Source organism: Pseudarthrobacter sp. NPDC092202 (assembly GCF_044755505.1).
Classification (GTDB): Bacteria; Actinomycetota; Actinomycetes; order Actinomycetales; family Micrococcaceae; genus Arthrobacter.
On the sequence record NZ_JBIVRG010000006.1, the window covers coordinates 163,436 to 209,971 of the forward strand.

Below are 46,536 nucleotides of genomic sequence, written 5' to 3' on the forward strand. Positions count from 1 at the left end.
GCGGCAGTTGCGAAGGATCGGCGCGGAAACGTTCGACATCCGCAACAAGCTTTTCGAGGTCCTCGGAGGCGAACGACCGGTCACCGGCGGACAATTCGCGAGCGAGATCTCCAGGTCCGCCGATCTCCAGGACCCGGGCCATCTGCTCGGCAAACATCGCACGCCGGCGAAGACGCGCAAAACGGCCGCGCGTCATCTGCACAGCCAGAAAAAGACATAGCCATTGATGCGTTTCGTCGTCCATAGCCCCCAGACCGGCAGCATCGACGCGTGCGATCGATGCCGCGGCCTTCTCCTCTACTTCCGAAAGCCACGCTTCCCAATAGACGGGAGACGTCTCATCGTCCGGCTCATCAAGTCGATAGAAGTCTGTCTCCAACGCAGCCTGGACTGGAGAGACTTCATAGGCGTTCCGCCCGCGCAGAAGGTCAACGACTCTTACTCGCCCATCGACAGCCCAGCGCTCAAGGTAGAACCGGGGGACGAGATGATGGCGTCTTGGCTCCTGCCCCGCCGCTGTCATCGCAGCGGCCCGCGCAGCTGCCGTAGTCCACAGGTCGTAGGTAAGGTCTGACCCCATCTTAGGAGCGTATCCGGAGACAACAGCACTGGAAGAACTGCGCCTGGCTAACCGTCATTCCGACTACGCGCACAGCTTGGGAACCGGGACCCCCATTTCGGCAGGAGGAGTCAAACATAGATGGCAATCGGGACGACCTTGAGCGAAGGGCCTTCCACTCTGGCCGAGAACTTCGGTTCGAAAGCCATGGCCCCCGTCATCTTGGCATCTGCGATGCCGGCGTCAAGCTGCTTTTTCAACTTCCCCATGAGCTTGTCGATACTCTCAGGAGGAATCGAGCTGAGAAGCTTGTTCCTCTCCAGAGTGGGTCGATCCATATCAATTTCGGCTGTTACTTTGCCGAGGACCGTGAACCGGCCGTCCAAGATTCTGTCTGAGTCTTCCACAGTGAAAAAGGATCGATCGCACATGGTGATGACGGTAACAGCCTCCACATCCGGGCTCCCCAACCGGCCGAAGAACTCCTTGGTATCCTCACTGCGGAAATCCGTGCGAACGGCGGATGTTATGGCCTCCGCGAGCTCCGTCTGCGTCTGGACTCGCATTCTTGTTTTTTCGAAGTAGCCCTCGCGCGCCTCATGGTCGCTCCAGTCTCCATCGAATGCTTCCAGTGCCTGCTTCTTCACTTGGTGACGCACAATTGCAGACACTAGCTCGGGCGTGAGTACATCCAGGAAGACTGCCATCTGGTCGGGAACGAATTCAGTCTCAAATTCGACGAAATCGCCTACCTTGAGGTCTTCGGCTTCGGACAAACCGGAGATTGAATGCAGCAAGCCAAAGTTACGCAATGATTCGCGAACGACGTGAAGATAGTAGGCCTGGGTATACTCCCAAACCGAGGTCCGCTTCCCCGACGTGGAATCCTTGTCTGCACTCCCAGCGGCTGCAGCGAGTTTGCCCGCCACCTCAGCACCAGATCCGAACCAACCTACGCTGCCCTTGATCTGACCGCTGCCCTCGACGCTACGATTTTCCGACCGTTCATGGGAACCACCTTCTTCCAAGGTGTTCCCCTTAACTAGCGGCTGGCGGTAAAGCTGCTGCAGGATTCCGCTGACGTAATCGGGATTCTGGTAGATCGTTACAGTTGGAAGGGGCGGAGTGGTCCCATCGGATCCGCTATCATCCCCGGGACCCGTTTTCGTCTTCTCAGCCATGGTGTCCTTTGGACTAGTGGAAGTTTTGGAATAAGCCTAACGGAGGTACCCATCTGAGAAGTTTCGCCGGAGACCTGCAGGCAGGCGGCTTGGTCTGCTGGCCTTCACCGCAGCGTCGAGGTCCGCCCTCACGCTCACTGTTCGCCCGCGAGCTCAGGGCAGCGCTGCTTCCACGCGATGGATGTCGCGCGCATTTTCGACGGCAAGTCGGCCACCGCTCATGCCTTCACGCATACATGTTTAAGGACATAGACCCGGTGGAATGCGAATAACACTGTGAGCTACGGTGCTGCGATCCTTGCATTACCAGGCAGAACGGTGCGAACACCACATGAATACCAGGCCGGACTTCCGACTGTTTAGGCGCATGGATATGCCAGGAGACAGCAGCCTGGTGTGGACGGATAATGAGCGGCTATGGAACCAAATGCTGAGGTTTCCCGCGGTCCGTGCCCTGGGGAAGAGTGGGCCTACATGCTGCGTGACGATGCGCCGTCCGAGCGAGTGCACATCGTGGCGGTGCACCAGGAGGGTCGAAGATTCCGGGTCGACATCCGGCACCTGGACGGCCATCCAGCGGGCAGGGAAGAGAACGTCCCTCGCTCGCGGCTCAAGGTGCCGTGGGAAGACGTAGTCCCGTACGATGCCGCAATGGATGGCTGGAGGCGGCTCAAGGCCGAGTCCATCGACGACCATGAGGCGTCGGCCCTGTGGGCGGCCCTTGAGCTGGTTATACCTTCGGAGGTCGCTGAGCTGTCTGTCGCTTCAAGCGACGACGCGTTGACGGTCCACGATCACGTCGCCTTCGAAACGCTCACCGGACAGACCGTGGCCGACTTCCAGGCCCGATTTTCCTGGCTGGTTCACGACGGCGAGGTGGTCCTGTCGCCGCGTGCGGCGCTGGCTGTCGTCGAGCTGGCCTGCCGGAAGAACCCGGCCCCAATCCTTGACCTCGTCATGGCTGAGGAAACAGTGGCTCGGGAAAAGTCCAAGCGGGGAGGAACCATTGAAGACTGGGAGACCCGGGAAACGGTAGCCACTTCAGCCGAGTTTGAATATGACTATTACCTGCGCCGCCAAAAGCCCATTCATGAGATCCTCCGGCAATGGTGCGGTTACGGCTCGGCGACTGCCCATGAACGGCTCTTGGCTGCAGAAGCGGAAGTCAATCGTCTCGACGTCCTCCTGACCTGGGCGGCGGACCACATCCGCAGGACTGACAAGAGCGCAGCCGAAATGATTGAGAGGGAGCACGAGACGGACCGCATCACCCCTTACTCCATCCGCCCGGTTCCCCAACGTCCGCTGAAACCTCACGAAATCCCGCGGATAGAAGTACCCACCCGCCGCCGCTGGTACCGCTGACACATACCTACTAACAGCAGCCGTCGCCGAGGACCGGGTGGGTGAGTACCTGTGTGATGCAGATGGCGGTCGAGCCCGATCCCGAAGACGACGATGCGGTGTCTATTCGCCGGTGGTTTCCCGAGAGCGCGCATGAACGAGTGGAAGGCGCGACGATCGGAGAAGCCGCGAGCCGCCGCCACGTGGTTGGTTGGTTGCCGGTCCGGCACGCCCTGAGCACCGGTATCACTCTTCGGAGGAGACCATGTGGCGCGCGTCGTAGACGAGGTGCTCCTCCCGGCTCAACAGGGCAACGTCGATGATCGTCATCGTCGGGAGCGGAAACTCGGCGTTGTCGGCTGCACGCATCCTCTTGTATGGCGTCAGCCAGACGACACAGTCCACGCTGGAGCGCATCATCGCATCGACGAACGCCGAGTCGGCGAACCAATAATGAGGTCGGCCCGTACCGGGAGGCCCGAACGCTCCCAAGGTCTCGAAGTATGCCGTGGACTCGTCGAAGACGAGGAACCCGAGGTCGTACCCCGGTCGTTCGGCCCGGTAAACCTCCGCTTTGCTTGCGTGGTCCAACACCGTGCGCGTGAACTGGCCGATGTAGGCCCCGTAGTTATGGTCCTGGTCTGTCGGAAGCCCGCTGCTGACCGATGCGAAGACTCGTACATCCGGATGGACATCGAGCCCGGCCTCCTTGAGTTCACGAAGTACCGCGCCCTCGTGCGCCCGCGTCTTGTCCTTCTTGCCCGGCCGCGGATGGTCGTCCACGGCCATTGCCTCGAGAAGGAGCGACGCGGCGGGGTCCTCGAAGTCGGGTCGCTCGCGCTGAGAGAGACCTCCGCTTCGAAGAGATTCTAGGAACCGATGCGCAACGTCGCTCTCCGCGGGGTAGAAGCACACGTCCGCATCTTCGATGCGTGATGCGAGATCGACCATGTCGTGCTCGTCCTTGTAAGCGAGCTTCATGCGCGTTCCGTCCTCTCTCCGCTGGTCTTCGAGCGGGTTGGCCACGGCGTACAGGTCATGTGTCGAGAGGCACTTGCCCCCGTGGAGACCAGCTCAGCTATTGCTGCCTTCGATGATCGCATCCACCTCGGCGAGCACGGCAGCCACATCCGACTGGCTGAGCTCGTCGACGAAGAAGATTCGACTGCCTATCTTGTTGAGCGAGGTCCCGACGACGAGACCCCTTGCGCGGTCCGCGATCCAGAACCGATCGTGGAAGTCGTGCGACTCCACCACGGTGATGTCGAGATCCAGGCCTTGGGCGTGCAGCTGATCCAGGACAGCCACGCGCACTGTGTCGTCGTTCTGCGTCGGGCTCACGATCGCGGTGATGCGCAGGCCTTTCGCGAGAGCCGGCGCGATCATGCCCACTACCGAGTCCGCGTAATCCTTGCTGTCGCGTTTCCGGGAGCTCGTGAACAGGTATGGATCGGTGATGATGAGGTCATCGGCCGGCGCGAGCTTGCTCATGCGGTCCGACATCCGCTGTTCCGCGGTCTTCGGCGGCTCCTTGGGAGAGATGTCCTCTTGGAGCCAAGTCATGTTCAAGAACGAACTAGGTCCCTCCTTAACAAGTCGCTCCTGGATCTCTTCGAGCGAATAGTCAGTCCGCCGGAATAGCATCCGGTAACCGAGCCCCTGGGCGTGCGAGAGGAGTTCAAGGCAGTCGTCGTGCGTCAACGGTGGGTCGAATTGAAACGAGTTCCACGCGCCGTAATGGCGGAACTCTCCGTCGTCATCGAACTCAACTGGTTCGGACGTCGGCATAGGGCCCGCACTCGTGCTCGCACCTGGAAGTGGATCGGTCATACCCGCACCTTATCGGCAAATGAGCCAACGAAGTCCTGTTCGATATGCACGCGCCTTCGGAGGTCCCAAGGGGGCTCGCTGCGAATGGATCCGCTCTCCAGATATCTGCCAGAATATTTCTGCATATTTTTGTTGACTTCTAATTCTAACGATTCTAGGATTGGCCTATGGAACAGTTGGCCCGCCCCGAGACAGAACCGCTCCTCGGACGGGTCCGGGTAGCAAGAGGGCTGACGCAGAGCGCACTGGCAAAACAGGCGGGAATCTCCCAGGCGCTCCTTTCCAAAGCCGAAAGCGGCCTCGCCGAGCTTGACCCAGACCGAGCTAGATCAGTGGCGTCGGCCTTGGATGTCCCCGAGTCCGCACTGACAGTGCCTGTTTCCGCGCTCTCCGCGAGTATCGTCTTCCATCGAAAACGCGCCACCATGCCGGTCTCCAAAGCGAACCAGGTCCGCGCAATCCTTGACCTGGCCCAGCTGCAGGTAGCCGCCATCCTGGCCGACAGGCGTCCCCCGCTGAAGATTGAGCGGACGCCTCTACCCGAAAATGGCTATACAACCCCTGAGGACATCGCCAAGTCTTTGCGCAAACAGCTTGAGCCCGGGACCGGGCCGATCCGAAGCGTTGTCGCAGCCCTTGAAGACGCAGGGGTTCCCATCGTGGTGCGAGATCTGGAGTCGGCGCAGATCGACGCCATCTTCAGCTGGCCGGCCGACGCCCATCCGCTGGTGATCCTTAGTGACAGGGCCCCCGCGGACAGGCAACGTTTCACCCTCGCCCATGAGCTGGGCCACGCCGTAATGCATCAAGTTCCTTCGGAGAACCAGGAAGCCGAAGCGGACAGATTCGCTTCGGAATTCCTCATGCCGGCACGGGGAATCCGCGAGGAGCTGACTTCGGTCAGCATCCCCTTATTGGCGCGATTGAAACCAATCTGGAGGGTCTCCATGGCCGCGCTTCTGCGCCGAGCCAGGGACCTAGGACAAATCACCGAGTCCCGATACAAAAGTCTGTCGATCGAGATGTCCGCTGCAGGGTACCGCAAGAACGAACCTGTTTCCATATCTTCGGAGATGCCCGGTCTCATCGGGGCAGTCCTGAGGGAAAGGATGAACGCAGGAGAGACCATCGACAGCTTGGCTGCCGATGCCCACATGACGCCAGAAGAATTTCGGACCACTTACGGAGGGACGCTCGCATGAGCCCATCTGACCAGCTGACCACCCTTCGCCCAGCCGCAGCTGCCGCGGCGGGGTCAAAATTTGCCACACGCACCCCGGCCGAACTGACCAGGGCTGCGGCGTTGCTCCGAGGGCGGATGCTGACACTGACCAGCGCAGATGCACCCCTGCTGGCCCCTCTCCTTGATGCAGAGACCGGCGGCATGATACTCACGGGAACTTCAGGCTATGAAGAGCTGAAACCTCTACAGCGACAGAATCCGGGCCTGCTGCTGGCAATGGAGCCGATTTCCGTCACAAAGTACACGGCAACATTCGACAAGCCGTTCCGGCTCTCGACGGACGGCCTCTTCGACCAAACCTTGGCCGAGTTCCTTGAGGGCCAGGCTTCGGCAGGCGCGGCAATCACCGTTACACCAACAGGCTTCTTTCCGGCCGGTGACGCCGACCCGCTCAAGGAGGCCGTCAAGGAAGCGAACATCCACGGCAGGGACGACACCGTCTTGACCATGCCGGTCCACCCCCGTTGGCTTAAGAGCGAGAGTGTTGGACAGCTCATTGCCATTGCGAAGACAAGCATCCACCCCGTCGCATTGGTTGTTTGCAACAGCTACTCAGATCCCCTGGACGAAAAGGGCGTCCCTGCGGGCTACCGGCGTTTCTTTGCCGAAGTCCCTGGTGCGATTGCGTGGCGGACGGACATGGCCGGCTTTGAAGCCATGTCCCAAGGAGCCTTGGCGGCAGCGATTGGAGAGCTACCCAGCCAGCGTCGCGGCATCGTGCCAGGCCACGGCCCGCGTTCGTCCGACAAATCCGACCGGTCTCCCCACGTTCTTTTGCCCGGCCTGCTCCGATATGCCCGAACCAGCGCGATGACCCGTAACTGGTTTGCATCCAAAGCTGCCCCGAGTTGCGATTGCACTCACTGCGGAGGCCGAACCTGGGACAGCTTCACAGGTTCACCCGAAGACAAGTTGGCAGCGCACCGTCATAACCTGGGCATCGTCACGAGCATGTTCAAAGACATGGGCTCACTGACTGCCGAGAGCCCCAAGGCCTGGTGGCGGCGGCAGCTTTCCCAGGCCGAGATCGAACACGAGGCGCTTTCGGCCAGCACCTCAGTCAAGATTGGACTTCCTGGCCCTTTGAAAGCCTGGCTGCGCCTCGACTAATGGCTCAGCCTGCCGTTTCCTGGACCAACTGCCATGCTTCCAGGAATGACTCGGCAAACCTCCATGAAGCGCCAGTGAAACGCTCGGGCACAAAAGGAGCGGGTTCAAGAATCCAGTCAAGTCCGTCCCCGCCGTTTCGGCCCAGAGCAATTCCCACACCGTAGAAATGGGCCTCAAGCAGCAGCATGTCTTCATCAGCGGGCATTGAGGCCAAGAGGATGGAACGCCGGCAGTAAGGGGCGAATTTCGTCGCGTGCGTCAGCGCAGTCATCCAGTTCCTGCCCGGCACCATCACGTGCTGCACCGAAGCCGGAGGAACAGCTAGTCGATGCACCGTCGGCCTCCCGTTGCCGTCCGTATCGAAGTGAACAAGGCCCGGGCTCAACCGTCGCAGTTTGTCCCGCTCCCGCCGTGACAGCACAGCCTCAGAGACTGCCTCGTCAAGTGGCACGCGCAAAAGGATGTCCAACGTTTCCAGTTCGTGGGGAACGACGATAGAACCAAGTGACCGGCGACGCTGAACCTCTTGCGTGTGCGGAACCACCTCTGCGTAAACCCAAGTCCCGGCGCACTTGATCTTCACCTGCGGAGTGACCGCGACATCGACCTCTGTTGTCCCGTTTGCATTCATCATCGGCGTTCCTTTCCTCTCTCTGGCTCCCTCTCGCCACCCATGGTGGGGTTTGAATCCCGCGCGGCGACGGACAGCCTGGACACAGCTTCCCAGAAAGGATGCCTCAGCCGGCGGAAGTACAGCGCGCGGCTGCCAGACTCCTGCGGTTCCTTGGCAATTAGTCCGACCGTGAACAGATCAACAAGCAATCTATGCACCGTGCTCCCGGGAATTCGTGACCTTAGCGCAAGCTGGGACCCCGTGAAAGCCCCGTCCATGGACACGATCGTTCCAGCCAACTGCAGCATGAACCTATTGCCGAAGAGTGTTTTCGACCAAGCCTGCTCGACGTCAATCGATACTTCCATGACCGCCACCATATTTCATATTCCAGAAAACGAAAAATGCGTCCGAGCTATGAACCTGCGACTGAACTGCATCCTGGTCCAGCCCCGGCGACCTGGCCGGACGTCCGTCGGAGACCACGTCGCGATCTGAAGCGGCCGTGTTGCAGACTCATGGAACTAGAGGACTGTTGAGCCGCCCGAAAGTTTGGTGCACCACATGACTACTTAAGGTCACACCCCCGGAGGAATGCGAATAACGGCGTGATCGACGGTACTGCGATCCTTGCAATCTCAGGCAGAACGGTGCGATCACCACATGCACGTCTGGATCGGCCTTATGACCGTTCAGGCGCATGAGTCTGCCAGGAGACAGCAGCCGGGGCATGGACCGATAATGAGCGGCTATGGAAGGCATGACGAAAAGAAAGAACCCCGACAGCCTGGGCTGTCGGGGTTCCGTCGAGGCCTGTCAGGAGCCGCTGATCTTCCCTGCCGCGATGAGCTGCTGGGCGCGCTGCTGCTGCTCATCGTCGCCAAAGCGCGCCACCGCCGTCATCAGGTCCATGCCGTCCTCAAGTCCGCCATAAATGTCCTCCAGCCGCTCGCGCGAGCCGCCGAGCAGGCTGATACCACCCAGCGCGTTAATCTGCTCGAGCTGCAGGTACGCGCGGTACACGAGGTCGACCTGCACACCGTCATCGGCGGTGAAGGGGTTCGGGACGTAGTCGGCGTCAGGCGTAAGGCCATCCGTGTCGAGGCCCAACTGGGCCAGCTCGTTCTTGTTCATGGATGCTTCTCCTTGGTTTTGGGACTGTCACTCGGCTGTGACGACTCTCGATCTGAGACCGTCAGGATGCCCCCGGCCGGGCTCCGCCTGGCTGGAACGCCAGCGGGCCGACCACGACGATCACACTGCTTTGGACGTCACTTACCTGGCGTACCAGGACGTCATCGACGCCTTTCAGCATACCGATGGGTGGACCAGCAAGCGTGGCATGCAGAAAGCGAATGAGCAGTTGGCAGGGGCCTGCCGGGAGGCAGCAGCCCCATTTTGTCACATTTGCATAACGGCCTGTCGGAACCCCTTGGGTTCAGGGGCTTGCGTACTATACCCCGCGCGGGGGTATATTCGAGGTGTTGTCAGTGAAGTGGTATGTCCCGGCCGGTGCCCCACGCCGCCTTTCACAGCCGTTCTACCCCAGCGACCATCGATCCTTCGTCTTCAAGGAATGGAAACTGACATGTGTGGAACTGAAATCCGTACCGAACGGCCTCTCGTTTCAGCCGCCTCGGGCTGCTCCTGCTGCTCAACCGAAGCTTCCTCCGCGCCCGCCACAGATGTCGGCGCCAACGGCGCCGTATTTGCAGTCGAGGGCCTGGCCTGCTTGCATTGCGTGCAGACCGTCCAGAAGGCCGTGTCCGCCCTTGAGGGTGTGGAGTCTGCCTCTGTTGACCTTGTTCCGGGCTGCCGTTCCCGTCTGACTGTCGGCGGCAAAGCCGACGACTCCGCTGTGCGGGAGGCTGTTACCTCCGCCGGCTACACACTCATCAGCAACTGACCTCCCCAGGCCTCCCCTGGCAGCAGGGGCCGTGCTGATCCGTGTCCACGATTGTGGTGGCACTGAACGCCCAGTTGCTGCGGAGCGTGAAACTCAATCCCTCCCAGGCACGTTGAACAAGAGGCTGTGACCCGGCATGCCGGTAGGCTTAAGGCTCTGGACAGCCTGCACGGAAGGGAGGAAACATTGTGAACTCATTATCTCGTGGACCCTTCAGCGCGTTCTTCCTTCGTGCAGGCTTCCTGACCGCGGCCCTGGCCATCATCGCCGGTATCTTCGGCATGCACATCATCACCGGCGCGCACCATATGAGCGCCGCGAACAGCATGCCGGCGCCGGCGGCCCAGTCAACCGTGCACCTGGAAAGCCTTCCCGCCGGCCACTCCCAACCACCGGGGATGTCCACGGACGGGGCGGTGGTTGCCCAAGCGGCAGCGGGGGCGTCTTCGTCCTGCGCCCCTGACGGGTCCTGCCCCGAGATGTCCGCCGGCGGCAACGCCTGCGTGCTGTCCCCGGGAAGCACCTCGCTTTCGGCCCCTGCGCCGGGAACAGCGCCCTATGCCTTACCGGACTTTGGTGCGGCGGCGGCAGCCAGCACGAACTATTCCTACTCACCGGGCAGCCCTTCTCCCGGTGACCTCTGTATCAGCCGGACGTAAACCAGCACGACGCGCCGTGTCCTTCCCGGCGCGGCTTCGAGCTACCTCGGCACGCATAAAACAGGCCGCCCCCGCTCGGGGGCCGTCACTGCATGCAATCCCAAGGGCGCCACGCGCCGCTGATACTTTTGAGGACCCTGATTTCCATGATGAAGATGAAAAAGACCCTGACCGTTTCCGCTGCCGCGATCGCAGCAGCAATCGCCCTCGCCGGCTGCGCCGCCGGCACAGAAGCCGGAAGCCCGGCGACCAGCAGCATGCCCGGCATGAACCAAGGCAGCTCGGCAATGCCATCGGGTTCAGCGCCGGCAACCTCGGCCGCAGCTTCGGCTGAGTTCAATGACGCGGACACCATGTTCGCGCAGATGATGATCCCGCACCACACGCAGGCCGTGACGATGAGCGAGACCATGCTCAAAAAAGAAGGCATTCCCGCCGCCGTGACGGAGCTGGCCACCAAGATCAAGGCCGCGCAGGGACCGGAAATCGAGAAGATGACCGGCTGGCTTGAAAGCTGGGGACAGCCCACCGCGATGCCCACCACCATGCCTTCCGGGCACAGCATGTCCGGGATGATGGGCGAGGAGGACATGGCCAAGCTTGAGGCCGCGCAGGGCACCGAGGCAGCAAAGCTGTTCCTGACCCAGATGATCGCCCACCACGAAGGCGCGGTAATGATGGCCAGGACCGAAACCACCGACGGAAAGAACGCTGACGCGGTCCAGCTCAGCAAGGACATCGTCAGTGACCAGGAAGCCGAAATCCAGGAAATGAAAGACCTGCTGGCCACCCTCTAGCGAGCACACCACCCGGCACCGGCCCCGTTCCCTGCGGGGCCGGCGCCTCCCCCAAACCCATTTCCCGGACCACTCTGGAGTTCCCGTGCCCCTGCACCTTATAAACCGAGGCCGTCCCGCCGCTGGATTCACCGCGGCCGCCGCCCTCCTGCTGACCCTGTCCGCCTGTGCCTCCGGCACAACAACCGGCACCGCATCTACTACTGCCGCGGCTGGCCTTCCCAGCTCGCACGTCCACGGCCTGAGCGTGAATCCCACAACAGATCAGGTCCTGCTTGCTACCCATGACGGCTTGTTCGACCTCACCAAGTCCCCCGCCACAAAGATCGGAGACACCAACGACCTGATGGGCTTTACGACAGCAGCTGACCAGGGCGTGTTCTATGCTTCCGGACACCCTGGCCCCGGCTCGGGCCTGCCCAACCCCATGGGCCTGGTCAAATCCGTGGACGGCGGCAAAAGCTGGGAGCAGCTCTCCCGCCAAGGCGAATCGGACTTCCACGCCCTCGCGGTCACCAAATCCGGAATCGTCGCCCACGACGGAACACTGCTGACCAGCCCGGACGGAAAAACCTGGTCCCCTGCCACCGCCGAGTTCGTCCCAGCTGTCCTGGCCGGAAACCCGGAAACCGACACCGTTCTGGCCACCACCCGCGACGGGCTCCAGCGCTCCACCGACGGCGGGAAAACCTGGGAACTGAACGAGGCAGCCCCCATCATCCAATTCGTCGCGTTCGCCGGCGGCACCGAAGTCATCGGCATCGAACCCGACGGTTCAGTCCAATACTCAGCAGACACCGGCAGTACCTGGACCCAGACAGGCCGGATCGACGGGGAGGTCCAGGCGATCACCGCCGTGAAAAAGACGGGCGACAAACCAACAATCTGGGCCGCCACCACCGAAGGGATTCTCGTCTCCACGGACGGCGGTGTGGTGTTCCAGGCCCCCGACGCTGTCAGATGACCACACCCGAAGTCTGCAGCTGATGGCCACGGCAGTATAGGCGGCCCAGTGATGGAGCACCAGGAGAGGATCTGGTTCGTGGACCCTGGGACGCTGCGGGACGTTGTGGTGGACCGGGATGCAGTCGAAGCCCGGCTGGAAGAGTGCACCGACCTGGAACGCGTGTGGGTTCTATCCCTGCTGGGACGTGGTGAAGAAGCGGTCAGCGAAGCTGAACAACTGCTGGCCGCCTCCGAGGACCCGTTCCGGGCCCTGCTCGTGCTGGCCTACGCCTATCAGCGGCTGTACCGCTGGCGGGACGCGGCCCAAGTGCAGGAACGTGCCCTGCGCGCTGCACGCACGACATTCAGGGAAGCCCAGGTCCGCCATCAGATCGGGCGACGGCTTTTTGATGAAGGCCTTCACCTCGCTGCCGCAGCCGAGTTCGAGTGGGCGGCTGACCTGTTCAAAGCCGCCGGACGTCCCCGCGCAGCACTCACCTCCTACCGGGCAAAAGAACGGGCACTAAAGGTCCATAGGCAAAGCCGGCTCCCGGACTGGAAGGAGCGTTACTACCAGCAAAAGGACAGCCATACTGGCGCATAACAGCACAAGGAGGAGTGGAAAGGAGGCGCACAGGAACCCAGGCCCGGACCCCCCGCACAAACAAATTCATGCGCGGCCGGAACATTATCAGCTACTCAAACCTTTGGAAGAGAGTACACAATGACGCACGGAACCACTCACAAACTGCTCGACGCCTACCCCAAGGACCTTGGCGGCATCGACCCGCACAAGCTGGCCGAATGCATCGCGGCCTGTTTTGACTGCGCACAAGCCTGTACAGCCTGCGCTGATGCATGTCTGAGCGAGGACATGGTGGCCGAACTGACCAAATGCATCCGCACCGACCTGGACTGCGCCGACATATGCACCACAACAGGCAACATTCTCTCCCGCCATACCGGCTACGACGCCAACATCACCCGCGCCGTTCTCCAGGCCTGCGCCACCGTATGCAAAGCCTGCGGTGATGAATGCGAACAGCACTCCGGCATGCACGAGCACTGCAGGATCTGCGCCGAGGCGTGCCGGCGCTGCGAGGCCGCCTGCAATGAACTCCTCAAGTCCCTCGGCTGACTAAGAGCCTTGATCAGCCGCTGAACCATCATCGTGAAGGCCCGCCACAGCGCGGGCCTTCACCTCAGGCACCCGAAGAATGGGCGGGATGCAGGGCGCCTATGGTGACTTTGACGAGCCTGAGCACCGCCTCATGCGAAGTCATTTCAGTTGCAGCTCCAAGGGCATGCAGACAAAAGGCCGCGAGCTCGTCCGGGGCAACGTCCGTGCGGAAAGCCGCCGCGTCCGCCCCCTCTTCAATGAGCTCTGCGAGCAGGTCCTGAAGGTGTTGCTGAGCCTGCCCTGCGTGTCCTGCCTGATGCAGGCGGGCCGCGTTGGCATCATCGCGGCCCGAGCGGGACAGGAAAGCATAGGCACGTAAAACGGCCTCGAGCCGCTGCGCGGCGCCGGCAGTCTGATCTTTGATGCGGAGCAGCTCATCCAGATGCGCCTGCATCTGGCGCTCATGCCAGGCCAGCAGGATGGACTCCACGTCCGGGAAGTACTTGTAAAGGGTCGCCCGGCCGATACCCGCCTCCTGGGCGATCGCAGACATCGTGACCCCCAACGTGCCGTAACCGGCAAAAAGGCGCGCAGCGGCGTCAAGAACGGCACCACGCACAGCGTCCCTGTGGGTCTCGATCGTCTCATTCCAAAGCCTTGGCATACCCGAATGCTACAACCTGACACCCATTAGACACAATGGCGGTTCCGATACATACTGTTTTACAAAACTTATCGAAGGATCATCATGACACACCCCGCGCCCAACCCCGATTCAGGCACTGAGAGCAGAGAAACCCCACGGCACAAGACGCCGCGGTGGGTGAAGGGATTTCTGGTCGCTGCTGCCGTGCTGGTGGTCGCCATTGTGGTCATACACCTCAGCGGCGGAACGGTCATGAACCACACACCATGAAACTCATGCCCCCCGCGGTGCGCAAGGCAGCCCTGACCGTCCACATCCTCTCCTCCGTGGGCTGGCTCGGCGCCATCGCCGCGTTCCTGGTCCTGGCAATCGCCAGCCTGACGTCCGCGGACCCGCAGCTGGTCCGTGCGGCCTACACGGGAATGAACCTCATCGGCTGGATGATCATCTTCCCGCTCAGCCTGGCCTCCCTGATCTCCGGCATCGTCCAGGGCCTTGGCACCGTGTGGGGCCTGTTCCGGCACTACTGGGTCCTGATCAAACTCATCATCACCGCCCTGGCCACGGCCCTGTTGCTCGTACATCTGCAACCGGTCACCGCAATGGCCAAAATGGCCCTGGCAGCAGACCTCGGGCCCTCAGACATGAACGGAATGAGGATCCAACTCGTCGCCGACGCCGGAGCGGCGATACTGGCACTGCTCATCACAAGTATCCTGTCCGTCTACAAACCTCGCGGACTGACCCGGCACGGACAAAAAGTCCTGAACAAACAACAGGCTCAGACCCGGCCAGCCAAGGGCGCCAACGCATAGGAGCGGGGAGACCCGGCCGCCGGGCTGGGCATCCATGAGGCTCGTTTCGCAACCCGGCGCACCGCCCGGAGCGAGTCAACGGAGGCTTGACTGCCCAGCCAAATACCGAAGGCTTGCAGACACCACCCAGCGGAAAACTCTTTGCCGTGATTTTGCCTTACTCACCGGTTACTGGTCTGCACCGGGGCGATCTTCTCGAGCAGGCAAACGAGGCAGAGTGCTCAGCGGTCCATCCTGCGTGTGATGGCGCGGATGGTCTTGTCCAGTCTCGCGGACATCCGTCGGTTGTTGAAGTACAGGGCTGCAGCCCGGGAGCCCCAGTAATTCACGATGTGAAAGGGGCGGGTGCCCGCGTTTAAGAGTGAAGCGAAGGCACTGCCGGCGCCACTTGGCAGTCGACTGATGAGGTGGACTAGCGGGAGCAGTGCGCGGACGACCATGTAGCCGAAGACCATGTGGAAGAGTAGTTCCTCATTTGTCCACTTGGTGCCGTTGCTCTTGCGGCCAAGCTCGGCGGCTGTGGCGCCCGACAGCAACGCATCAAGGTCGGCTCGTGCCCGCCGGTATTCGGTCAGGATGTCTTCCTTGGTCGGTTCCATGTTCCCTCCAGTTCGCCCCTTGCTCGTTTACTTGCCGATCACGGCACCCGAACGGAAGAGTACCGCGCCTTACGAGGCGCAGCAGGACAGTTTGGAGACGTCGGTCGTGAAGGATTGCGCGGCGATTTTGATGCCTTCGGCCATGGTCAGGTACGGAGACCAAAGGTTCGCTACCTGGTCTACCGTCATGCCGGCCTCGAGGATGTACACCCCGGCGGCGGCGAGGTCTCCGGCTTCCTTGCCGACCGCTGTGATTCCAAGGATGCGCCCGGTGCTGCTTTCAGCGACGATTTTGATGAAGCCGCGGGTATCCCGGTTCACCAGTGCCCGTGGCACGTACTCTAACGACAGCACCCGGCACTCGCATCGGATGCCCGCCTCGTTGGCTTCCCTGTCGGTCATACCTACCGCGGCCAGGGCCGGGCTGGTGAACGTGACGCGAGGCAGGTGCCGGTAGTCGACCTCGCGGCCGGCATTTCGAAAGGCGTTCTCCGCCATCAAGGTCCCGTGCGCGGACGCAACGTAGACGAATTCCCGGTGCCCCGTCACGTCCCCGGCCGCCCAGATCCTGGGGTTGGAGCTGGCCAGGGTTTTCTCGACCAGGATCTGGCCGGTGTCACCGGTCTTAACCCCGACTGCATCCAGGTTCAGTCCGTCGGTCACGGCGCGGCGGCCGGTGGCCACCAGCAGCTTCTCTGCCCGGAACTCCTGCTGGGCCCCGGCCACTGTGGCCGTGACGACGACCTCGGAGCCGGCCGCGTCCGCCCGGACCGATGTTACTGCTGCGCGGCGGACTACCCGGATGCCCTCGTCGGCGAAGACACTGACCAGGGCGCGGGAGGCCTCCGGTTCCTCCTGCGAGGCAAGCCGGGAGCGGGCCAATACGGTCACTTTTGATCCGAGGCGGGCAAAAAGCTGCGCCTGTTCCAAAGCCACGTACCCGCCTCCGAAGACGATCAGAGACTCAGGGACCTCGTCTAGCTCCATGGCCGTGGTCGAGGTCAGGTAATCCACCTTGTCCAGTCCCGGCACCGGCGGTGCCCATGGGGCCGAGCCGGTTGCGACGAGATAATGGGCAGCGGTCAGGGAGTCGCGGGCGCCGTCAGGTCCTGTGATTTCCAAGGTCGGTTCTTCCGGGGTGCCGGCGAAAACGGCAGTGCCATGGCGCAGGTCCCACCCGTAATCGGCGGCCAGATCCACGTACTTATCCGAGCGCATACCTTCAACCAGTGCCCTCTTGCTTTCCATAAGCGCGCCCATGTCCACAGGGCCGGCCGAGGTGCTGATCCCGGGGAACCGTCCAGTCCCGTCCAACGCGACGTGCCGGGCTTCAGCGGCGGCCAGCAGGGCCTTTGAGGGCACGCAGCCAGTGTTCACGCACGTCCCGCCCACTGTTGACCGCTCGATCATCACGACCCGCTTGCCCAGATTCGTTGCACGGATCGCGGCAGCAAAGGCTCCGCCGCCCGAACCAATTACGGCCAAATCAAAATCCTGCGGTGCTGCACCAGCCATTGGTCCTCCAGCTACTTTTGCGTGAACACCCAAAATCGTTCTATTTGCGTGCTGTCCTCAGTCTGCACCTTCCCCTGCACGGGAAGGTCAAGTCCGGGCCGCAGCTCGTGATTGGGATCTTGTCGATCGGCCACAACCTTCCAGTAGCGTGGAAGGATAAGAGCTTTCGGGAGTGAGATTAAGGACCCAGATGCGAATAGGAGAGGCCGCTTCTGCTGTCGGCCTAACAAGCAAGACGATCAGATTCTACGAGGATCGAGGCCTGCTCCCGCCAGCTGAACGTTCCGCCAATGGTTATCGCGACTATGGCCCCGACACGATCAGCCGCCTGGAATTCATCCGCCGTTGCCAAGGCGCCGGACTGACGCTGGCGCAGATCCAAGGAATTCTCCACATCCGGGATAGCGGCACAACCCCATGCACCCGAGTACAAGACATACTCGGCAAGCAACTCATCGATCTGGACAAGACAATCGCGGAACTAACTGCGCTACGAGCCACCGTCGCGGAACATTTCAGGACGATCGAGGCAGCAGACCCCGGTAACTGCGATGCAGAACAGATCTGCAGCTACATCTGACAGCCGTCTGTATCTCCCTGCTGCACTTGTAGATGTCTCACAACCCTTGGGAAACGAGACGTCTTACGACTGTATGAATGCTTGTACTCGTAAGTGAATTCCGGGATGCTCGTCTTCTCGAAACTAAGGATGATTGTCGATGCCGAGACCGTGAATTGCGATACATAGTTGAAAGAATCGATGGGAAAAATGGATAGTCCAGCAACTTCACTCCCCGGAGTTGAATGCCATAGGCAATGCCCAGTTCGATCAGTGTTGGTGGTGGAAGCATCAAAGACAACCCCCGATACCCCTCATTGTGATGCCCCTGAAATTCCCTATCGTGATGGCCTGTGTGCAAGACCGGCAGCACGGGGCAGCCGTCCCGATACCCTCCCGGCTTTCTGATCAGGTGACGTTGAGCGCGCCTGCGATGATGTAGTCCGGCCGCTGCCGGTCCTCCCACGACCGGATGACTACGGATCGGGTCGATTCCGTGGGCGTTAAGCGTCGAACAGAATCTCAGGCGCTTCTCGCTTAACCTTCACCCACGGGTGTTGAAAGAAGTGGAGGCCGCCGGGCCTACCTTGCCAAGTATGTGCCCCGTTACAACACCACAAACACTCAGGCATCGCACTGTTCTCACCCGCCGAAGTTCACGACGGATCCTGGAAAGAAACCTGGACAACACCCGGCCACGCACTAGAACCCGTGCTCATGTTGGTTCTTCCCGTGCCGGTGGCGGATGGGCTGGTCCTGGTTTTGTCGTAAGCACACGCGACCGGGGTCTGGCTCTGAGAATCTGGAACAGGGCCAGCCCTGTTACCAGGAGCAGTCCGGCTACCCAGGTATTCACTCTGAGACCCAGTATCGTGTTGGCGTAATCCGAGCGCATCAGTTCAAACCCAAACCGTCCTGCGGTGTAGAAGACGATGTACAGGGCAAAGACGGCCCCTGCACCCAGTGAGAACTTGCGGTCCAGGATAATGAGAAGCGATGCCGCGGCCAGACACCAGAGGGATTCGTAGAGGAAAGTCGGCTGAAAGTAGCCAAGAACCTCCGGTGTGCCTTCCGGTGTAAGCAGTGCCTGGCCGGTGGCAGGGTTCATGGCGTGGATCTGGAGTTTCCAGGGAAGATTTGTCGGGCCTCCGTAGAGTTCATTATTGAACCAGTTGCCCCAGCGGCCCACGCCTTGGGCGAAGAGCAGCCCGGGTGCCGCTGCATCGACGAACGCCGTGAAGGGAATCCCGGCCCTGCGCGCGCCCACTGCTGCGCCGACCAGGCCCAGAGCCACGGCGCCCCAGATACCCAGTCCGCCCTCCCAGATCCGCAGTGCCCCCCAGGGGTCCTTGCCGGGGCCGAAGTAGAGCTGGTTGTCTGTGATCACGTGGTAAAGCCTTCCCCCAATTATCCCGAAGGGTACTGCCCACATGACTATGTCCAAGGTCTGGGCTGTTGTGCCGCCGCGTTCTCGGAGCCGCCTGGCTGTCAGCCATGTACCGGCGACGATACCGGCGAGGATGCACAGGGCATAAAACCGGATCGTCAGGGGCCCAAGGTCGAAGGCGCTGATCGTCGGCGATGGGATGAAGAGGTCCGGTACTGCTGAAGCTCGCATGGCACCTGTCACTTGAGGTAGGAGATGAAGAGCCATCAGGCCCCTTGGGCTGCGTGGATGAGTTTTATGAGCCGAGGGGCTCGTACGATGTTCGGCTGCGTCCGAACATGACGACATCGACACCGGCCATCACAGGACGAAGCAACCTTCTTCCACGTCCTCGAAGGAAACGTCAGGCCGGTTCTGCTGGGCCTGATTCAGGTGTGGCTCTGGTTGCCGTGCCCCAGGACCAGACAGGTCCTGGAAAGGCAAAGCGTGTTGAAGGCTATCGCCCTGCTGATCGGATGGGTTTCATTTATTCGCGGCATCGCTGAGGAACTGGCGGAATTGTTCCTCGCTGTTGAGGACGAGTTTTTCGCCGTTGAGGAAGAACGTGGGAGTGCCGGTGACGCCGAGGGCTTTGCCGTCGTTGATGTCCTTGCGGATCCGTTCCTTGGTTTCTTCGGCGGCCATGGCTGCGTCGTACTTCTCCATGTCCAGGCCAAGTTCTTCGGCGAAGGTCCGGAACAGGGCGTTCTGGAAGTCCTGCTTTTCGCCCCACTGGGGCTGGGTTTCGAACATCTTGGCGGCCATCTGTTCGTATTTGCCCTGCTGCGCTGCCGCTTCCACGGCAAGGGCGGCCTGGCCGGAGTTCTTGTGTGAGGGCAGCGGGAAGTAGCGGTTTACGAAGGTGATCCGGTCCCCGTATTCAGCTTTGAGGGCCTCCACCAGCGGGGCGGCGGCGCGGCAGGCCTCACACTCAAAGTCCAGGAACTCCACGAGCTGGGCCTTCTCCGTCGCGGGGGTCGTGAGCCGGTGGCTGTCCTCCCTGACGAGCTGGGCGTCCACGACAGGTTGCACGGCGGCCGGTTCGGGCTTGGTCGCGGTGAACACCGCGTACCAGATCAGGCCGGCGCCGACAATGACAGCCAGCAGGATCCATACGACTCGGCGGATCCGGCCTGCCCCGTCCCGCGGTACGGCCTGCGTTGTGGTGGGCGGGGATGTTTTTGTGCGTGTCATGCTCCATGCTTTCGGGTCGTGGTTGCTTCCCATGGCGTTGCTGTACTGAACTTGCTGGCGCATCAGGGCGGAAAGCCAGCTCAGTCGGGGGTGTCAGGAACGGGTCGTGGTGTCCGACCAGCCGGCCGCACACCATAAAGATGGTCCAGGTGCTGTGGTCAGAGCCCCGAGTATGAGTGCAGTCCGTTGAAGAACTGGTTCACGATGGTGAAGTTGAAGACCACGCAGAGGTAGCCGACGATGGAGAGCCAGGCGGCGCGGGTGCCGGTCCAGCCGCGGGTTGCTCGGGCGTGGAGGTAGCCTGCGTAGACAACCCAGATTACGAAGGTCCAGACTTCTTTGGTGTCCCAGCCCCAGAACCGTCCCCAGGCTTTTTCGGCCCAGATCGCGCCGAAGATCAGTGTGAAGGTCCAGCCGAGGAACCCGATGGCGTTAAATCGGTAGGAGAGGTTTTCCAGGCTCAGCGCCGATGGGATCAGACGCATGAAGGCAGGCTTGTCCGGCCCGCCGGAAGCCAGCGCTTTTTCGCGGCGCGCCTGGACGAGCTGCAGGGCTGACATCGCGAACGTGAGCGTGAAGAGCGCCGAGGAGAGCACGGCGATGGAGACGTGGATGATCAGCCAGTAGCTCTGCAGTGCGGGAACCAGGTGCCCAACGGGGGTCCAGTACGCCACGGAGGCCGCGACGAGCATGATGATGACCAGGCCGGTGACGAACGTGCCGAGGAAGCGCAGGTCGCGGCGGAGCAGGGCCAGCAGGAACACGGCGATGACAGCGAAGGCGCCGGTGGTGAGGAATTCGTACATGTTGCCCCACGGCACGCGTCCCGCACCGAAGGCCCGGGTGATCACACCCGCGCCGTGGATCACCACGCCCAGGACGGTCAGGGCCACGGCAACACGGGCAGGAACGCGTTGTTTGACCGCGTAGCGCATGTCGCCGTCAGCAGTGCCGCCCACTGCAACATTCGACGACGAGGGGCGGACGGCTGCATCAGCCGGCCGGCCGTCATCGGCCGCTGTTGGGTTCGGCGACACACCCGCGGCTCCGATGGCTACGGGGAATTTCGCCGTGGCGGTTTCTGCGGCCTTCCTGTCCACGGACTGGAGGGTTTTGCTGCTTTTGGCCAGGTCCCAGGCGAAGGCGATGAACGCCACGGTGTAGGTTCCGGCGGCCAGCAGCATGAACAGTTCGCTGTACTGGCCCAGGGTTTGGTTGATGACAGGCATTAGCGGTCCTTCGCGGGTTGGGCGGTGTTGGGGGCGCCGGCGGTGGCCGGGAGCTGCCATTGCTTGGTGAAGAGTTCGCGCAGGGCTTCTGTTTCCCCGGCCAGGCGGTGGTCTTCGCCGCGGGCCAGCAGGCCGTACTCCACCATGGTCCGTCCATCCGGGTGGGTGCCGGTCCGCACCCAGACACGGCGGCGGCTGATGTAGAGCGAAGCTACGAGACCGGCGACGGCCAGGAGGGAGAACACCAGGACACCGCCCTGTCCGGGCGTGGCCCTGATATCGACGCCGATGTAGCGTTTGAGCCCGTCAAAGCTGATGCTGCCCTTACCCTCAGGCAGGGTGTACGTCGCACCGGGGCCAAGGGTAATCCCGCCGGCGGGCAGGTCCCGGCCGTTGAGCTGGGTCAGGTTCTTCACGTCGAGCACGTACACGTTCTGCGGCTGGCCGCTATCGAGGCCAAGGTCCCCGTAGTAGGAGTTCAGGTTCAGCTGCGGGTTCAGCGGGTCGGGATCGAAGCTGTAGGACACGCCCTGGTCGTTTTCGATGGCCGAGGGGAGGAAGAAGCCGACAAACCCGAGCTGGTCAGGGCCCGCGTCCGGGACTTTGATCGTCATTGATGAGGTGAAGACACCGTCGCTGGGAACGGATACCACGGGGCCGCTGAACGCCGTCTGGCCGTTGCCGTCCTTGACGGTCACGATGGGTGCGTAACCGTTTCCGACCAGAAAGATTCCGGTTTCTCCGAAGTACACCGGTTCGTTAACTTTCAGGATCTGCTGCCGGCCCGCGGCGCCCGGTTCCTCTTTGGTGGTGAGGGCGGCGGTGAAGTCGATGGGTTGACCGAACTGTCTGGTGGATTCCCTGTCAAAGCGCACATCAAACTGGTCCAAGGTGACAGCGAAGGGGTCCAGCGTTGCCGGGTCAAAATTGGTTCCGGGCGTGAAGGCGTCATAGCCAACAAGGGTGTTGACGAACGTCTCGCCCTCGATCAGGATCTTTTGTCCCCGGTAGCCGAACAGCCCGCCGATGCCCACACAGACAAGAACACCGATCAAAGAGACGTGGAAGACCAGGTTCCCGGCCTCCTTCAGGAACCCCCGTTCGGCCCCGACCGAGGGCATGGCCTCGTCGGTGTCCCTCACATCAACCCGGTAACCGCGCTTCCTCAGGACCGCGGCGGCATCGGTGACGGCCTGCCTGGCGGAGACGCCTGCCGCGGCGGGGAGCGCCATGGTTTCATATTCCGGCAGCCTGGACAGCCGGCGCGGCGTGCGCGGCGGTCGGGAGCGCATGGCCTTGTAGTGCGCCCTTGCCCTGGGAACGACACAGCCGATCAGGGAGATGAACAGCAGAAGGTAGATCGCGGAGAACCACGCCGAAGCGTACACATCGAACATCTGCAGACTGTCCAGGAACTTACCGGTGTCCGGATTGTCCTTTAGGTACCGTGTGACGGCGGCAGCGTTGACCGGCCGCTGCGGGAACAGCGAACCGGGGACGGCGGCTACGGCCAGCAACAGCAACAACAACAGGGCAGTGCGCATGCTGGTCAATTGACGCCACACCCAGCGCAGCATGCCTTTGATGCCCAGGGCGGGTTCGGCCACGGGCGTGGAGGTTTTGGGCTGGCCGGGTTTGGTTTGGGCGGTCATAGTGCTGCTTTCTGCCGCTGTGGGCTGTTCCGCTTTTTGATCGTTCTTCCCTGGCCTTCCCGCCGAATTCGTGCCGCTCCCCTGGTCATCTGCGCCTTCGCCCCTTTCCAGGCCCTGGGCTCCGGGCTGCGGGCCGGCTGGCTGTTGCCCGCAGTCCCGGGCGCCGGGCAGGCAGAAGCTGCCGGGGCAGCGTCAGAGCCAGAGGTTGATGAGGCGTTGCAGGGATCCTGATCCGATGAGGATGGTCAGGCCCAGCCCGATGAAGACGGCCGGGACGAGCCAGTGTTCAATTTTTTCCAGGGTTTCGACGACTTTGTGGTGGGTGCCGATGAGCTTGCCCAAGGCGCACCACACAGCGACCAGGGCCAGGAAGACGATGACGGTGATGGTGGTGTCGGCCGGTGCCATAGTGCGGAACACGGGGGTGTAGATCGCGATGTTGTCCGCGCCGTTGGCGATGGTGATGCCCGCGATGCCAAGCAGGCCAAGACTTCCCGTGAGTTTGTTCTCATCATCATCATCGCCCTCGCGTTTCAGGCCGCGGATCAGGCCCAGGATGCCCAGGATCAGCGGGAAAATTCCGAGCAGCCCGACCCATTCGTCCGGGACGATGGTCAGACCCAGGGCAGCCAGGAGACTCAGCCCGACGAGGGTGATGAAACCGGCGTACTGCCCTCCGACAATGTGCCAGGCCCGTGGCTGGCCCCTGCTGGAGGCCAGGAAAAGCGCCGTCAGCACCACGATGTCATCGATGTTCGTCGCGGCGAACATCGCAGCCGCTGCCAGGATGGTGGCAAGCATGAGGAGTCCTTTCCGGGTATCAGTGGGGCGTTAGGGCGCTCTGGGGTGCTGCCTACGCCTTTTGCTGTTCCCTGGACCCGAGCAGGGTGCCCAGGACGTACAGGCCTACGCCGACGGTGACGAAGACGTCGGCGAGGTTGAAGGTCGGGAACCAGCCGCTGTGCAGGTAGTCCACGACACCCTCCCCGTCCAGCCGGTCCATGAGGTTCCCGGCGCCGCCGCCGAGCACCATCGCCGCACCGGCCCGGCAGATGGCCGGCATGGCCGGGGCGGTGGAGACGGCGTACCAGGTCATGCCCAGCACGATCGCGGCGGTCGCGGCGATGACCAGCCACGGGGCCAGGTCCGCGCCGAGGCTGAACGCGACCCCGGTGTTGTAGAGCAGCTTCAGGTTCAGCAGGCCCAGATCGACCGTGGCACCGTTGGCGAGCAGGGCTTCGGCCAGGGCCTTGATCCCCAGGTCGGCCGCCGCCAGCACGGCTGCCGCGACGAGCAGGGCGATCTTGATCCGCCGTGCCTTCTCAGCGACCGGTGGCGTTCCGGCAGGGTTGGCCGGGGGCTCGGCGCTCACGCCGCCGGTTCCAAAGCAGGCGCCGGCTTGGCAGCGGGGAGTGCGTTTTTGCGGCTGATCCGGCCGGCGCGGACGCCGTTGGCGATCACCACGATTTCGGCCAGTTCGTGGATCAGGACGACCGCGGCCAGTCCCAGCAGCCCGAACAGGGCCAGCGGGATCAGGATCGCGATCAGCAGCAGGGACAGGCCCACGTTCTGAAGCATGATGGACCGGGTCCTGCGGGCGTGGTCCAAGACCTGGGGCAGGTGGTTCAGGTCCTCGCCCATCAGGGCGATGTCAGCGGTTTCAATGGCGACGTCCGTGCCCATGGCACCCATCGCTATTCCGGTGTCAGCGGTGGCCAGGGCCGGGGCGTCGTTGACGCCGTCACCGACCATGGCGGTGGGCTGGCGGGACTTCAGGGCCCGGATGATCTCTGCCTTGTCTTCCGGGCGGAGATCGGCGTGGACTTCGGTGATCCCGGCTGCCTTACCCAGGGCCGCGGCGGTGATCGCGTTATCCCCGGTGAGCATGGCCGTGGTGTACCCGGAAGCGCTCAGCCGGGCGATGACCTGCGGGGCTTCGGGGCGCAGTTCGTCACGGACCGCTACGGCACCAATGACTTCACCGGCGGATTCGATCAGGACGGCGGTGGCGCCTGCCGTTTGCATCCGCTCGACATCCGCGGCCAGGGCGCCGGGGTTGATCCAGCCGGGGCGGCCCAGCCGGACGGTTTTGCCCTCAAAGGTGCCTTGCAGGCCGGCGCCGGGAACGGTGTCCACGTCGGTCACATCGGCCCTGGCGGGTGATGCGGCGAGGATGGCGCGGGCCAGGGGGTGTTCGCTGCGGGCCTCCAGCCCGGCCGCGAGGGCCAGAACCTCCTCCCGGGTAGCGGTCCCTGCGGCGGCGACATCGATCACTTCGGGCTTGTTCCGGGTCAGGGTGCCGGTCTTGTCCAGGGCGATGGTGCGGATCTTGCCGAGGGTTTCCAGGGCGGCTCCGCCCTTGATGAGCACACCGATGCGGCTGGCGGCGCCGACGGAGGCGACGACGGTGACCGGGACGGAGATCGCCAGAGCGCACGGCGATGCGGCAACGAGGACGACCAGGGCGCGTTCGAACCACAGCAGCGGCTCTCCCACGATGAAGCCGAAGGCGATGATCAGGGCCGCGGCGATGAGGATGCCGGGGACGAGTTTCTTGGCGATGTTGTCGGCCAGGCGCTGCCCGGGGCCCTTGCGGGACTGTTCGGCCTCGACGATGTGCACGATGCGGGCCAGGGAGTTGTTTTCCGCGGTGCTGGTGACTTCGACTTCCAGCGGCCCGGTGCCGTTGATCGCCCCGGCGTAGACATCGCTGCCGGGACCGGCCTCCACGGGGACGGATTCGCCGGTCAGCGCTGAGGTGTCCAGGGAGGTGCGGCCGGTGATGATCCGGCCGTCGGTGGCCAGCCGTTCGCCCGGGCGAACGATCATCCGGTCCCCGGGAACGAGCTCGGCAGGGTCAACGACGATTTCTGCTCCACCGCGCAGGACTGTCGCTTCGGCCGGGACCAGGTCCAGCAGGGCCCGCAGGCCACGCCGGGTCTTGGCCAGCGAGTATTCCTCCAGGCCTTCAGAAATCGAGTAGAGGAAGGCGAGCATCGCCGCTTCCTCGTACTCTCCCAGCGCGACGGCCCCGGCGGCGGCGATGGTCATCAGGGTCCCGACGCCGATCTTGCCTTTGGCCAGGCGGCGCAGGGTGGAGGGAACAAAAGTCCATGCCGCGACCAGCAGCGCCCCGATTTCCAGGACCAGGCGCAGCCACTCCGGGCCCCCGCTCAGGGACAGGATCCAGGCGGTCAGGAGCATCACACCCGCGATGGCGGCGGCCCTGATTTCGTTGATCTGCCAGAACCCGACCGCTTCCTCGGCCTCTTCCGCCGCGGTTTCGGGCTTGTCGTCGCTGCAGCCGCAGGCGTCACTCATTGCGCAATCTCCTTCGTTGGTTCCACGTTTGTCAGTTCCGGGCCGCTTCCGGCGCCGTAGTTCGGGCACAGGCTGACCGCGTTGCCGGTTGCGGCGAGCAGGACTTCGGCCTGGGCAAGCATGTCCATCAGTTCCGGGCGTGAGAGTGAGTAGTAGACGCTGCGGCCCTGCGCACGGCCTTCCACCAGGCCGCAATCGCGCAGGCATGCCACATGCGCGGATACCGTGGACTGGGCCAGGCCCAGCTCCGCGGCCAGGTCACCCACCCTGATTTCCCCCTCGGCCATCCGCTTCACAATGCCCAGCCGGGTGGCGTCACTCAAGGAATGAAACAGAGCGGCAGCAGGAGCCAGTTCCCGCCACCCTTCATTCAAAACCGTCCCATGATGAATCGTCATAGGACGATGATAACGCATAACTTTGATGTTATCGGTCCCTTACAGTAACGTTCAATGGGACAAGTACGTACCTCCAGCTCTAGGTTGTGCGGCCCGGGCATGCCGCCGTGGCGCGGCCACGAACTTGGCATGAATCGAGGAGTCAGCGTTGAGCATTGGCGGGTATTTCGCCGAGATGGTGCAGTCCGGGGCGCTGCTGGTTGCTATGCCGCTGGCGGCTACGGCAGGGATTGTCTCCTTCATTTCCCCGTGCATCCTGCCGTTGGTACCCGGGTACCTGGGCTTCGTCTCGGGATTGACAGATCCCACCCGGCCGGACAACCGTCGCAGGGTCATCACGGGTGTTGGGCTGTTCATCCTTGGATTCGCCGCTGTTTTTACCCTCTACGGGGCCGCGTTCGGCGTGATTGGAGGGTGGCTGCTGCAGTGGCAGGACATCCTGATCCGGGTCTTGGGCGTCTTCGTGGTGTTCATGGGCCTGGTGCTGGTCGGTGGTTTCTCCTTCCTGCAGACCACCCGGAAGCTGTCCTTCAGGCCCAGGGCAGGCGCCGCCGGCGCCCCGGTGCTGGGGATCGTGTTCGGCCTCGGGTGGACCCCCTGCATGGGCCCTACCCTCAGCGCGGTCCTGGCGCTGAGCACCACCACCGGGGATCCCTGGCGCGGGGCGCTGCTGGGATTCCTGTACTGCCTGGGGCTCGGAATCCCCTTCATGCTGGTCGCGATGGGCCTGAACTGGGTGACAAAAACCCTGGGATTCATCCGCCGGCACATCCGCACGTTCAACATCATCGGCGGTTCCCTGCTGGTCCTTGTCGGGATCCTGATGGTCTCAGGGATCTGGATGCTCTGGATCTACCAGCTGCAAAACCTCGCCGCCACAATCACCACTCCCGTCTGACGGAAGAACCAATCATGAACACACACCAACCCGCACCTGTACCTCCCCTCCCGGGGCGGCGGAACCTGCTGCTGGGAGCAGCATCCGCGGCGCTGCTCCTGGCAGGCTGCGCCGCCCCCGACACCCTGGCAGACCAGGCCAAAGCCGGGGACAACAAAAACTACATCGCCGGGGACGGATCCGTTTCCGAATACTCCCCCGACACACGCAGCGCCCCCGTGACGATGACTGGCGCGCTCTATGACGGCACCACGGTGGATTCCGCGGACTGGCAAGGCAACGTCACCGTCCTGAACGTCTGGTACGCCGCCTGCGCGCCCTGCCGTAAGGAAGCCCCCGGCCTGGAAGCCCTGCATCAGGAATTCAAGAACGACGGCGTGCGGTTCTACGGCATCAACGTCCGCGACACCGCCGCCACCGCGGCCGCCTTCGAACGCACGTTCGGCACCACCTACCCCAGCTTCAACGACTCCGACGGCGGCATCCTGCTCGCCCTGGCCGATCACGTGCCCCCGCGGGCCGTACCAACCACCCTCGTTTTGGATAAGCACGGCAAAGTCTCCGCCCGGGTCCTGGGTCTGGCGGAGAAAAGCACCCTCAAAGCCCTGATCGGCGCCGCGCTCAGCGAGGCCTGAAACGTGCCGGGAACGTGCACGGCAGGCACGGACCTCATGCCCTGCTCTGGGCGGCGGGTACTTCCCCTGGCTTCAGGCTCAACGACATCCGGCGGCTGGGGCAGCCGGACCGCACAATCCGCGCCGACCAGGAGTTACGGGTGATGGCTGTTGCCGCCCTGGTCCTGTTTGTCGTCATGATGCTGCTCGCCGGCGGCCTTCGGACACTGCTTCAGCGCCGCAGGACCGGCGACACCGGCAACCGGCGGAACTGGGCGGACCGCGGTTCAACCGAGTGGTGGGGGCTGGCCCTGGCCGAGCTGGGCTACCTGACGGTCGGCATCGCCGCTCCCGCCGCTGCCTTTTCCGGCCTGCCGCCCATCGCCGCCCTTGACCACCCGGCTGCGCACATTACCGGAGTCGTGATCGCCATCACCGGCATCCTGGCAACGTTCGGCGCCCAGCTGGCGATGGGATCATCCTGGCGGATCGGAGTTGACGAAACCGAACGCACCGCGCTGGTGACAACCGGCCCGTTCCGGCTGATCCGCAATCCCATCTTCACCGCCGCGGCCGCGGTGTTCCTGGGGCTGACGATGATGGTACCCAACGCCATCGCGCTCGTCGGCCTCATCTGCACGATCACCGGAATCCAGATCCAGGTCCGCCTGGTCGAAGAACCCCACCTGCGCCGCATCCATGGCACCGCCTACACCGACTACGCCTCCCGGGCCGGCCGCTTCCTGCCCGGCCTGGGCCGCCTGCCCGCCGAGCGCCATCCCCGGGCTGAGACCTGACGGAAGCTGAAACCGAGGCCCGGCCGGAGTGCAGGAACCTGTTTCCCGACTGTTTACCCTTACGGCATCTGCAGGACCACTGGAGACAACTTAGGGGCCGTGGGCGGTACCTACGATCCGTGGTGGCGTCATCAAACGCCACCACCGATTCGTACCCCTTTTGGAGACACCCGATGCGACGCACTCTTCCCTTGCTTGGCTCCGCCGGCGCCCTTATGGCCGCAGCCGTGGCCGTCACGGCACTGGTCGGGCCTGCCGGGCCCGCCACAGCGGCCCCGGACGGCAACAACGGCCGGACCAAGAACGTTATCTACCTGCTCGGTGACGGCATGGGCCGCACCCACATCAGCGCCGCCCGGGAACGGTTCTACGGTGCCGAAGGCAAACTGGCCATGGAAACCCTCCCGGCCCAGGGCTACGTCAGCACCTACGCCGTGGAGAAGAAGTCCGGCCAGCCCGGCGAACCGGACTTCAAGCCCAACCTCGTCACCGACTCGGCCTCCGCCGCGACCGCCTGGGCCTCCGGGGTGAAAACCTATAACGCTGCCCTGGGAGTGGACGCCAAGGGCGCCGTGGTGCCCACCGCGATGGAATTGGCCAAACAGGCAGGCTACCGCACAGGGAACGTCTCGACCTCCGAGATCACCGACGCGACCCCCGCCGGGCAGATGAGCCACGTCCTGGCCCGCGGCTGCCAGGGCCCCGTCTATTCTGCCTCGGCATGCCAGGACACGGCCGTGACCGGCGACGCGCTGCCCACCAGTGATGTCAGGGTCACCCCGGTCGCTGACCAAATCGCCCGCAACGGCACCGCCGATGTCATCTTCGGTGGAGGCCTGGGACGCTTCGACGCCGCAGATGAAACCGCCCTGAAGGAACAGGGGTACTCGGTCCTGGGTTCGGCGGCAAGCCAGATCCCTGCCACCCGCACCGACCTGAACGCAGCCTCCGGGGATAAGGTCTTCGGCTTGTTCAACAAGGGCAACCTCACCGTGGAAAAGACCAAGCAGGACAACCCTGCCGCACCCCAGGCCCAGGAACCGTCCCTGCCGGACATGACCAAAAAAGCCATCGAGCTGCTGAACAGCAAAAAAGGCGCCAACGGCAACGGTTTCTACCTTCAGGTCGAAGGGGCCCTGATCGACAAGCGCTCCCACGCCAATGATGCCGCCCAGTCGCTAGAGGAGATCAAAGCCTTCGACGATGCCGTTGCCGCCGCTCTTGACTTCGCCAAAAAGGACGGCAACACCCTCGTGATCGTGACCGCCGACCACGAAACGGCCGGTTTCAACATCATCGAGAAGGGCTCCTTCACCAACCCCGAGGCAGCAGTACCTCCGGTCAACGTCGACAGCGGGAACACCGCCAACAATTCCGCCCCGTCACGGGCGGGCGGGAACACCAAAGACCCCGCCCGTTCCTCCGGCATCCTCAACGGCGCCGGCGCAGCCGACCCGCGTAACTTCGCCCCGGCCACCTTCCGTACCCCGAACGACCCGGCCGAGGTCAAGGACGGTTCCAAGGAGGCCAGCCTGTGGCTGACCTACATCTCCGGCAACCACACCGGCGCTGACGTTCCCGTCTACGCCTACGGTTCCGGCTCTGAAAAGCTCCAAGGCAGCGTGGACAACACGGACCTGTTCGACATCGTCGGCAACGCCCTGCGCGTCCTGCGCTGACCTGACCAGTACATCCAGGGGGTCCGGGAAGATTTCCCGGACCCCCTGACACCGAAAAGAAGACCATGCACCGACGCCAAATCATTGTCCCTGCCGTGCTGCTCATCGCGGCTTTAGCCTTGACCGGATTCCTCGTGACGGCAGCGCAGCAGCCTCCCGGACCGGCCGATGCCGGCCATGGCCCGGCGGCAGCAGCAGCCAGGACTTCATTCCCGGGCCTCCCCTCTGCCGCCAGCGAGCCGGACCTGCCGGGGCTGCACGCGCCAGGGCCGGGCAAGGGAAAGGCACTGCAGGTTCCCGGACCGTTCGATGACAGGTTCGTGCTCGAAGGCCTGGTCTTCGACGGTTCAGCGGTCAGCGGCACCGTCAGGTCAACCGGGGCCACGAGCGAGCTTCTGGACCTTCAGGTTCTCGCCGGCTTTTACGATGACAAGGGCAGTCTGCTCGGCACGGCACGCTTCGACCACCACTTGGGAACCGAGGAACCGCACGCCGACGCCCCGGCAGAACACACGGAGTTCACCATGTCCGTCCCGGACCAATACCAGGACGCGGCAGTCTCAGCAGCGGTCGGCGTGCCCGTCTTCGTCACCGAATAGACCATCCATCGGGAAGGCCGGCCACGTCCTTCCAAGCTGGTCCGTTGAGCTCCGGAACGCCCTGGCACTGTCCTAATCTTTCCGGCCGCCGGCCGCCGGCCGCCGTTGACGGCCGTCGCCTTCCAAAGGAACACCACTCCTTTTTGACCCCGACGGAACCAAACCAACGACCCACGAACCTGGACAACCCGGGAAGCTTCAGCCCCGAACGCTTCCGCCACTGGTAGCACGTGGCCACCGATGCCAGGGAAAGACGCACGCTGGAACTGATCAAGCGCGCGATCCGCCCGCTTGCCGCGGAACATACCCTCCGAACTAAGCCCGCCTATTCAACCCGTCCAAGATGCGGCATGTCACCATCGGGGCCCGCTTTGAATGATGACCTGCGGTGGGGGGGTATTCCTCATGGCCCCGCATCGTGAGGCGATGCGGTATACGGGACGACTGTGCGGTACTTGCCTCCTGGTGTCTGCTGGGGCAATTCATCTGCTCGAGTGAGGGTGACGTGGGCGAGGTGGTGGCTGGTGAGCAGGTTCTCGATCCCGGTGCGTGCGGCTTGCCAGGTGTGTTCGGGGTCGGCGCCAGCCTTGACGTGCAGGCGGAGCCGGAGTTCGGTGGGTGATGTTTGCACCACTTGGAACAGCTCGATCCCCGGGACACGGTCAAGCAGGGTGCTGATGGTCAGTGGGGTAATGGTCACGGGTTCCGCGTCCTGGGCGGGGAAGGCGAGCAGGTCCGCCGTGCGGCCGTGGACGCGGATGGCCGGCAGCGGGTCTCCGCATGGGCAAGGGTCAGGTCGGGCCAGCACAGCGTCGCCGAGGTTGTAGCGCAGGATCGGCTGGACGCGGTTGGCCAGGTTGGTTAGCAATGTGGTGTGGGATTGTTGGCCGGGCGGGACGGGCTGGTGGTGGGTGTCGACGGGTTCGAGGAGCACCCAGTCGCTGTTCACGTGCAGCCAGTTCTCACGGCAACTGTAAGTGAGGAACGGACATTCGGTGGCGGCGTAGCTTTGCCGGACAGTGGCTCCGAACGCGGCGGCAATACGGTCATACTCGGTCACCGGCAGGCCTTCGGCCGACAGGACGACCAGGATGGGGTCGATGCGCAGCCGTCCTGCCTGCTGCTCGCTGGCAAGCAGCGCGCCGGTGCCGGCATAGGCGGCAAGAATGGCTGGCCGGAAGGTGTTGAGCCGGGTCACCATCTCCGGCACTGGCAGCTGGACAGGCAACACGTCGATGAGGCGCCGGCGGAACCTGTTTTTGCGCAACCCGGCCGCGGCCACAGCTGAGGCGAAGTGTCCGCCGGTTGCGTTGACCATGGCGATACGCCCGCCGTGCGTGGCGATCCGTACCAAGTCTGCCGGAGAGAGCCAGGCACCGAGCATCCGTGTGCTCAGCGCGGTGGTCACGGCCAGGGAGTGCTGGTCGAGCAGGAACAGGCCACGGGTTCCGGTGGTGCCCGATGTCGTCAGAGCCGTGTATTGCCTGAGGAACTTCTCGCCGACCCGAGCGGGATCATCGACGAACGACTGGACCTGGGCGAGGCTGATCTTGGGATCGGTCACCCAGTCGTCGAACCGGGCCATCAGCGTTTTCTTGCTGACGACCGGCAGCAGGGCAGCGTCGCTCACCCGCTCGGGCAACCCGTGATAGAGCCCGCGGTAGTAGGCAGAATGGTTGCGCGCGTAGGTGACGATGTCGGCGACCCGGTCCTGTTGTCTGCGCAGCAGCATTTCCGCGCCCTGTTTGTGCACGCGGCGCGCGTCCAGCATCAGCCCAAGAGCTTTCATCACGGCCCACCGGGATGTTCCGCCTGGTGCTCGCCGGCTTCTTTCCATGCCTCATGGCCGGACCACGCGGCGAATCCCGCGACAACGAGGGCGGCAACCGGGTCGGCCCACCACCAGCCGAGGACAGTGTTCAGGCCAAGGCCGGCGAGCACGGAAATGGACAGGTAGTTCGACATCCAGGTTTCGGTCGATTGCGCCACCAGCACAGGGTTTCCCAGTGCCTGCCCGGTGCGGCGCTGGGCCAAGGCAACCGGGACCATGACGATCAGCGCGGCCACGTTGAGCATGATGCCGACCAGTGATTCGCCCGCCTTGTCCTGGGTGATCAGGTCCCGCGCGGCCTCGAACACGACGTAGGCGGCGAGTGCGTAGAACGTGAGTGCGATCATTCGCAGGGCCGGTCGCAGACGTGAGGTGGTACCGTCGCGCAGTTGCCAGATCACCACCGAGGCTGCGAAGACCTCGATCGCGGAGTCGATGCCGAATCCGACCAGCGCCGTGGAGCCGGCAGCCAGACCGGCAGTGATCGCAACGGCACCCTCAATGAGATCCCACACCACAATGAACCAGGCCAACCTCAGGCCGCGGCGGGTGAGCTTGTCCCTCTCCATCCCAGTCATCATCGGCATGAACCGATGATAGCGCGTTCTGTGCTGATATGGTGTGACCGCGATTGCAAATCCCTGACGAAGGGTACCGGGTTTATGTTGATGAACAGGATTGAAACTGCGCTGGTGACCTCGCCGCCCCGGCGGTGGTTGCAGCATTACGAAGTGCACCTGCTGACTAAGCTGGGCGGACGTACGCCAGGAGCGCGGGTTGCGGAGATCGGCTGCGGCTCCGGCTACGGCACCAAGCTGATCCTCGACAAGTTCGGCGCCGCCGGCGTCGACGCCGTCGACCTTGACCCGGCGATGATCACCCGCGCTGCCGGGCGGCTGCAGCGCTACGCCGGCCGGGTCCGGCTGGCCAAGGGCAGCGCCACGGATCTGCGGGCGGCTTTCTCCACGTTCAGCGGCGGCACTGACGCCAGCTACGACGCGGTGTTCGATTTCGCCATCATCCACCACATCCCTGACTGGCGCGAGGCGCTGGCCGAGGTCGCCCGTGTACTCACCCCGGGCGGGCGTTTCTTCTTCGACGAGGTCACCGCCGCCGCACTCGCCCGGCCGTCCTACCGGCGGCTGTTCGATCACCCCGGCAAGGACCGGTTCACCGCCGGGGAATTCCTGGCCGAATTGCCCCGGCACGGCCTGGACGTGGGCGACCGCTGGGTTACCCGCGTGGGCGGGGACTACCTCCTCGGAGTCGCCACGAAATCCGGCCGGACCGACTAAAGCCCGCCTTTGCTCGTCTCTTCAGTGCTTTTCATCCGGTTGGGACGGGCGAAGCGGCACACACTCGGATGTGTCCCTGACCCGCCGGGGCGCCTTCCGGGAACGCCGTTCGGAGACCTGCCCCGGGAAGGTGCCTTGGTACTGCTTGCCGGGAACGGACGAGGTTTTACTGGAGCCTGCCGGGCACGGTGCCGCAGCCGTCGGTCCCGTACCCTCCTGCCAGGTCAATCGTGGGTGTGCAGGGGTTTTCCGGCCAGGGCCAGGGCAGCTTCACCGATCGCGTCATTTTGGGTGGGGTGGGCGTGGATGAGGTTGGCGACGTCTTCGGGGTAGGCGTCCCAGTTGACCATGAGTTGGCCCTCGCCAATCAGTTCACTGACCCGGGCACCGATCATGTGCACTCCGACGATGGGCCCGTCCTTCTGCCTGACCATTTTGATGAATCCCGCGGTTTCGAGCATCAGGCTCTTGGCGTTCCCGGCCAGGTTATATTCGGTGGTTTCGACTCCATCTGTCCCGAATTTCTCCCGGGCCTGGGCCTCGGTCAGACCTACGGACCCGATTTGGGGTTCGGAATAGGTCACGCGCGGGATGCCGGATTCCACGATGGGCGCCGGTTTCAGTCCGGCGATTTCCTCGGCAACGAAGATGCCATGCTGGAAGCCGCGGTGGGCCAGCTGAAGCCCAGGGACAATGTCTCCTATGGCATAGATGTTGCCCACGCCGGTGTGCAGGCGGTCGTTGGCCAGGACGAACCCCCGCTCCATCGGGATGCCATTTTCCTCGTACCCGAGATTTGCCGTGGCCGGGCCGCGGCCCACCGCTACGAGCAGCAGGTCGGCCTCGAGCGTTTTGCCGTCCCGGGTAGTGACAGCGACGCCGTCCTCGTTCTGCGTCACGCCGGCGAACATGGTTTTCGTGTGAAAGGCGATATTGCGGGCCCGGAAGGCGCGTTCGAGCCCTTTGGACACGATTTCCTCTTCGCCGGGTACCAGCCGGGGCAGCGCCTCAATGATGGTGACCTTCGCGCCAAAGGAGTTCCATACCGAGGCGAATTCCACCCCAATTACGCCGCCGCCGAGAATGATGGCGCTTTTGGGCACGAAGTCCAGCTCCAGGGCGTGCTCGGACGTGATGACCCGCCCGCCGATGTCCAGCCCCGGGAGGGACTTGGGGTAGGAACCGGAGGCCAGGACAATGTTGTTGCCCCGGTACCGCGTTCCGCCCACCTCGACGGTGTCCGGCTCAACAAGCCTGCCCCAGCCGCTGACAAGTTCGACGCCGCTGGAGGCAACCAGGCCCTGAAGACCCTTGTACAGGCGGGAGACCACACGCTCTTTGAAAGCGTTCACACCGGACATCTCAACACCTTCAAAGGTGCCGGCCACCCCGACCGACTTGCTGCCACGGATTGCGTCGGCCACCTCCGCGGAATGAAGCAAAGCCTTAGTAGGGATACACCCACGGTGCAGGCAGGTGCCGCCAAGCTTGTCGCCCTCAACGAGGGCCACCTTCATCCCCAACCTGGCACCGCGCAGGGCAGCGGCGTAGCCGGCGCTGCCGCCTCCGAGGACAACAAGGTCATAGCTCATTAATCTTCCCTTTCCACCAAACGGACTGGTCAGCGTGTGTTTGTATCGTACGCGGACGATGCCGGCTCCGGCCGGGTATCAAACGCGGAAAGAACAATGCCGTCGAAGCGCCAACCAAGGGACAAGGGCTTCCTGCCCGGAAGCCGCTGGCCTAGACTCGGGAAAAACACGGACTGGCCTGCACAACAGGGAGAATACGAGTGACTGCACGATTGCCTGACAGCTCGCTGGCCCTGCTGCGGCAGGGCTACACCTTCATCTCCGCCCGCTGCGACGAAGCCGGCACAGACCTCTTTCAAACCCGCCTGATGCTCCGCCCTGTGGTGTGCATCAGGGGAGCAGCGGCGGCGGAGTTCTTTTACGGCGGGGGCCGGTTCAGCCGTACGGGGGCTCTCCCGCGGTCGGTCAAGCACCTGCTGCAGGACGCCGGCAGCGTCCAAACCCTTGAAGGGGACGCGCACCACCGCCGCAAGCAGCTGTTCCTGGACCTGGGCAGCCGAGGATCGGCTGAACGCCTGGCGGACCATTTTGACGCTGAATGGCATGACCCTGATCGCGGGCTGCCGTCCGGGCGGCGTTTCAACCTTCACACTGAAGTCCGCCGGATCCTCACCGCGGCAGCCTGCCGATGGGCGGGTCTTCCTACCGACCCGTTCACTATCCGCAGGCGCAGCACGGAACTGGGCCTGATGATTGACCAGGCCGGCGCCTTCGGGCCCGTGAACTGGTACGCCCGCTGGCGGCGGCATTCCACCGAAAAGTGGGCCACGACCGCCATCCTGACAGCACGCTTGGCCGCGCCGGACCAGACACCGGCAACCCCGGTGGAAGCCATCGCCTTCCATCGCGATCACGCCGGCAAGGAACTGCCCCCCGACACCGCCGCGGTGGAACTGCTGAACCTGCTCCGCCCGGTCGTGGCCGTCAGCAACTTCATCGTCTTCGCCGGCCTCGCCCTCACCCAGCACCCCGAATGGAAAAACAAACTCGCCAACGGGGACGATGATGACCTGCACTGTTTCGCCCAGGAAGTGCGCCGGTACTACCCGTTCTTCCCCTTCGTCGGCGGCACCGCCACCGGGGACCTGGAATGGTCCGGGCACGCCTTCAAGCCCGGGGACTGGGTCCTCCTTGACCTGTACGGAACTAACCACGACCCACGAAGCTGGCCAAACCCGGAAAGCTTCGACCCCGCACGCTTCCGCACCTGGCAGCCCAATCCCAACACCCTGATCCCACAAGGGGCAGGCGACAAGGAAACAGGCCACCGGTGCCCAGGGGAAGACATCACGGTGGAACTGATCAAACGCGCCATCCGCACCCTTGCGGACACACCCGCCCTGCAGGTACCCGCACAGGACCTCAGCTTCAACCTCTCCAGCATGCCCGCCCTACCCAAAAGCGGATTCATCCTCGGGCCTGGCCATGCCGGCCGCCGCTGACAGAGCAGAACGAACCAGAGAACGGCTGGGAACGACTCATCCGGGCAGGTGGTTCAGATATGAAACACCGCGCAGCACCAGAACAGCCAAAGTATTGCCGCCGGTGCGATCCTGTTTGCTCCCAGACGAGGGATCCCCTGGCCTCGGTACGAGCGGTGGAATGGTTGGAGCGGCATCAGATTCGGTTTTACCTGGGGGCTCGACCGGACGAATGGGCGTCAAGGGTTGAAATAGGCGTTTGTGCGGCGCTTGTGACCACCGGAAGGTTGGAGACCCCTTAGTCAGCGTCGCTGTTCGCTGGGCCAATAAATTTGGACAACGTCCTTGCCTCGGTGGGCTTCAGGAAGAACTCAACCGGTTTGAGCCTGCCATCGATCTCCAAGGTCAATGTGAAGCCCTCAGATCCAACGCTGGGGCGGGCCGACCAATGCTTGAGGACTGGCGCGAGGTCCCGCCCCATCAGGACATTGCGCTCATCCATGTCCCAAGGCGCGCCCGCGTCGACAATCGCTTTATGCTCTCCACAGAGGTAGGCCTCATGATAGCCGGCAGCAGCGTTTTGATTACCGAAAACGAAGGCGGATCCAGGGTTCGTGCAACGGAGCACTGAGCAAATAATCATGCTTTGGAAGATACCCATGAAGGTGGAGGAAACCCGTGCAACACGTCCATGAGACTTCAATAGCTTCAAGCTCCGACGGGGACAGGAATCTCAGTCATCCCCCTGTACAAGTCCCGCTACCGTCACGCCGTGTTCGGCTTCCGGGGTAAGAAGACGTCGAATGTCAGCTGATCGACAAGGCCCTGCCGGGAGAAGGCCTGAAACGTCAGGTAAGACTCGGCCTTCTTGGCCGCCTGTTCCTTCCAGCCCATCTCTACGTGATCCGCGGCCCAAATAGCCTCCCTCGGTGTGAACTTGTGCAATTCCAGTTGCATTATCAGACCGGTGCGCGAGAACGCATGGAAGTGGAACGTCATGGGGAGGCCCCGAAGCCCACAACTGCCAAAAGCAGTTTTATAGGCTGGATTTGAAGCCTAAGGACCGATATCCGGAGGTGGAGAAGCATCTAAGTGCCCGCATCGCCCCGGGCTGAAGACGGCCACCAGTTCATCCATGTGCGGGGTAGCTAGCGCTGGCGGTGTATAGGAGGCCCCTTCCGGCGATTCTATCCCCAGGCATTGGCGACAGATGAGTAGTGAGAGCTGGCAACTGAACGCACGTCTACGGTCTATGACCAAGGGCTTGTGCTCAGCGCCCGTTTTACGACTGTGCGCGGGTCAGGTGGCGTGTCTCGTGCTTTGGCACGATGATAGGGACGATGCGTACCAGGACGACCATGGCGACCAGTTCGACGAGTGTCTGGGTGACGACGGCTAACGGGGCGATGCTCAGCGCCGGCGGCAGGGCCAGGGCCAGTGGGAGGACGACGAGGGAGTTGCGGGTGGTCGTGGAGAAGATGGCGGCCCGGGTGGCCGGGACGTCGAGGCGGGCGGCGCGTCCTGCAACTTTTCCTATGATGACGGCGATGACGACGAAGGCCACGTAGAGGGGAATGACGCGGGTGAGATTGAGGACCTGGGCGCCCACTGCGGCGATCTGTGATCCGATCACGACTGCGAGAGTGACCATCATCAGAGGCACCATCGCCCCAGCCATGACCTGCTCTATGGCTTGACCTGCACGGTGGCGGCGGGCGATGGCCTGCACTGTGGCGGCGGCGGCCAGGGGCAGCACAATCAACAGGAGGAACGCTTCGATAAACGGGCCGACATCAATCACGTCAAGAACGTCGGCGCCGGCGACCAGGAACAGATAGACCGGGAGCAGGAGTATCTGCACCAGCATCAGCAGCGGGGTTGCGGCGAGCAGACGGGCGCTGGCGCCGCCGGCGATTCCGCTGAAGACGATGACGTAGTCGACGCATGGAGTCAGCAGCACCAGCAGGACGCCGAGCATCAGCCCGCGATCGTCCGCGACAAAGCGGGAAAGACCGAACACGACGGCAGGGACGAAGATGAAGTTCGCGACGAGCACCGTACCCAGGAAGCGGATGTCGCGGAATGCTTTGCCCACCTCGATCAGTGGGACAGCGAGGAACGTGGCGAACAGCAGCAGAATCAGCACCGGTTTAATGGAATGTTCCAAGGCCGGCGCGATCTCCGGCGCAGCCAGACCGACCGCCGCCCCAGTCAAGATCGCAACCATGTAGAGCAGAACCTGCTGTTCGTCCCACCAGCCGATAATGCGGTTCATGATCACCGTGCTCCTTCGATGGTTGTCGTCTTTGGGTCGGTCGTCTGCGTGGGGCATGCTTTCCGCTGGGTGGCGAGGAGTGCGCATTCGGAGCGGCAGGATCGTCCGCTGTCCGGACAGGCGCTAACCTTGGCCACTGCCGTGTCGAGCCGGTCACGCAGCAGGCGCAGGCTCGCAAGGCGTTTATCGACCTCAAGCAGCCTCTGCTGTAGCCGGGGGTGAAGAACTTCACGCACCTGAGTGCAACTTTCAGCCTCGATAACAGTCAGAAGATCCACAATTTCAAATAGCGACAGATCGAGCTGCTTCGCAGCCTCAATGAACGACAGCTGGTCGAGCGCATCAATGTCGTAGTCCCGGTACCCGTTGGAGCCCCGCTTCGCTGTGAGCAGCCCTACCGATTCGTAATAGCGCAGCGTCGTCGCGGGGACCCCCGACGCTGCCGCCAGCTCTGAAATTCGCACGCTGCCTAGCGTAGACCTTCGAGTGCACTCGAAGGTCTACTCGGCGCGAACCAGGGCTGGAAATGTGGGCGGTGTGGGACTGTAACAGCATTAAGTGCGGTCCTATTGTTGACGCATGAGCGAGACGGCCGAGCACAACAAGCGCACTGTTTTCCATGCTGGTGGAGGCACTTTCCGGATGTCAGGACGTCGTCCAGACAGCGGCTGAAGGCGATACCGTCGTCGCCAGGCTGCGCTGTTCTGGTACTCACCTCGGTGTCTGGCGCGGGCATGCGCCGCCCGGCAGGCGCTTTGAGTGGGTTGACGCGGTGTACTTCTTTTCTTTCCTGGATGGGTTGATCAGTGGCAGTTGGGGCCTTGAGGACAACCTGAAACGCTTCGCCCAACTAGGCCTCGCACTGGACTCACGCGCTCCTTCATTTGAGGGCAGCCGTGTCTCAAATGGTCAGTGTCTACTGTATAGTTCAGCGAGTGCTGACTATAGATTCTCACTTGGATGTAATGAACCGGTTAGGCCGGGCCATGGCCGACCCCACCCGGTCCCGAATACTGCTGACCCTGCTGGAGCGGCCCGCCTATCCCGCTGAGCTGGCCCGAGGCCTGGGGCTCACACGGTCGAACGTGTCGAACCACCTGGCGTGCCTGCGGGACTGCGGGATCGCGGTCGTCGTGCCGGAGGGCCGTCAGAACCGGTATGAGATCGCCGACCCGCACCTGACGCGCGCGTTGACCGCACTGGTCGATGTCACCCTCGCGGTGGATGAGAGCGCCCCTTGCCTGGATCCGGCCTGTTCGGTTCCGGCCTGCTGTGATGCGGAGGCTGAGGCATGATCCTGTCTTCAGCCCTGCAGGCGATCGGCCTGTTCCTGGCCACGAACATCGATGACATCATCGTGCTCTCCCTGTTCTTCGCCCGCGGCGCCGGCCAGCGCGGGACCAGCGCCCGGATCCTGGTTGGCCAGTATCTGGGGTTCGTCGGTATCCTCGGCGCGGCCGTGCTCGTGTCGCTGGGCGCGGGGGCAATCCTGCCGCCGGAGGTCATCCCGTACTTCGGGCTCATCCCTCTGGGCCTGGGACTGTGGGCCGCCTGGCAGGCCTGGCGCGGGGACGACGACGATGACGACGATGAGGCCAAGATCGAAGGCAAGAACGTCGCCGCCTGGACGGTGGCCGGAGTGACCTTCGCCAACGGCGGGGATAACATCGGCGTCTACGTCCCGGTCTTCCTCAGCGTCGGCCCGGGAGCCGTGGTGGCCTACTGCATCGTGTTCCTGGCCTTGGTCGCGGTGCTGGTGGTGCTGGCCAAGTTCATCGCCACCCGCCGGCCGATCGCGGAGGTGCTGGAACGCTGGGAGCACATCCTGTTCCCGATCGTCCTGATCGGCCTCGGTGTCTTCATCTTGGTCAGTGGAGGAGCCTTCGGCCTCTAGCGAGTCCTCCAGGACAGAGACGTGGTGGCGGTGCGACTGAGCCTCGGTCGCACCGCACCGCCACCTAGCGGCGGCAGCCCTACCATATAAGAGCCAGGACACAGCGGCTGCGGTGATAGGTTTCTGATGGGCCGGGTCAGAGCCGCAAACGATACTCGAACACTACATCCAGCAGATTGACTTGCACTAGGTTTCAACTTGCCGTCAAAGTGCCCGTAAGAGGTGCCGCGTATAGGCGACTTAAGGCTTCCCGTTAGACGGTCCCTAGCGCGACAACCCGAATTTGACGTCCGGTTTTGCAGAGGTGGAGTTTGAGGTGTCCCGTATACCCTGCCCGCAAAACTGCCCGGTGAACGCGCGCCCTAAACGCTACACACCCAAGCGTCTCAAAACCCTTGCGACTTGAGACGGAAAGGTTCCGAGAGACACGGAGCTGGGCGTGACAGTTGGTTTCGAAGGGCGGTGTGCCCTGGTGCGGCTCGGACGTGGTCGCACTCTATTCATCGGCCGCGTGCGAAACGTGCGCTGCGGTGTCCGATCCTTAGGGGGTGCCGAAGTCACCTCTCATGGAAATCAGTGGTTCCCGGGAGTAGTCGCAGGGCGGCGGTCCCGTGGTCCACCGGCCCGCCCCGCCCTGCGAGGTCAATCAGCTCGTGGTGTCCGCGGGCGCGGAGGCCTGGAACGCGTCCCACGCAGCGTAGCTGCCGTCCAGTTCGACGACGTCGTACCCGGCCCGGCGCAGGGCGCTGGCGGCGACGGAGTTCCGGACGCCGGACTGGCAGTAGGTGACGATGGTGCCTTCGGCGGGAAGCTCATCGAGGTGCCACATCAGGCGGCCGCCGCTGAGCTGGTGCGAGCCGGGGATGTACCCGGCTGTGTGCTCGGTCTTGTTCCGGACATCCACGACCATGGCGGCGTCAAAGCCGTGCAGGTCTTCGGGTTGGATCAGCTTCGGCGTGAAGGTGGGGAGTCCTTCGATGCTGGTGACGTAGCCGGCCACGTTGTCGATGCCTACGCGGACAAGATGGTCCCACATGCCCTGTGCGGCTTCCTGGTCCTGCGCCAGCAGGACCAGCGGGTTCTTGTCCGTTTCCGGGTTGACTACCCAGGCGCCGTAGCTGGCAACGGACTTGCCGGCCGGAATGTTCAGCGAGCCGGTGACGGTGCCTTCGTGGACTTCGCTGTTGGGGCGGGTGTCGATGAAGGTCAGGGTGTCCTCGGCCAGGCCTGCAGCTACGATGCCGGTTGCGAGTTCGGTCAGCGGGGTGCGCTGACCCATCACGGCGGGGCCTTCACGGTTTTCCCGCTTCATCCGGCCGAAGTAGGCGTGGGCGTCGGGCTGGCCGTCGAGGAGTTCGTTGATGAAGCCCTGCTCGTCGTTCGCCGCGAGGTAGGGACCCCACCAGGAGTAGAGCCGCTCATAACCGACCGTGGAGGACGGGATCGCGCCGAGCGCCTTGCCGCAGGCACTGCCGGCACCGTGGGCGGGGTGGACCTGAATGTAATCGGGCAGGGTCAGGAACTTGTCCCGCAAGCTGGCAAAGAGCTGCCTGGCGCCTTCGAAGCGGGTGTCGACGCCGCCGGCGGCCTCGTCCAGCAGGTCCGGCCGGCCGAGGTCGCCCGAGAAGACGAAGTCGCCGGAGAGCAGGTAGCCGGGCTGGTCGCTGAACGCCCCGTCGGTGACCAGAAAGGACAGGTGCTCCGGGGTGTGGCCCGGGGTGTGGAGGGCCTGGATGCTGATGTTGCCGATGGTGATCTTGTCGCCGTCGGAGAGGCGTTCGCCGTCGAAGTTGTACTGCCAGTCCGGTCCGCCCTCGCCGGAGACGTAGATCTTCGCGCCGGTGGCTGCGGCCAGTTCACGGGTGCCGGAGAGGTAGTCGGCGTGGATGTGGGTTTCGGTAACTGCCACGATCTTCATGCCGTTCTTCTCAGCCAGTTCCTGGTAGACCGCGATGTCGCGGCGGCTGTCGACAACAACCGCGGTGCCGTTGGCCTGGCAGCCGATCAGGTAGCTGGCCTGTGCGAGGTCTTCGTCGTAAATGCGCTCGATAAGCATGTAGTGATCTCCTTTGAGAAGAGGGTGGTAAGCGTGGATCAGGCGGGTCTGGGAAGGGTGCGCCGGGTATTGCGCAGTGGGCAGGAGCGGATCAAGAACCAGCAGATTGCGGCGGTGGCTGCGGTGAGCGCTGCGATTCCGGCGGCGATGAACCAGTGCAGGTGGGCCGGTGCCTGCTGGATGAGGACAAAGCTTCCCATGGCAAGGACGAACCAGCCGAAGGCTTTGCGCAGTGCGGCTTCCGGGATCCGGCCGGCGACCTTGGAACCGGCCAGGGTGCCCGCGATGGCCGCGGCTGTCACGCCGAGGGTGATCCCCCAGTCGAGCTGGACGGTGGTGAGGTAGCCGGCGAGCCCTGCGAACGATTTCATGGCGATGACCACCAGGGAGGTGCCCACGGCGACGGACATCGGCAGGCCGCCCAGGAGTGCCAGGGCCGGGACCACGAGGAAGCCGCCGCCTGCGCCGACCAGGCCGGTGATGAGCCCGACGGCGGCGCCGTCCAGCAGCACCCTGCCTAGGGGCAGCTCGTGCTTGACTGGTGCGGCGCCGTCGTCGTTCTTCTTTTTCCGTCCGCGGAGCATTGCCACGGAGGTCGCCACCATCATGATGGCGAAGGCAATCAGCAGGATCTGGCCGGGAATGTGCCCGCCCAGCAGACCGCCGAGGAACGCGCCGGCCATGCCTGCGGCGCCGAAGATCAGGCCGGTCCGCCACATCACCCTGCCCTCCCGGGCGTGGCTGAACACGCTGACCACGGAGGTAACGCCGACAACGAGGAGGGAGGCTGCGATGGCTTCCTTGGCCTCGAACCCGGCCGCGTAGACCAGGATCGGGACGGTCAGGATCGAGCCGCCGCCGCCGAGGACGCCGAGGGAGAGCCCGATGACCACCGACAGGGCAAGGACCAGGGCCAGGGTGGCGGTCATGAGGCGTTTGCCTCCTCCCGGGCGTCGGTGACGGGAAGGGTCAGGATGGCGCTTTCGCGCGTGGGTTCCTTGGCGGCCTTGTTCCACGGCATTGCCGAGAGGGCCTTGCCCATGGCACAGGTATTGGTGGCTGCGGAGAAGGTCAGTCCGGTGCCGATGGCCCCGGCGAGCATGCGGACCTTCGGGGAGACGAACTTGCCGCCGGCCAGGCCCAGGACCACCAGGGAACCTGCGGCGAGACGGACCTGCCGCTCGAGGGCCCAGCGGTCCCTGCCCTTCACGACATCGCCGCCGGCGGCAGCGAAGCCTGGCGCGCCGCCGGTCAGGACGTAGGCGGTGTCGATCCCGGCCTTGGCAAGACGCTGGCGGGCCTGCTCGGCGCGCACCCCCGACTGGCAGACCAGGACAACGCGGGAGCCCAGTCGGGCGGCAAGCTCCTCGGTGTGTTCGGACAGCAGCGGCAGGGGCACGTTGTAGGAGCCGCCGATATGCAGGGACTCAAACTCGGCGGCGGACCGGACATCGATCACCACGAGATCGTGGTGCTGGTCGATCCAGGTGCGAAGGGTCTCGGGAGCAAGGGCAGTAACGGCTGGTGCGGTGGAAGGGGAAGTCATTGCTGGCCTCTCGTGGGGTGGCGGGAAAGGGTGTGGATACCCCACCGAGTATCGCAGATACCCCAAGGGGTATGCAAAACACCCTAGGGGGTATAGTTGAAGCCAATCCACCCCGCCCTTTTGGAGACTCCATGCAACTCGACCCAACTGAACTGACCCCCGTGGTCAACCGCCTCAAGCGCGCCCAGGGACAGCTGGCTGCTGTGACCCGCATGCTCGAGGAAGGCAAGGACTGCAAGGACATCGTCACGCAACTGGCCGCCGTGTCGAAGGCCCTGGACAGGGCCGGCTTCGCCATCATGGCCACCGGCCTGGAGCAATGCATCGTCCGCGAAGACACCACATTGGACAAAAAAGAACTGGAAAAGCTCTTCCTGTCCCTCGCCTGACAAATCCGACATCCCAGAACACGGCTACCAACGCCAACTTCACCGGGGGCCGTGGAGAGTTCGCTTAGCCTGCTGGCCTTCATCGCCACGTCGAGGTCCGCACTCACCGCTCGCATGTCGCCCAAAGCGAACCCGGGAAGCAGCTCGGCCGGGTTCGGGCAGGCGCTGCTTCCGTGCGTAGGTTTGACGGCAAATCGTCCACAGCTCGTATGTCTTCACGCATAGATGGTTAAGGACATAGACCCGGGGATCTATGTGAGGGGTATGTTTTTCGCTCATACACGAGGAGAAAAGATCCCTGCTAAATCAGCACAAACAGCCCCCTCCCACTGCGATCACCACATGCTCACTAAGTGTCGAGTTCCGACAGCACGCGCCGGCCAAACTCGCCGTCGAGGGTGAAGGAAAGAGTTGGTGGTGCATTCGCGTAGGTTCCCGGAACTGAAGGCTCGGCCCTGTTTCGCCGCCGCTCGGATTTCGGTCGTGGTCACAGGAGGCTCACGGGCAGCGCTCCGATGCCGTTTTTTGCGGTTTTCCACATACTCAACGACTCCCCTATCGGCAGCCGGCCACTGATGCTGCACTGGAGCCATGCTCAGCTACGAAGACATCATCCTGCCCGGAGGGGAACGGGTCCTGGTCATCCAGGAGCACGAGGACGGCCGCTGCTGGTGCGGCGAAATCTGGGATTGGCGGGCACCGCCCAGTCATTTAAGTGTTTAGGTTCGGGGCCGCTTCCCAGCACGGTGCTGGTCCGGTCTAAAGCAAACACCGTCGATGCGCGGCCAGGGACGTACAGGAATCTCGATCATCAGGGAGTGCAGAGGTCCACGGTCGTCGGGACACGTGGGGGAAATAAAACGCGAAACGGAACCTCGACGCGGCAGGGCCCTAAGCCTCGATCCACCGATGAGCTTGGGTGACAAGCGGGTGCCGTGACGCAGAAATGCCCCTCTGATCAGGAAGAATAGTGATTGTCTAGACCGCTG

General features: G+C 63.4%; 51 protein-coding genes (1 of these 51 running past the window's edge). 23 read left to right on the top strand and 28 right to left on the bottom strand.

The annotated features are described in order from the left end of the window. A protein-coding gene (locus ACIQF4_RS11915; protein WP_400579968.1) for a DUF4238 domain-containing protein crosses the window boundary here: on the bottom strand, window positions 1-580 show its 5' portion. The gene continues 578 nt to the left of window position 1, outside the view; the window shows 580 of its 1,158 coding nt (coding positions 1-580); it begins with the start codon at window positions 578-580; its stop codon lies off the left edge, out of view. A gap of 110 nt (window positions 581-690) precedes the next feature. Beyond that, window positions 691-1,740: a hypothetical protein gene (locus tag ACIQF4_RS11920; RefSeq protein WP_400517117.1), complete on the bottom strand. Its 1,050-nt coding sequence runs from the start codon at window positions 1,738-1,740 to the stop codon at window positions 691-693. Between the two features lie 474 nt (window positions 1,741-2,214). On the opposite strand from ACIQF4_RS11920, the gene ACIQF4_RS11925 reads away from it, so the two are divergent. Beyond that, on the top strand, window positions 2,215-3,105 hold the full coding sequence (locus ACIQF4_RS11925; protein WP_400517116.1) for a hypothetical protein: 891 nt from the start codon (window positions 2,215-2,217) through the stop codon (window positions 3,103-3,105). A gap of 225 nt (window positions 3,106-3,330) precedes the next feature. Here ACIQF4_RS11925 and ACIQF4_RS11930 read toward each other — a convergent pair whose 3' ends face one another. Next, the gene (locus ACIQF4_RS11930; RefSeq protein ID WP_400517115.1) at window positions 3,331-4,110 is read right to left on the bottom strand and encodes a hypothetical protein; all 780 of its coding nucleotides are present in this window, start codon (window positions 4,108-4,110) and stop codon (window positions 3,331-3,333) included. 48 nt (window positions 4,111-4,158) lie between these two features. Beyond that, window positions 4,159-4,914 (bottom strand): hypothetical protein, encoded by a 756-nt coding sequence (locus ACIQF4_RS11935; protein ID WP_400517114.1) that lies wholly within the window; start codon window positions 4,912-4,914, stop codon window positions 4,159-4,161. A gap of 167 nt (window positions 4,915-5,081) precedes the next feature. On the opposite strand from ACIQF4_RS11935, the gene ACIQF4_RS11940 reads away from it, so the two are divergent. After that, window positions 5,082-6,116 carry an XRE family transcriptional regulator gene (locus ACIQF4_RS11940; RefSeq protein ID WP_400517113.1) on the top strand — a complete coding sequence of 345 codons (1,035 nt, stop codon included), beginning with the start codon at window positions 5,082-5,084 and terminating at the stop codon, window positions 6,114-6,116. A gap of 116 nt (window positions 6,117-6,232) precedes the next feature. Next, complete coding sequence (locus ACIQF4_RS11945; protein WP_400517112.1) at window positions 6,233-7,267, top strand: hypothetical protein; 1,035 nt, start codon at window positions 6,233-6,235, stop codon at window positions 7,265-7,267. Between the two features lie 4 nt (window positions 7,268-7,271). On the opposite strand, the gene ACIQF4_RS11950 is transcribed toward ACIQF4_RS11945, so the two are convergent. The 3 genes from ACIQF4_RS11950 to ACIQF4_RS11960 all read right to left on the bottom strand — a co-directional run bounded on the left by ACIQF4_RS11950 (window position 7,272) and on the right by ACIQF4_RS11960 (window position 9,014). Next, window positions 7,272-7,901 carry a hypothetical protein gene (locus ACIQF4_RS11950; protein ID WP_400517111.1) on the bottom strand — a complete coding sequence of 210 codons (630 nt, stop codon included), beginning with the start codon at window positions 7,899-7,901 and terminating at the stop codon, window positions 7,272-7,274. After that, window positions 7,898-8,248 carry a hypothetical protein gene (locus ACIQF4_RS11955; RefSeq protein ID WP_400517110.1) on the bottom strand — a complete coding sequence of 117 codons (351 nt, stop codon included), beginning with the start codon at window positions 8,246-8,248 and terminating at the stop codon, window positions 7,898-7,900. The genes ACIQF4_RS11950 and ACIQF4_RS11955 overlap by 4 nt, the downstream gene beginning before the upstream one ends. Window positions 8,249-8,696: 448 nt before the next feature. After that, a complete protein-coding gene (locus ACIQF4_RS11960) occupies window positions 8,697-9,014 on the bottom strand; it encodes a hypothetical protein (RefSeq protein ID WP_191079116.1) in 318 nt (105 codons plus the stop codon). 454 nt (window positions 9,015-9,468) lie between these two features. On the opposite strand from ACIQF4_RS11960, the gene ACIQF4_RS11965 reads away from it, so the two are divergent. From ACIQF4_RS11965 to ACIQF4_RS11990, 6 genes are all read left to right on the top strand, one after another. Further along, window positions 9,469-9,786: a heavy-metal-associated domain-containing protein gene (locus tag ACIQF4_RS11965; RefSeq protein WP_191079117.1), complete on the top strand. Its 318-nt coding sequence runs from the start codon at window positions 9,469-9,471 to the stop codon at window positions 9,784-9,786. Between the two features lie 188 nt (window positions 9,787-9,974). Continuing rightward, a complete protein-coding gene (locus tag ACIQF4_RS11970; protein WP_400517108.1) occupies window positions 9,975-10,445 on the top strand; it encodes a hypothetical protein in 471 nt (156 codons plus the stop codon). Between the two features lie 155 nt (window positions 10,446-10,600). Next, window positions 10,601-11,242, top strand: coding sequence for a DUF305 domain-containing protein (locus ACIQF4_RS11975; RefSeq protein ID WP_400517145.1), 642 nt, complete (start codon window positions 10,601-10,603; stop codon window positions 11,240-11,242). 85 nt (window positions 11,243-11,327) lie between these two features. Continuing rightward, window positions 11,328-12,206 (top strand): F510_1955 family glycosylhydrolase, encoded by an 879-nt coding sequence (locus tag ACIQF4_RS11980; RefSeq protein WP_191079119.1) that lies wholly within the window; start codon window positions 11,328-11,330, stop codon window positions 12,204-12,206. A gap of 51 nt (window positions 12,207-12,257) precedes the next feature. Beyond that, window positions 12,258-12,791 carry a hypothetical protein gene (locus tag ACIQF4_RS11985; protein WP_223883969.1) on the top strand — a complete coding sequence of 178 codons (534 nt, stop codon included), beginning with the start codon at window positions 12,258-12,260 and terminating at the stop codon, window positions 12,789-12,791. Window positions 12,792-12,911: 120 nt separating this feature from the next. Further along, on the top strand, window positions 12,912-13,325 hold the full coding sequence (locus ACIQF4_RS11990; protein ID WP_191079121.1) for a four-helix bundle copper-binding protein: 414 nt from the start codon (window positions 12,912-12,914) through the stop codon (window positions 13,323-13,325). A gap of 64 nt (window positions 13,326-13,389) precedes the next feature. Here the strand turns inward: ACIQF4_RS11990 and ACIQF4_RS11995 are convergent, their stop codons facing one another. Then, window positions 13,390-13,971 carry a TetR/AcrR family transcriptional regulator gene (locus ACIQF4_RS11995; protein ID WP_191079122.1) on the bottom strand — a complete coding sequence of 194 codons (582 nt, stop codon included), beginning with the start codon at window positions 13,969-13,971 and terminating at the stop codon, window positions 13,390-13,392. An 84-nt stretch (window positions 13,972-14,055) separates the two neighbouring features. Between ACIQF4_RS11995 and ACIQF4_RS12000 the strand changes: the two genes are divergently transcribed. Continuing rightward, window positions 14,056-14,223, top strand: a complete 168-nt coding sequence (locus tag ACIQF4_RS12000; protein WP_191079123.1) for a hypothetical protein — start codon at window positions 14,056-14,058, stop codon at window positions 14,221-14,223. Beyond that, entirely contained in the window at window positions 14,220-14,768 is a 549-nt protein-coding gene (locus ACIQF4_RS12005; protein ID WP_400517107.1) for a DUF2269 domain-containing protein, read from the top strand. Before ACIQF4_RS12000 ends, ACIQF4_RS12005 begins: the two co-directional genes overlap by 4 nt. Window positions 14,769-14,989: 221 nt before the next feature. Here the strand turns inward: ACIQF4_RS12005 and ACIQF4_RS12010 are convergent, their stop codons facing one another. Together ACIQF4_RS12010 and merA are read right to left on the bottom strand one after the other, a co-directional pair. Further along, complete coding sequence (locus tag ACIQF4_RS12010; protein ID WP_191079124.1) at window positions 14,990-15,367, bottom strand: DinB family protein; 378 nt, start codon at window positions 15,365-15,367, stop codon at window positions 14,990-14,992. Between the two features lie 69 nt (window positions 15,368-15,436). Beyond that, complete coding sequence (merA, locus tag ACIQF4_RS12015) at window positions 15,437-16,882, bottom strand: mercury(II) reductase (RefSeq protein ID WP_191079125.1); 1,446 nt, start codon at window positions 16,880-16,882, stop codon at window positions 15,437-15,439. A gap of 190 nt (window positions 16,883-17,072) precedes the next feature. Between merA and ACIQF4_RS12020 the strand changes: the two genes are divergently transcribed. After that, entirely contained in the window at window positions 17,073-17,462 is a 390-nt protein-coding gene (locus ACIQF4_RS12020; RefSeq protein ID WP_191079126.1) for a heavy metal-responsive transcriptional regulator, read from the top strand. Between the two features lie 694 nt (window positions 17,463-18,156). Here the strand turns inward: ACIQF4_RS12020 and lgt are convergent. From lgt to ACIQF4_RS12060, 8 genes are all read right to left on the bottom strand, one after another. Continuing rightward, window positions 18,157-19,059 (bottom strand): prolipoprotein diacylglyceryl transferase, encoded by a 903-nt coding sequence (gene lgt, locus ACIQF4_RS12025; RefSeq protein WP_191079127.1) that lies wholly within the window; start codon window positions 19,057-19,059, stop codon window positions 18,157-18,159. 291 nt (window positions 19,060-19,350) lie between these two features. Further along, window positions 19,351-20,061: a DsbA family protein gene (locus tag ACIQF4_RS12030; protein WP_377087099.1), complete on the bottom strand. Its 711-nt coding sequence runs from the start codon at window positions 20,059-20,061 to the stop codon at window positions 19,351-19,353. 158 nt (window positions 20,062-20,219) lie between these two features. Continuing rightward, entirely contained in the window at window positions 20,220-21,290 is a 1,071-nt protein-coding gene (gene ccsB, locus ACIQF4_RS12035) for a c-type cytochrome biogenesis protein CcsB (protein WP_377087101.1), read from the bottom strand. After that, window positions 21,290-22,942: a cytochrome c biogenesis protein ResB gene (locus ACIQF4_RS12040; RefSeq protein WP_377087103.1), complete on the bottom strand. Its 1,653-nt coding sequence runs from the start codon at window positions 22,940-22,942 to the stop codon at window positions 21,290-21,292. The genes ccsB and ACIQF4_RS12040 overlap by 1 nt, the downstream gene beginning before the upstream one ends. 192 nt (window positions 22,943-23,134) lie before the next feature. Beyond that, window positions 23,135-23,743 carry a cadmium resistance transporter gene (locus ACIQF4_RS12045; RefSeq protein ID WP_191079129.1) on the bottom strand — a complete coding sequence of 203 codons (609 nt, stop codon included), beginning with the start codon at window positions 23,741-23,743 and terminating at the stop codon, window positions 23,135-23,137. A 52-nt stretch (window positions 23,744-23,795) separates the two neighbouring features. After that, complete coding sequence (lspA, locus tag ACIQF4_RS12050; RefSeq protein WP_191079130.1) at window positions 23,796-24,314, bottom strand: signal peptidase II; 519 nt, start codon at window positions 24,312-24,314, stop codon at window positions 23,796-23,798. After that, the gene (locus ACIQF4_RS12055; protein ID WP_191079131.1) at window positions 24,311-26,263 is read right to left on the bottom strand and encodes a cation-translocating P-type ATPase; all 1,953 of its coding nucleotides are present in this window, start codon (window positions 26,261-26,263) and stop codon (window positions 24,311-24,313) included. The genes lspA and ACIQF4_RS12055 overlap by 4 nt, the downstream gene beginning before the upstream one ends. Next, a complete protein-coding gene (locus ACIQF4_RS12060) occupies window positions 26,260-26,661 on the bottom strand; it encodes a helix-turn-helix transcriptional regulator (RefSeq protein WP_191079132.1) in 402 nt (133 codons plus the stop codon). Before ACIQF4_RS12060 ends, ACIQF4_RS12055 begins: the two co-directional genes overlap by 4 nt. A 148-nt stretch (window positions 26,662-26,809) precedes the next feature. On the opposite strand from ACIQF4_RS12060, the gene ACIQF4_RS12065 reads away from it, so the two are divergent. The 5 genes from ACIQF4_RS12065 to ACIQF4_RS12085 all read left to right on the top strand — a co-directional run bounded on the left by ACIQF4_RS12065 (window position 26,810) and on the right by ACIQF4_RS12085 (window position 31,248). Further along, window positions 26,810-27,559, top strand: a complete 750-nt coding sequence (locus tag ACIQF4_RS12065) for a cytochrome c biogenesis CcdA family protein (protein ID WP_191079133.1) — start codon at window positions 26,810-26,812, stop codon at window positions 27,557-27,559. A gap of 14 nt (window positions 27,560-27,573) precedes the next feature. Further along, the gene (locus ACIQF4_RS12070) at window positions 27,574-28,194 is read left to right on the top strand and encodes a TlpA family protein disulfide reductase (protein ID WP_377087109.1); all 621 of its coding nucleotides are present in this window, start codon (window positions 27,574-27,576) and stop codon (window positions 28,192-28,194) included. Between the two features lie 143 nt (window positions 28,195-28,337). Beyond that, window positions 28,338-28,970: a methyltransferase family protein gene (locus ACIQF4_RS12075; RefSeq protein ID WP_377087111.1), complete on the top strand. Its 633-nt coding sequence runs from the start codon at window positions 28,338-28,340 to the stop codon at window positions 28,968-28,970. 173 nt (window positions 28,971-29,143) lie between these two features. Next, window positions 29,144-30,649, top strand: a complete 1,506-nt coding sequence (locus ACIQF4_RS12080; RefSeq protein WP_377087113.1) for an alkaline phosphatase — start codon at window positions 29,144-29,146, stop codon at window positions 30,647-30,649. 65 nt (window positions 30,650-30,714) lie between these two features. Beyond that, window positions 30,715-31,248, top strand: a complete 534-nt coding sequence (locus ACIQF4_RS12085; protein WP_191079136.1) for a hypothetical protein — start codon at window positions 30,715-30,717, stop codon at window positions 31,246-31,248. Between the two features lie 403 nt (window positions 31,249-31,651). Here ACIQF4_RS12085 and ACIQF4_RS12090 read toward each other — a convergent pair whose 3' ends face one another. Then, window positions 31,652-33,037, bottom strand: a complete 1,386-nt coding sequence (locus ACIQF4_RS12090) for a phenylacetate--CoA ligase family protein (protein WP_377087256.1) — start codon at window positions 33,035-33,037, stop codon at window positions 31,652-31,654. Next, window positions 33,037-33,666, bottom strand: coding sequence for a cation diffusion facilitator family transporter (locus ACIQF4_RS12095; protein WP_377087116.1), 630 nt, complete (start codon window positions 33,664-33,666; stop codon window positions 33,037-33,039). The genes ACIQF4_RS12090 and ACIQF4_RS12095 overlap by 1 nt, the downstream gene beginning before the upstream one ends. An 81-nt stretch (window positions 33,667-33,747) precedes the next feature. Between ACIQF4_RS12095 and ACIQF4_RS12100 the strand changes: the two genes are divergently transcribed. Beyond that, a complete protein-coding gene (locus tag ACIQF4_RS12100; RefSeq protein ID WP_400579970.1) occupies window positions 33,748-34,374 on the top strand; it encodes a class I SAM-dependent methyltransferase in 627 nt (208 codons plus the stop codon). Between the two features lie 224 nt (window positions 34,375-34,598). Here the strand turns inward: ACIQF4_RS12100 and lpdA are convergent, their stop codons facing one another. Further along, on the bottom strand, window positions 34,599-35,966 hold the full coding sequence (gene lpdA, locus ACIQF4_RS12105) for a dihydrolipoyl dehydrogenase (protein ID WP_377087120.1): 1,368 nt from the start codon (window positions 35,964-35,966) through the stop codon (window positions 34,599-34,601). 200 nt (window positions 35,967-36,166) lie between these two features. Here lpdA and ACIQF4_RS12110 point away from each other — a divergent pair, with 200 nt between their 5' ends. Then, on the top strand, window positions 36,167-37,408 hold the full coding sequence (locus tag ACIQF4_RS12110) for a cytochrome P450 (protein ID WP_377087122.1): 1,242 nt from the start codon (window positions 36,167-36,169) through the stop codon (window positions 37,406-37,408). Between the two features lie 277 nt (window positions 37,409-37,685). Here ACIQF4_RS12110 and ACIQF4_RS12115 read toward each other — a convergent pair whose 3' ends face one another. The 4 genes from ACIQF4_RS12115 to ACIQF4_RS12130 all read right to left on the bottom strand — a co-directional run bounded on the left by ACIQF4_RS12115 (window position 37,686) and on the right by ACIQF4_RS12130 (window position 40,126). Then, window positions 37,686-37,889 carry a hypothetical protein gene (locus tag ACIQF4_RS12115; RefSeq protein WP_377087124.1) on the bottom strand — a complete coding sequence of 68 codons (204 nt, stop codon included), beginning with the start codon at window positions 37,887-37,889 and terminating at the stop codon, window positions 37,686-37,688. A 263-nt stretch (window positions 37,890-38,152) separates the two neighbouring features. Next, window positions 38,153-38,386, bottom strand: coding sequence for an Ltp family lipoprotein (locus ACIQF4_RS12120; protein WP_377087127.1), 234 nt, complete (start codon window positions 38,384-38,386; stop codon window positions 38,153-38,155). Window positions 38,387-38,669: 283 nt separating this feature from the next. Then, window positions 38,670-39,662, bottom strand: a complete 993-nt coding sequence (locus ACIQF4_RS12125) for an arsenic resistance protein (protein ID WP_377087129.1) — start codon at window positions 39,660-39,662, stop codon at window positions 38,670-38,672. A 2-nt stretch (window positions 39,663-39,664) separates the two neighbouring features. After that, window positions 39,665-40,126, bottom strand: a complete 462-nt coding sequence (locus ACIQF4_RS12130) for a MerR family transcriptional regulator (protein WP_377087131.1) — start codon at window positions 40,124-40,126, stop codon at window positions 39,665-39,667. Between the two features lie 155 nt (window positions 40,127-40,281). On the opposite strand from ACIQF4_RS12130, the gene ACIQF4_RS12135 reads away from it, so the two are divergent. The 3 genes from ACIQF4_RS12135 to ACIQF4_RS12145 are packed head-to-tail and all read left to right on the top strand — an operon-like array spanning window position 40,282 to window position 41,556. Then, the gene (locus ACIQF4_RS12135; protein WP_377087133.1) at window positions 40,282-40,713 is read left to right on the top strand and encodes an ester cyclase; all 432 of its coding nucleotides are present in this window, start codon (window positions 40,282-40,284) and stop codon (window positions 40,711-40,713) included. Continuing rightward, a complete protein-coding gene (locus ACIQF4_RS12140; RefSeq protein WP_377087135.1) occupies window positions 40,598-40,957 on the top strand; it encodes an ArsR/SmtB family transcription factor in 360 nt (119 codons plus the stop codon). The genes ACIQF4_RS12135 and ACIQF4_RS12140 overlap by 116 nt, the downstream gene beginning before the upstream one ends. Then, the gene (locus ACIQF4_RS12145; RefSeq protein WP_191079145.1) at window positions 40,954-41,556 is read left to right on the top strand and encodes a cadmium resistance transporter; all 603 of its coding nucleotides are present in this window, start codon (window positions 40,954-40,956) and stop codon (window positions 41,554-41,556) included. Before ACIQF4_RS12140 ends, ACIQF4_RS12145 begins: the two co-directional genes overlap by 4 nt. Before the next feature lie 646 nt (window positions 41,557-42,202). On the opposite strand, the gene ACIQF4_RS12150 is transcribed toward ACIQF4_RS12145, so the two are convergent. Genes ACIQF4_RS12150 through ACIQF4_RS12160 form a run of 3 tightly spaced genes read right to left on the bottom strand, consistent with a single transcriptional unit; the run spans window position 42,203 to window position 45,158 of the window. After that, a complete protein-coding gene (locus tag ACIQF4_RS12150; protein ID WP_400579972.1) occupies window positions 42,203-43,612 on the bottom strand; it encodes a rhodanese-like domain-containing protein in 1,410 nt (469 codons plus the stop codon). Between the two features lie 38 nt (window positions 43,613-43,650). Then, window positions 43,651-44,541 (bottom strand): sulfite exporter TauE/SafE family protein, encoded by an 891-nt coding sequence (locus ACIQF4_RS12155; RefSeq protein ID WP_191079147.1) that lies wholly within the window; start codon window positions 44,539-44,541, stop codon window positions 43,651-43,653. Then, window positions 44,538-45,158 carry a rhodanese-like domain-containing protein gene (locus ACIQF4_RS12160; protein ID WP_191079148.1) on the bottom strand — a complete coding sequence of 207 codons (621 nt, stop codon included), beginning with the start codon at window positions 45,156-45,158 and terminating at the stop codon, window positions 44,538-44,540. The genes ACIQF4_RS12155 and ACIQF4_RS12160 overlap by 4 nt, the downstream gene beginning before the upstream one ends. A 131-nt stretch (window positions 45,159-45,289) precedes the next feature. On the opposite strand from ACIQF4_RS12160, the gene ACIQF4_RS12165 reads away from it, so the two are divergent. Continuing rightward, complete coding sequence (locus ACIQF4_RS12165) at window positions 45,290-45,547, top strand: metal-sensitive transcriptional regulator (protein ID WP_377087139.1); 258 nt, start codon at window positions 45,290-45,292, stop codon at window positions 45,545-45,547. The last annotated feature ends 989 nt before the right edge of the window (window positions 45,548-46,536 follow it).

Coding starts and splice junctions, on each gene's coding strand:
- ACIQF4_RS11920 (WP_400517117.1), bottom strand. CDS start 1,740: ATGGCTGAGAAGACGAAAACGGGTCCCGGGGATGATAGCGGATCCGAT.
- ACIQF4_RS11925 (WP_400517116.1), top strand. CDS start 2,215: ATGCTGCGTGACGATGCGCCGTCCGAGCGAGTGCACATCGTGGCGGTG.
- ACIQF4_RS11935 (WP_400517114.1), bottom strand. CDS start 4,914: ATGACCGATCCACTTCCAGGTGCGAGCACGAGTGCGGGCCCTATGCCG.
- ACIQF4_RS11940 (WP_400517113.1), top strand. CDS start 5,082: ATGGAACAGTTGGCCCGCCCCGAGACAGAACCGCTCCTCGGACGGGTC.
- ACIQF4_RS11945 (WP_400517112.1), top strand. CDS start 6,233: ATGCTGACACTGACCAGCGCAGATGCACCCCTGCTGGCCCCTCTCCTT.
- ACIQF4_RS11950 (WP_400517111.1), bottom strand. CDS start 7,901: ATGATGAATGCAAACGGGACAACAGAGGTCGATGTCGCGGTCACTCCG.
- ACIQF4_RS11955 (WP_400517110.1), bottom strand. CDS start 8,248: ATGGAAGTATCGATTGACGTCGAGCAGGCTTGGTCGAAAACACTCTTC.
- ACIQF4_RS11960 (WP_191079116.1), bottom strand. CDS start 9,014: ATGAACAAGAACGAGCTGGCCCAGTTGGGCCTCGACACGGATGGCCTT.
- ACIQF4_RS11965 (WP_191079117.1), top strand. CDS start 9,469: ATGTGTGGAACTGAAATCCGTACCGAACGGCCTCTCGTTTCAGCCGCC.
- ACIQF4_RS11975 (WP_400517145.1), top strand. CDS start 10,601: ATGAAAAAGACCCTGACCGTTTCCGCTGCCGCGATCGCAGCAGCAATC.
- ACIQF4_RS11985 (WP_223883969.1), top strand. CDS start 12,258: ATGGAGCACCAGGAGAGGATCTGGTTCGTGGACCCTGGGACGCTGCGG.
- ACIQF4_RS11990 (WP_191079121.1), top strand. CDS start 12,912: ATGACGCACGGAACCACTCACAAACTGCTCGACGCCTACCCCAAGGAC.
- ACIQF4_RS11995 (WP_191079122.1), bottom strand. CDS start 13,971: ATGCCAAGGCTTTGGAATGAGACGATCGAGACCCACAGGGACGCTGTG.
- ACIQF4_RS12000 (WP_191079123.1), top strand. CDS start 14,056: ATGACACACCCCGCGCCCAACCCCGATTCAGGCACTGAGAGCAGAGAA.
- ACIQF4_RS12005 (WP_400517107.1), top strand. CDS start 14,220: ATGAAACTCATGCCCCCCGCGGTGCGCAAGGCAGCCCTGACCGTCCAC.
- ACIQF4_RS12010 (WP_191079124.1), bottom strand. CDS start 15,367: ATGGAACCGACCAAGGAAGACATCCTGACCGAATACCGGCGGGCACGA.
- merA (WP_191079125.1), bottom strand. CDS start 16,882: ATGGCTGGTGCAGCACCGCAGGATTTTGATTTGGCCGTAATTGGTTCG.
- ACIQF4_RS12020 (WP_191079126.1), top strand. CDS start 17,073: ATGCGAATAGGAGAGGCCGCTTCTGCTGTCGGCCTAACAAGCAAGACG.
- lgt (WP_191079127.1), bottom strand. CDS start 19,059: ATGCGAGCTTCAGCAGTACCGGACCTCTTCATCCCATCGCCGACGATC.
- ACIQF4_RS12030 (WP_377087099.1), bottom strand. CDS start 20,061: ATGACACGCACAAAAACATCCCCGCCCACCACAACGCAGGCCGTACCG.
- ccsB (WP_377087101.1), bottom strand. CDS start 21,290: ATGCCTGTCATCAACCAAACCCTGGGCCAGTACAGCGAACTGTTCATG.
- ACIQF4_RS12040 (WP_377087103.1), bottom strand. CDS start 22,942: ATGACCGCCCAAACCAAACCCGGCCAGCCCAAAACCTCCACGCCCGTG.
- ACIQF4_RS12045 (WP_191079129.1), bottom strand. CDS start 23,743: ATGCTTGCCACCATCCTGGCAGCGGCTGCGATGTTCGCCGCGACGAAC.
- ACIQF4_RS12055 (WP_191079131.1), bottom strand. CDS start 26,263: ATGAGTGACGCCTGCGGCTGCAGCGACGACAAGCCCGAAACCGCGGCG.
- ACIQF4_RS12060 (WP_191079132.1), bottom strand. CDS start 26,661: ATGACGATTCATCATGGGACGGTTTTGAATGAAGGGTGGCGGGAACTG.
- ACIQF4_RS12070 (WP_377087109.1), top strand. CDS start 27,574: ATGAACACACACCAACCCGCACCTGTACCTCCCCTCCCGGGGCGGCGG.
- ACIQF4_RS12075 (WP_377087111.1), top strand. CDS start 28,338: ATGGCTGTTGCCGCCCTGGTCCTGTTTGTCGTCATGATGCTGCTCGCC.
- ACIQF4_RS12080 (WP_377087113.1), top strand. CDS start 29,144: ATGCGACGCACTCTTCCCTTGCTTGGCTCCGCCGGCGCCCTTATGGCC.
- ACIQF4_RS12085 (WP_191079136.1), top strand. CDS start 30,715: ATGCACCGACGCCAAATCATTGTCCCTGCCGTGCTGCTCATCGCGGCT.
- ACIQF4_RS12090 (WP_377087256.1), bottom strand. CDS start 33,037: ATGAAAGCTCTTGGGCTGATGCTGGACGCGCGCCGCGTGCACAAACAG.
- ACIQF4_RS12095 (WP_377087116.1), bottom strand. CDS start 33,666: ATGCCGATGATGACTGGGATGGAGAGGGACAAGCTCACCCGCCGCGGC.
- ACIQF4_RS12100 (WP_400579970.1), top strand. CDS start 33,748: ATGAACAGGATTGAAACTGCGCTGGTGACCTCGCCGCCCCGGCGGTGG.
- lpdA (WP_377087120.1), bottom strand. CDS start 35,966: ATGAGCTATGACCTTGTTGTCCTCGGAGGCGGCAGCGCCGGCTACGCC.
- ACIQF4_RS12115 (WP_377087124.1), bottom strand. CDS start 37,889: ATGGATGAGCGCAATGTCCTGATGGGGCGGGACCTCGCGCCAGTCCTC.
- ACIQF4_RS12120 (WP_377087127.1), bottom strand. CDS start 38,386: ATGACGTTCCACTTCCATGCGTTCTCGCGCACCGGTCTGATAATGCAA.
- ACIQF4_RS12125 (WP_377087129.1), bottom strand. CDS start 39,662: ATGAACCGCATTATCGGCTGGTGGGACGAACAGCAGGTTCTGCTCTAC.
- ACIQF4_RS12135 (WP_377087133.1), top strand. CDS start 40,282: ATGCTGGTGGAGGCACTTTCCGGATGTCAGGACGTCGTCCAGACAGCG.
- ACIQF4_RS12145 (WP_191079145.1), top strand. CDS start 40,954: ATGATCCTGTCTTCAGCCCTGCAGGCGATCGGCCTGTTCCTGGCCACG.
- ACIQF4_RS12150 (WP_400579972.1), bottom strand. CDS start 43,612: ATGCTTATCGAGCGCATTTACGACGAAGACCTCGCACAGGCCAGCTAC.
- ACIQF4_RS12155 (WP_191079147.1), bottom strand. CDS start 44,541: ATGACCGCCACCCTGGCCCTGGTCCTTGCCCTGTCGGTGGTCATCGGG.
- ACIQF4_RS12160 (WP_191079148.1), bottom strand. CDS start 45,158: ATGACTTCCCCTTCCACCGCACCAGCCGTTACTGCCCTTGCTCCCGAG.
- ACIQF4_RS12165 (WP_377087139.1), top strand. CDS start 45,290: ATGCAACTCGACCCAACTGAACTGACCCCCGTGGTCAACCGCCTCAAG.